This is a genomic window from Bacillus hominis, assembly GCF_030348325.1.
GTDB classification, from domain to species: domain Bacteria; phylum Bacillota; class Bacilli; order Bacillales; family Bacillaceae_G; genus Bacillus_A; species Bacillus_A hominis.
On sequence record NZ_JAUCFS010000005.1, the window covers coordinates 3,420,181 to 3,477,851 of the forward strand.

General features: G+C 37.6%; 57 protein-coding genes (2 of these 57 only partly in view). 1 reads left to right on the plus strand and 56 read right to left on the minus strand.

The genetic code is table 11. From position 1 onward, the window contains the following. The 48 genes from truB to QUF93_RS20410 form a co-directional block, all read right to left on the minus strand. Positions 1 to 265 carry the beginning of a tRNA pseudouridine(55) synthase TruB gene (truB, locus tag QUF93_RS20175; RefSeq protein ID WP_289360002.1) on the minus strand. It extends 659 nt beyond the left edge of the window, so the window shows 265 of its 924 coding nt (coding positions 1-265); the start codon lies at positions 263 to 265; the stop codon falls past the left edge of the window. A 90-nt stretch (positions 266 to 355) separates the two neighbouring features. Beyond that, complete coding sequence (rbfA, locus tag QUF93_RS20180; RefSeq protein WP_002173084.1) at positions 356 to 712, minus strand: 30S ribosome-binding factor RbfA; 357 nt, start codon at positions 710 to 712, stop codon at positions 356 to 358. Positions 713 to 727: 15 nt separating this feature from the next. Further along, positions 728 to 1,009, minus strand: coding sequence for a DUF503 domain-containing protein (locus QUF93_RS20185; protein ID WP_002088157.1), 282 nt, complete (start codon positions 1,007 to 1,009; stop codon positions 728 to 730). Then, positions 1,006 to 3,072 (minus strand): translation initiation factor IF-2, encoded by a 2,067-nt coding sequence (gene infB, locus QUF93_RS20190; protein WP_289375801.1) that lies wholly within the window; start codon positions 3,070 to 3,072, stop codon positions 1,006 to 1,008. Before infB ends, QUF93_RS20185 begins: the two co-directional genes overlap by 4 nt. 4 nt (positions 3,073 to 3,076) lie before the next feature. Beyond that, positions 3,077 to 3,388 (minus strand): YlxQ family RNA-binding protein, encoded by a 312-nt coding sequence (locus QUF93_RS20195; protein ID WP_001286519.1) that lies wholly within the window; start codon positions 3,386 to 3,388, stop codon positions 3,077 to 3,079. Then, positions 3,389 to 3,661 carry an RNase P modulator RnpM gene (gene rnpM / locus QUF93_RS20200; RefSeq protein ID WP_289360004.1) on the minus strand — a complete coding sequence of 91 codons (273 nt, stop codon included), beginning with the start codon at positions 3,659 to 3,661 and terminating at the stop codon, positions 3,389 to 3,391. Positions 3,662 to 3,672: 11 nt separating this feature from the next. Then, positions 3,673 to 4,779 (minus strand): transcription termination factor NusA, encoded by a 1,107-nt coding sequence (gene nusA / locus QUF93_RS20205; protein ID WP_002121750.1) that lies wholly within the window; start codon positions 4,777 to 4,779, stop codon positions 3,673 to 3,675. Between the two features lie 17 nt (positions 4,780 to 4,796). Further along, the gene (gene rimP / locus QUF93_RS20210) at positions 4,797 to 5,267 is read right to left on the minus strand and encodes a ribosome maturation factor RimP (protein WP_289360005.1); all 471 of its coding nucleotides are present in this window, start codon (positions 5,265 to 5,267) and stop codon (positions 4,797 to 4,799) included. 333 nt (positions 5,268 to 5,600) lie between these two features. Next, complete coding sequence (locus QUF93_RS20215) at positions 5,601 to 9,902, minus strand: PolC-type DNA polymerase III (protein WP_289375803.1); 4,302 nt, start codon at positions 9,900 to 9,902, stop codon at positions 5,601 to 5,603. Between the two features lie 124 nt (positions 9,903 to 10,026). Further along, entirely contained in the window at positions 10,027 to 11,727 is a 1,701-nt protein-coding gene (locus QUF93_RS20220) for a proline--tRNA ligase (RefSeq protein WP_088059907.1), read from the minus strand. Between the two features lie 109 nt (positions 11,728 to 11,836). After that, the gene (rseP, locus tag QUF93_RS20225) at positions 11,837 to 13,093 is read right to left on the minus strand and encodes an RIP metalloprotease RseP (RefSeq protein ID WP_289360007.1); all 1,257 of its coding nucleotides are present in this window, start codon (positions 13,091 to 13,093) and stop codon (positions 11,837 to 11,839) included. A 17-nt stretch (positions 13,094 to 13,110) separates the two neighbouring features. Beyond that, complete coding sequence (gene dxr, locus QUF93_RS20230; RefSeq protein ID WP_289360008.1) at positions 13,111 to 14,253, minus strand: 1-deoxy-D-xylulose-5-phosphate reductoisomerase; 1,143 nt, start codon at positions 14,251 to 14,253, stop codon at positions 13,111 to 13,113. Positions 14,254 to 14,276: 23 nt separating this feature from the next. Continuing rightward, complete coding sequence (cdsA, locus tag QUF93_RS20235) at positions 14,277 to 15,068, minus strand: phosphatidate cytidylyltransferase (protein ID WP_002160739.1); 792 nt, start codon at positions 15,066 to 15,068, stop codon at positions 14,277 to 14,279. Positions 15,069 to 15,085: 17 nt separating this feature from the next. Continuing rightward, positions 15,086 to 15,862, minus strand: coding sequence for an undecaprenyl pyrophosphate synthase (uppS, locus tag QUF93_RS20240; RefSeq protein ID WP_128281195.1), 777 nt, complete (start codon positions 15,860 to 15,862; stop codon positions 15,086 to 15,088). An 85-nt stretch (positions 15,863 to 15,947) separates the two neighbouring features. Further along, positions 15,948 to 16,505: a ribosome recycling factor gene (gene frr, locus QUF93_RS20245; protein WP_000531506.1), complete on the minus strand. Its 558-nt coding sequence runs from the start codon at positions 16,503 to 16,505 to the stop codon at positions 15,948 to 15,950. 3 nt (positions 16,506 to 16,508) lie between these two features. After that, positions 16,509 to 17,231 carry a UMP kinase gene (pyrH, locus tag QUF93_RS20250; RefSeq protein WP_000042662.1) on the minus strand — a complete coding sequence of 241 codons (723 nt, stop codon included), beginning with the start codon at positions 17,229 to 17,231 and terminating at the stop codon, positions 16,509 to 16,511. Between the two features lie 66 nt (positions 17,232 to 17,297). After that, complete coding sequence (gene tsf / locus QUF93_RS20255) at positions 17,298 to 18,185, minus strand: translation elongation factor Ts (RefSeq protein ID WP_289360009.1); 888 nt, start codon at positions 18,183 to 18,185, stop codon at positions 17,298 to 17,300. Between the two features lie 104 nt (positions 18,186 to 18,289). After that, on the minus strand, positions 18,290 to 18,991 hold the full coding sequence (gene rpsB, locus QUF93_RS20260; RefSeq protein WP_000111485.1) for a 30S ribosomal protein S2: 702 nt from the start codon (positions 18,989 to 18,991) through the stop codon (positions 18,290 to 18,292). Between the two features lie 351 nt (positions 18,992 to 19,342). Next, complete coding sequence (gene codY, locus QUF93_RS20265) at positions 19,343 to 20,122, minus strand: GTP-sensing pleiotropic transcriptional regulator CodY (RefSeq protein WP_000421293.1); 780 nt, start codon at positions 20,120 to 20,122, stop codon at positions 19,343 to 19,345. A 77-nt stretch (positions 20,123 to 20,199) separates the two neighbouring features. Beyond that, positions 20,200 to 21,591, minus strand: a complete 1,392-nt coding sequence (hslU, locus tag QUF93_RS20270; RefSeq protein WP_128281193.1) for an ATP-dependent protease ATPase subunit HslU — start codon at positions 21,589 to 21,591, stop codon at positions 20,200 to 20,202. Between the two features lie 22 nt (positions 21,592 to 21,613). Then, positions 21,614 to 22,156 carry an ATP-dependent protease proteolytic subunit HslV gene (gene hslV / locus QUF93_RS20275; RefSeq protein WP_000526272.1) on the minus strand — a complete coding sequence of 181 codons (543 nt, stop codon included), beginning with the start codon at positions 22,154 to 22,156 and terminating at the stop codon, positions 21,614 to 21,616. Positions 22,157 to 22,198: 42 nt separating this feature from the next. Beyond that, positions 22,199 to 23,098 (minus strand): tyrosine recombinase XerC, encoded by a 900-nt coding sequence (xerC, locus tag QUF93_RS20280; protein ID WP_080018508.1) that lies wholly within the window; start codon positions 23,096 to 23,098, stop codon positions 22,199 to 22,201. Between the two features lie 71 nt (positions 23,099 to 23,169). Continuing rightward, entirely contained in the window at positions 23,170 to 24,474 is a 1,305-nt protein-coding gene (gene trmFO, locus QUF93_RS20285) for an FADH(2)-oxidizing methylenetetrahydrofolate--tRNA-(uracil(54)-C(5))-methyltransferase TrmFO (protein ID WP_289360010.1), read from the minus strand. A 48-nt stretch (positions 24,475 to 24,522) separates the two neighbouring features. Next, on the minus strand, positions 24,523 to 26,601 hold the full coding sequence (gene topA / locus QUF93_RS20290) for a type I DNA topoisomerase (RefSeq protein WP_088059916.1): 2,079 nt from the start codon (positions 26,599 to 26,601) through the stop codon (positions 24,523 to 24,525). A 144-nt stretch (positions 26,602 to 26,745) separates the two neighbouring features. Then, positions 26,746 to 27,615 (minus strand): DNA-processing protein DprA, encoded by an 870-nt coding sequence (gene dprA, locus QUF93_RS20295; RefSeq protein WP_289360011.1) that lies wholly within the window; start codon positions 27,613 to 27,615, stop codon positions 26,746 to 26,748. Positions 27,616 to 27,703: 88 nt separating this feature from the next. Next, the gene (gene sucD, locus QUF93_RS20300) at positions 27,704 to 28,606 is read right to left on the minus strand and encodes a succinate--CoA ligase subunit alpha (protein WP_000115186.1); all 903 of its coding nucleotides are present in this window, start codon (positions 28,604 to 28,606) and stop codon (positions 27,704 to 27,706) included. A gap of 19 nt (positions 28,607 to 28,625) precedes the next feature. Then, a complete protein-coding gene (sucC, locus tag QUF93_RS20305; RefSeq protein WP_002121788.1) occupies positions 28,626 to 29,786 on the minus strand; it encodes an ADP-forming succinate--CoA ligase subunit beta in 1,161 nt (386 codons plus the stop codon). A gap of 193 nt (positions 29,787 to 29,979) precedes the next feature. Then, positions 29,980 to 30,753, minus strand: a complete 774-nt coding sequence (gene rnhB, locus QUF93_RS20310) for a ribonuclease HII (RefSeq protein WP_289360013.1) — start codon at positions 30,751 to 30,753, stop codon at positions 29,980 to 29,982. Positions 30,754 to 30,808: 55 nt separating this feature from the next. Beyond that, a complete protein-coding gene (gene ylqF, locus QUF93_RS20315) occupies positions 30,809 to 31,699 on the minus strand; it encodes a ribosome biogenesis GTPase YlqF (RefSeq protein WP_002121793.1) in 891 nt (296 codons plus the stop codon). Between the two features lie 20 nt (positions 31,700 to 31,719). Beyond that, the gene (gene lepB / locus QUF93_RS20320) at positions 31,720 to 32,271 is read right to left on the minus strand and encodes a signal peptidase I (RefSeq protein ID WP_025148333.1); all 552 of its coding nucleotides are present in this window, start codon (positions 32,269 to 32,271) and stop codon (positions 31,720 to 31,722) included. Positions 32,272 to 32,371: 100 nt separating this feature from the next. After that, positions 32,372 to 32,716, minus strand: coding sequence for a 50S ribosomal protein L19 (gene rplS, locus QUF93_RS20325; protein WP_002014524.1), 345 nt, complete (start codon positions 32,714 to 32,716; stop codon positions 32,372 to 32,374). 146 nt (positions 32,717 to 32,862) lie between these two features. Beyond that, positions 32,863 to 33,597 (minus strand): tRNA (guanosine(37)-N1)-methyltransferase TrmD, encoded by a 735-nt coding sequence (gene trmD / locus QUF93_RS20330; RefSeq protein WP_002014522.1) that lies wholly within the window; start codon positions 33,595 to 33,597, stop codon positions 32,863 to 32,865. Next, on the minus strand, positions 33,597 to 34,112 hold the full coding sequence (gene rimM, locus QUF93_RS20335; RefSeq protein ID WP_033711967.1) for a ribosome maturation factor RimM: 516 nt from the start codon (positions 34,110 to 34,112) through the stop codon (positions 33,597 to 33,599). The genes trmD and rimM overlap by 1 nt, the downstream gene beginning before the upstream one ends. A gap of 121 nt (positions 34,113 to 34,233) precedes the next feature. Continuing rightward, positions 34,234 to 34,461, minus strand: a complete 228-nt coding sequence (locus QUF93_RS20340; protein ID WP_002088196.1) for a KH domain-containing protein — start codon at positions 34,459 to 34,461, stop codon at positions 34,234 to 34,236. A 14-nt stretch (positions 34,462 to 34,475) separates the two neighbouring features. Then, positions 34,476 to 34,748 carry a 30S ribosomal protein S16 gene (gene rpsP / locus QUF93_RS20345; RefSeq protein WP_016106002.1) on the minus strand — a complete coding sequence of 91 codons (273 nt, stop codon included), beginning with the start codon at positions 34,746 to 34,748 and terminating at the stop codon, positions 34,476 to 34,478. Positions 34,749 to 34,848: 100 nt separating this feature from the next. Further along, complete coding sequence (gene ffh, locus QUF93_RS20350) at positions 34,849 to 36,198, minus strand: signal recognition particle protein (protein WP_002111383.1); 1,350 nt, start codon at positions 36,196 to 36,198, stop codon at positions 34,849 to 34,851. Positions 36,199 to 36,210: 12 nt separating this feature from the next. Next, on the minus strand, positions 36,211 to 36,543 hold the full coding sequence (locus QUF93_RS20355; RefSeq protein ID WP_000891061.1) for a putative DNA-binding protein: 333 nt from the start codon (positions 36,541 to 36,543) through the stop codon (positions 36,211 to 36,213). Positions 36,544 to 36,676: 133 nt separating this feature from the next. Continuing rightward, on the minus strand, positions 36,677 to 37,666 hold the full coding sequence (gene ftsY, locus QUF93_RS20360; protein ID WP_289360015.1) for a signal recognition particle-docking protein FtsY: 990 nt from the start codon (positions 37,664 to 37,666) through the stop codon (positions 36,677 to 36,679). Positions 37,667 to 37,680: 14 nt separating this feature from the next. Further along, a complete protein-coding gene (smc, locus tag QUF93_RS20365; RefSeq protein ID WP_289360016.1) occupies positions 37,681 to 41,250 on the minus strand; it encodes a chromosome segregation protein SMC in 3,570 nt (1,189 codons plus the stop codon). Between the two features lie 147 nt (positions 41,251 to 41,397). Continuing rightward, positions 41,398 to 42,135: a ribonuclease III gene (gene rncS, locus QUF93_RS20370; RefSeq protein WP_289360017.1), complete on the minus strand. Its 738-nt coding sequence runs from the start codon at positions 42,133 to 42,135 to the stop codon at positions 41,398 to 41,400. Positions 42,136 to 42,193: 58 nt separating this feature from the next. Next, on the minus strand, positions 42,194 to 42,427 hold the full coding sequence (gene acpP / locus QUF93_RS20375; RefSeq protein WP_000786062.1) for an acyl carrier protein: 234 nt from the start codon (positions 42,425 to 42,427) through the stop codon (positions 42,194 to 42,196). Positions 42,428 to 42,496: 69 nt separating this feature from the next. Beyond that, on the minus strand, positions 42,497 to 43,237 hold the full coding sequence (gene fabG, locus QUF93_RS20380; RefSeq protein WP_289360018.1) for a 3-oxoacyl-[acyl-carrier-protein] reductase: 741 nt from the start codon (positions 43,235 to 43,237) through the stop codon (positions 42,497 to 42,499). Continuing rightward, the gene (gene fabD, locus QUF93_RS20385) at positions 43,237 to 44,181 is read right to left on the minus strand and encodes an ACP S-malonyltransferase (protein ID WP_289360019.1); all 945 of its coding nucleotides are present in this window, start codon (positions 44,179 to 44,181) and stop codon (positions 43,237 to 43,239) included. Before fabD ends, fabG begins: the two co-directional genes overlap by 1 nt. 14 nt (positions 44,182 to 44,195) lie before the next feature. Then, on the minus strand, positions 44,196 to 45,188 hold the full coding sequence (gene plsX / locus QUF93_RS20390; protein ID WP_002121808.1) for a phosphate acyltransferase PlsX: 993 nt from the start codon (positions 45,186 to 45,188) through the stop codon (positions 44,196 to 44,198). Beyond that, complete coding sequence (gene fapR / locus QUF93_RS20395; RefSeq protein ID WP_002121809.1) at positions 45,185 to 45,778, minus strand: transcription factor FapR; 594 nt, start codon at positions 45,776 to 45,778, stop codon at positions 45,185 to 45,187. The genes plsX and fapR overlap by 4 nt, the downstream gene beginning before the upstream one ends. 89 nt (positions 45,779 to 45,867) lie before the next feature. Further along, positions 45,868 to 47,916, minus strand: a complete 2,049-nt coding sequence (recG, locus tag QUF93_RS20400) for an ATP-dependent DNA helicase RecG (protein ID WP_002121811.1) — start codon at positions 47,914 to 47,916, stop codon at positions 45,868 to 45,870. Positions 47,917 to 48,320: 404 nt separating this feature from the next. Continuing rightward, complete coding sequence (locus tag QUF93_RS20405; protein ID WP_128281186.1) at positions 48,321 to 49,997, minus strand: fatty acid kinase ATP-binding subunit FakA; 1,677 nt, start codon at positions 49,995 to 49,997, stop codon at positions 48,321 to 48,323. Positions 49,998 to 50,019: 22 nt separating this feature from the next. Then, complete coding sequence (locus QUF93_RS20410; RefSeq protein WP_000021109.1) at positions 50,020 to 50,382, minus strand: Asp23/Gls24 family envelope stress response protein; 363 nt, start codon at positions 50,380 to 50,382, stop codon at positions 50,020 to 50,022. Positions 50,383 to 50,760: 378 nt separating this feature from the next. On the opposite strand from QUF93_RS20410, the gene rpmB reads away from it, so the two are divergent. After that, the gene (gene rpmB, locus QUF93_RS20415) at positions 50,761 to 50,949 is read left to right on the plus strand and encodes a 50S ribosomal protein L28 (protein ID WP_000124776.1); all 189 of its coding nucleotides are present in this window, start codon (positions 50,761 to 50,763) and stop codon (positions 50,947 to 50,949) included. 73 nt (positions 50,950 to 51,022) lie between these two features. Here rpmB and spoVM read toward each other — a convergent pair whose 3' ends face one another. From spoVM to rsmB, 8 genes are all read right to left on the minus strand, one after another. After that, positions 51,023 to 51,103: a stage V sporulation protein SpoVM gene (spoVM, locus tag QUF93_RS20420; RefSeq protein ID WP_001213599.1), complete on the minus strand. Its 81-nt coding sequence runs from the start codon at positions 51,101 to 51,103 to the stop codon at positions 51,023 to 51,025. Positions 51,104 to 51,169: 66 nt separating this feature from the next. Further along, the gene (locus tag QUF93_RS20425) at positions 51,170 to 51,850 is read right to left on the minus strand and encodes a thiamine diphosphokinase (protein WP_002121817.1); all 681 of its coding nucleotides are present in this window, start codon (positions 51,848 to 51,850) and stop codon (positions 51,170 to 51,172) included. Positions 51,851 to 51,950: 100 nt separating this feature from the next. Beyond that, complete coding sequence (rpe, locus tag QUF93_RS20430) at positions 51,951 to 52,595, minus strand: ribulose-phosphate 3-epimerase (protein ID WP_002014505.1); 645 nt, start codon at positions 52,593 to 52,595, stop codon at positions 51,951 to 51,953. Positions 52,596 to 52,597: 2 nt separating this feature from the next. Then, complete coding sequence (gene rsgA, locus QUF93_RS20435) at positions 52,598 to 53,479, minus strand: ribosome small subunit-dependent GTPase A (RefSeq protein WP_289360023.1); 882 nt, start codon at positions 53,477 to 53,479, stop codon at positions 52,598 to 52,600. A 270-nt stretch (positions 53,480 to 53,749) separates the two neighbouring features. Continuing rightward, positions 53,750 to 55,723 carry a Stk1 family PASTA domain-containing Ser/Thr kinase gene (pknB, locus tag QUF93_RS20440; protein WP_289360024.1) on the minus strand — a complete coding sequence of 658 codons (1,974 nt, stop codon included), beginning with the start codon at positions 55,721 to 55,723 and terminating at the stop codon, positions 53,750 to 53,752. Positions 55,724 to 55,731: 8 nt separating this feature from the next. Beyond that, positions 55,732 to 56,484, minus strand: coding sequence for a Stp1/IreP family PP2C-type Ser/Thr phosphatase (locus QUF93_RS20445; protein WP_002121821.1), 753 nt, complete (start codon positions 56,482 to 56,484; stop codon positions 55,732 to 55,734). A gap of 4 nt (positions 56,485 to 56,488) precedes the next feature. Continuing rightward, a complete protein-coding gene (gene rlmN / locus QUF93_RS20450) occupies positions 56,489 to 57,577 on the minus strand; it encodes a dual-specificity RNA methyltransferase RlmN (protein WP_002121822.1) in 1,089 nt (362 codons plus the stop codon). A 4-nt stretch (positions 57,578 to 57,581) separates the two neighbouring features. Then, positions 57,582 to 57,671, minus strand: partial view of a 16S rRNA (cytosine(967)-C(5))-methyltransferase RsmB gene (gene rsmB, locus QUF93_RS20455; protein WP_289360025.1) — the 3' portion only. It continues 1,245 nt past the right edge of the window; 90 of the gene's 1,335 nt are visible here — the last part of the coding sequence; its start codon lies beyond the right edge, outside the window; it ends in the stop codon at positions 57,582 to 57,584.

The following is a 57,671-nucleotide window of genomic DNA, read 5'->3' on the forward strand; positions in this document are numbered from 1 at the left end:
GTTTCTCCACAACTTCACCAGAAGCATCTTCTGTTGTTGTTGAAAACCCTAATGTCACTTCACCTTCGTATGTTTTTGTTTCACTTGTCAAAAATTGCGCAATTTTTGTTGCACGCCCAACGCAAATAGGTAATACTCCTGTTACATCTGGATCCAGTGTCCCTGTATGACCAATGCGTTTCTCACGCAATATCTTTCTTAATTTGAACACACAATCATGTGATGTCATTCCCTTTGGCTTATGTAATAATACTACACCTTCCATATATTCACCTCATCGTTATTCTTTTGTAGTAATTGTAATTATGCAAAACTTATTTTACATTGAAAAAATGGATAGACAAATGTCTATCCATTATTCTTCACGTTTACCGTCTTTATTAATTTCATGTAAAAGTGTATCAATTCGATGACCATATCCAATAGACTCATCAAACTCAAAGGAAATTTCCGGTGTTTTACGAAGACGAATACGTTGGCCAATTTCTGAACGAATAAAGCCTTTTGCCTTCGCTAAACCTTTTAATGTATTTTCTTTCTGTTCTTCGTCACCTAAAACAGAAATATATACTTTAGCAATTTGTAAATCTCCACTTACTTGTACATCTGTTACTGTAACAAATCCAATACGTGGGTCTTTAATTTTACGACTGATAATGTCGCCTAATTCTTTTTTCATTTGCTCGCCCACACGGTTCGCACGTAATTTCATAACTCTTCACCTCATTCAATACCATTCCAAATGTGTTATCGTACGTTCAATTTCAGGAAATGAATCGATATACTCAAGTACACGATTCATTTCTTTTTCACAGACAACACGATTTGAGGATACGGAAACAATTGCAATTTCTGTACGTTGCCATACATCTTGATGCCCAACTTCAGAAACAGCTACATTATAGCGCTGTTTCACACGAGTTAACACACGTTGCAAAATTGCTCGTTTCTCTTTTAAAGAATGCACATCGTAAATCATACACTCGAATGAGAGTGAAGCGATAATCATCGCTTCACTTCTTCCATAACGTATGCTTCAATGATGTCCCCTTCTTTAAGATCATTATATCTCTCAATTGTAATACCACACTCATAGTTTTGTGCAACTTCTTTTACGTCGTCTTTGAAACGTTTTAACGTATCAAGTTGCCCTTCGAAAACTACTACGCCATCACGGATAATACGAACGCCACTATCACGTGTAATTTTACCGTCTATTACGTAACAACCTGCGATCGTTCCAACTTTTGTTACTTTGAACGTTTGACGAACTTCCGCTTGACCGATTACTTTTTCTTCGAATTCTGGATCCAGCATACCTTGCATTGCTGATTCGATTTCTTCGATTGCTTTATAGATAATACGGTGTAAACGAACATCAACGTTCTCTAATTCAGCTGTACGCTTCGCATTCACATCAGGGCGTACGTTAAATCCAATTATAATTGCATTAGATGCAGAAGCTAAAATAACATCAGATTCTGTAATCGCACCTACGCCTGTATGGATAATTTTCACTTTTACGCCTTCAACATCAATTTTACGAAGTGATGCTGCCATTGCTTCTACAGAACCTTGTACGTCTGCTTTCACAATTAAGTTAATTTCTTTTACATCGCCCTCTTGGATTTGTTGGAATAAATCTTCAAGGCTTAATTTAGATTTCTCACCACGTTGTGCAACTAACGCTTCTTGTGCACGTGATTCACCGATTTGACGAGCTTTCTTCTCATCAGCGAATGCCATGAAACGATCTCCCGCTTGTGGTACTTCATTTAAACCTGTAATTTCAACAGGAGTTGATGGACCAGCAACTTTTACACGACGACCAATATCACTTACCATTGCACGAACACGACCGAATGATGTTCCAACAACAATTGGATCTCCAACTCGAAGTGTACCGTTTTGAACAAGTAATGTCGCGATAGTTCCTTTACCTTTATCAAGCTGCGCTTCAATTACAGTACCAGTTGCATAGCGATTTGGATTTGCTTTATATTCTTCTACTTCACTCACAAGAAGAATCATTTCTAGCAAGTTGTCAATTCCCTCGCCTTGAATTGCAGAAATTGGTACGAAAATCGTGTCTCCGCCCCAAGCTTCTGGAACTAATTCATATTCTGTTAATTCTTGCATTACACGATCAGGATTTGCCGCTGGTTTATCCATTTTATTCACAGCAACAATAATTGGTACTCCAGCTGCTTTCGCATGGCTAATCGCTTCAACTGTTTGTGGCATAACACCGTCATCAGCTGCAACAACAAGAATTGTAATATCTGTTACTTGTGCACCACGAGCACGCATTGTTGTAAATGCCGCGTGACCTGGTGTATCTAAGAATGTAATTTTCTTATCATTTACATCAACTTGGTATGCACCGATATGCTGAGTAATTCCACCAGCTTCGCCAGCAGTTACTTTTGAATTACGGATAGAGTCAAGCAATGTTGTTTTACCATGGTCAACGTGTCCCATAATTGTAACAACAGCTGGACGTTCTTTTAAGTTTTCTTCATCATCTTGCTCATCGATGAATGTTTCAAATTCAGTTTCACTTACAACTACTTCTTCTTCTACTTCAATACCATAATCAGTAGCAATTAACTCAATTGTATCTTTATCTAAATCTTGGTTAATTGTCGCCATAATTCCTAGCATAAAGAGCTTTTTAATAATTTCAGATGGCTCTTTGCTTAACTTTTTAGCAAGTTCACCTACTGTAAGGCTTCCAGAGAAAGTAATTTTATCTGGTGTTTCTACTATTTGCGTTTGTTGTCTTCCAGCAAAGTTTTCTTGACGTTTGTCTTCATTTCCTTTGCCTTTTTTCTTCTTCTTATTGCTGTTCTTTTTACTGCGAACAACTTTCTCTTCTACTTCAAACTCATCTGCAACAGAAGGTTTTTCTGCTCCAGTGCTATATTGATTATCTAATTTGTTTACTACTTCATCTTCTAACATTGTCATATGATTCGAAACCTCGATATTCATCTCTTTTAGTTTTGTCATAAGATCTTTACTTGAGATATTATTTTTTTTTGCATATTCATGTACTCGAATTTTACTCATACCTTCACCCCCGGTAATTTGTATCGAGCATGCTACGTAGCTTTTTCGCAAAGCCTTCATCTAACACAGCTACAACGACTCGCTCGTCTCTCCCAATCGCATGCCCTAATTGTTGTCGATTTTCGACTTTTCTCATTGGTATGTTGTAGTACGTGGTTTTATCAATGATACGTTTTGTAGTGTTCGCTGACGCATCTTCAGAAAGCAATACTAGCTTTGCTTTGCCACTTCGTACTTCTTTTAAAACGAGTTCTTCACCCGAAATAATTTTTCGAGCGCGGTTTGCTAGTCCTAAAAACGATTTCCAATCGGACACTTATTTCGACTCCTTCTCAACAAGCTCAAGAAGCTCTTCGTACAGAGAACCGTCGATTTTCGCTTTTAGATGATGTTCCAAAATGTTTTTCTTTTGGGCTTGAATAATGCTTTCTTTATCTTTTGACAAATATGCACCTCGTCCTGATTTTTTTCCTGATAAATCAATAGACACTTCGCCCTCTTTGGAACGAACAATGCGAACGAGCTCTCGTTTTGATTTCATCTCTTGCGTCGCAATACATTTTCGTAACGGAACTTTTCGATTGCTCATACTCATCACCTCTATTCGATTTCGTCTTCAACTGAATCGAATCCGAATGCGATTACGCTATCTTCTTCTGTCACAATACCAAGTTGTTTCGCATCAGACTCACTTTTAATATCAATTTTCCAGCCTGTTAATTTAGCTGCAAGACGCGCATTTTGTCCACGCTTACCAATCGCTAATGAAAGCTGGTGGTCTGGAACAACAACAGTTGTTGCTTTCTCATCTTCATCTACAAGTACTTTAACAACCTGTGATGGACTTAAAGCATTTGCAACATATTCAACTGGGTCATTCGACCAGCGAACGATGTCAATCTTTTCACCTTTTAGTTCATCTACAACGCGTTGTACACGTTGTCCTTTCGGTCCTACACAAGAACCTACTGGATCAACATCGATATTCTCTGCATATACAGAAATTTTAGAACGGTCGCCTGCTTCACGTGCTACAGAGCGAATTTCTACAGTTCCATCATAAATTTCTGGAACTTCCATTTCGAATAAACGTTTTAAAAGACCAGGATGTGTACGTGATACGTAAATTTGTGGTCCTTTTGTTGTCTTTTCTACTTTTGTAATAAATACGCGAATACGATCATGTGGTTTATATTGCTCATTTGGCATTTGCTCACTTACAGGTAATAAAGCTTCTACTTTCCCTAAGCTTACATAGATGAAACGAGCATCTTGGCGCTGTACAATACCAACCATAATGTCTTCTTCACGATCACTAAATTCTGAATAAATAACACCACGTTCCGCCTCACGAACTCGTTGTGTTACAACTTGTTTGGCAGTTTGCGCTGCAATACGACCAAAATCTTTTGGCGTTACTTCAATTTCTAGTACGTCGCCATCTTGGTAGTTTGGATTAATTTGTCTTGCCTCTTCTACAGAGATTTCAAGACGTGGATCAAACACATTATCCACAACGTCCTTACGTGCTAAAACTTGAATTGTTCCCACTTCTGGGTTAAAGCTCACACGAACGTTTTGTGCTTGGTTAAAATTGCGTTTATAAGCAGAGATTAATGCTGCTTCAATCGCATCAATAATAATATCTTTACTAATACCTTTTTCTGACTCTAATACGAGCAAAGCATCTAACAACTCAGTGCTCATGAAGATCCCCCTTCTTACTAAAACGTAACAGCAAGTCGCGCATTTGCAACTTTATCCATTAGAATTTGGATTTCTTTTTTACGTGTTTTAATTGTTAATAGTAGTGTAATTGTAGTACCGTCGTAGGAAAGTAGCTTTCCTTCAAACATCTTCTCACCATCAATCGGCTCATATGTTTTAATTGCCACTTGTTTTCCTACCGCTTGCTGGAAGTCTTTCTCTTTCTTTAATGGGCGTTCCGCTCCAGGAGATGATACATCCAAAAAGTAAAGATGAGGAATTGGATCCTCTTTATCTAAAGCTTCGCTTAAACGTTCACTTACCGCACCGCATTCTTCAATGTCGACTCCCTTTTCAGAATCGATGAATACGCGTAAGAACCAGTCTTGTCCTTCTTGCACATACTCTACATCTACAAGTTCAAGATTTAACTCTTCAACGATTGGCTGCGCAAATGCTTCTACAACTTCTGTGACTTTCTTATCCATAAACAGCCTCCTTCCTGTCGCCATGTGCCATTTACAAGAAAAGATCCCGTTCATAAAGACGGTCTATCTTATTCTTTCTCGTTAGCTAACAAAAGCCCCTGCCGTTAAGCAGGGAATATCTGTCTTAGTATTACCAAATTTAAGAAGTAAAACTTGTAACAAAATATGTATATACGACAGAAATGTCTTTACTATCTACACGAATAAAATGTAGATAGTAACACGAAAGAGTGGGTTTCCCCACTCTCTTTTTCACAAAATATACATGACATGGTTATCTCGGTTTATAGTATACCATAGCAAATATTGATTTGCAAAGACTTTTCCTACCTATTAGAACAGTGATAATTGGTTTTGATCCGGCAAGTCTCCTAAACAACCTTGGCTATCTAAATACTCAATAATTGTTTTTGAAACCTTACTTCGCTGCTGTAAATCTTCTTTTGATAAGAAATCTCCATTTTTGCGCGCTTCCACAATACTTAAGGCTGCATTTGTACCAAGACCAGGTACTGCATTAAATGGAGGAATTAAAGTATCCCCATCAATAATAAACTCAGTTGCATGCGAGCGGTATAAATCAACCTTTTGGAATGAGTATCCACGCTCACACATTTCAAGTGTCATTTCTAGTACCGTTAATAAACTCTTCTCTTTCGGCGCTGCATCCAATCCTTTTTGTGCAATTTCATCAATTTTTACACGTATAGATGCTGAACCTTTTGCCATCGCCTCTACATCAAAATCATCTGCACGAACTGTAAAATATGCTGCGTAGAATAAAAGTGCAAAGTGTACTTTAAAGTATGCAATACGAACAGCCATAAGTACATAAGCAGCCGCATGGGCTTTAGGGAACATGTACTTAATCTTTTTACATGAATCAATATACCAACCTGGTACATTGTTATTTTTCATGTCCTCTTCCCATTCTTCGGGTACACCTTTACCTTTACGCACCGACTCCATGATTTTGAAGGCTAATGATGGATCTAAACCTTGATAAATTAAATATACCATGATGTCATCACGACAACCGATAACTTCACTTAGCGTACATGTACCGTTATAAATTAACTCGTTTGCATTACCGAGCCATACGTCAGTACCATGCGATAATCCAGAGATTTGGACTAGCTCTGAGAATGTTGTTGGCTTTGTCTCTTCTAACATCTGTCTTACGAATTTCGTCCCAAACTCTGGTATACCAAGTGTACCTGTTTTACAATTAATTTGTTCTTCCGTTACCCCTAATGATTCCGGGCCAGAGAAAATTTTCATTACTTCTGGATCATCCGTTGGGATTGTTTTCGGATCAATACCACTTAAATCTTGTAACATACGAATAACGGTCGGATCATCGTGTCCTAGTATATCAAGTTTCAATAAGTTATCATGAATCGAGTGGAAGTCAAAGTGCGTTGTTCTCCACTCAGCCCCAATTGAATCCGCAGGAAACTGTATTGGTGAAAAATCAAAGATGTCCATGTAATCAGGAACAACGATAATACCCCCTGGATGCTGTCCAGTTGTACGCTTTACTCCTGTACATCCTGAAACTAAACGATCAATCTCTGCATTTCGAATCGTTAAATTATGATCATTTGCATAACCTTTTACATACCCATAAGCAGTTTTTTCTGCAACCGTACCAATCGTTCCAGCACGATATACATAATCTTCACCAAACAATACTTTCGTATAGTTATGGGCACGTGGTTGGTATTCCCCGGAGAAGTTCAAATCGATGTCGGGCACCTTATCTCCTTTAAATCCAAGGAATGTTTCAAACGGAATATCATGTCCATCTTTTACATATGACACATTACATGTTGGACATTCTTTATCTGGCAAGTCAAAACCAGAACCAACCGAACCGTCATTAAAGAATTCTGATTGCTTACACTTTGGACATACATAATGTGGTGGTAATGGGTTTACTTCTGTAATTTCCATCATCGTTGCAACAAATGATGACCCTACCGATCCACGCGAACCTACTAGATAGCCGTCGACTAGGGATTTTTTCACAAGCTTATGCGAAATTAAATAAATAACGGCGAATCCATGTCCAATAATACTTTTCAATTCTTTTTCCAAACGAGCTTCTACAATTTCTGGTAGTTCTTCACCATAAATGCTACGCGCCATTTTATAACTCATATCACGCGTTTCATCGTCGGCACCTTCAATCTTCGGTGTGTATAAATCATCTTTTACTGGATGAACATCACCAATTAACGATGCAATCTTTTGTGTATTCGTTACAACAATTTCTTTCGCTGTGTCTTCACCTAAGAATGAAAAACACTCTAACATTTCATCTGTTGTACGGAAATGTACAGGCGGTAATGAATGACGATTTAATGGATTTGCTCCACCCTGCGAACTTACTAAAATTTTACGATACATTGCATCCTCTGTGTCTAAATAATGCACGTTCCCTGTAGCAACAACTGGTTTTTCTAACGTCTCACCTAGCTTTACTAAGTTAGAAATAATTGTTTTTAATTGTCCCTCATCTCTAACAAGTTCACGTTCTACTAAATGACGTAACACCTCTGGAGGCATAACCTCAATATAATCATAAAACTGTGCAATTTCTTCTACTTCTTCAGGTGCTTTTTGCATCATCGCTTCAAACACTTCACCTTTATCACAAGCCGTTCCAACTATAATACCTTCACGATATTTTTTTAATAGGGACCTTGGCACACGTGGTACACGGTAAAAGTAATTAAGATGAGAATATGAAACAAGTTTATATAAATTCTTCAATCCAACGTCTGATGTGGCAAGTAAAGTCATATGACTTGGACGCCCACGTTTATATGCATCACCTTGTCCCATACTATCGTTTAATTGATCGTGATATTCAAATCCCTTTTCAATCACATCTTTTAACATTTTCACAAGTAAATATCCCGTCGCTTCTGTATCATAAATCGCACGGTGATGTTGTGTTAATTCAATATCGAGCTTTTTACACATCGTATTTAATCGATGATTTTTCATTTCCGGGAATAAGAACCGTGCAAGTTCTAACGTATCAATAACTGGGTTTTTCGTTTTTTCTAGCCCTGCCTTTTTAAAGCCTACGTTAATGAATCCCATATCAAAGCTTGCGTTATGAGCAACAAGAGTATGGTCACCCATCCATTCCTCAAACTTTTTAAATACTTCGTCCACTTCTGGTGCATCAGTTAACATATCATCTGTAATCCCTGTCAATTCAATAATTGTCGCAGATAATGGTTGATGGGGATTTGCGAAAGATTCAAAGCGATCGATGATTTCGCCACCTTTTATTTTTACAGCCGCTAACTCAATCACTGTATCATATACAGCCGATAAACCTGTCGTCTCAACGTCGAAAACAACATACGTTTCATCTGCAAGTAGACGATGTGCTTCGTTATATGCTATCGGTACACCATCATTAACTAAATTTGCCTCTACACCGTATATAACTTTAACCCCAGCCTTCTTACCCGCAGAATATGCTTCTGGGAAAGACTGAGCAACGGCGTGATCTGTAACTGCAATTGCCTCATGCCCCCATTTCCCTGCTTGAGCAACAAGCTTAGAAACAGGAGTAACAGCATCCATTTGGCTCATCGGTGTGTGAAGGTGCAGCTCTACACGTTTTTCGCCTTCTGGCGCTTTATCTTTACGAGACGGTCCTGTTATTTCATTTATATCATTTGCAATCATTACTAAATCTCGAACGAATGTATCATTTTGAACAGAACCACGTGCTTTCACCCACATTCCTTTTTTCAAGGATTGCAGCATCGGAATATCTTCTTTGTCACGTGAGAACATTTTTATCATAATAGAATCTGTATAATCCGTTATTTTTAAAGTTAATAACGTACGTCCACTACGAAGCTCTTTTGTTTCCACATGGAAGACATATCCTTGAACCGTTTTTCTTCTTTCTTCATCTTGAATTTCTCGCATCGGTGTAATCTCTTCATCTGGCTTAATAAGATACCCGAGTGTGATCGGTCCTTCATGCACAACGCTGCTTTCTTCAGCTTGCTTCTTCGCCATTTCTTCCATAGCTTGTATAACACGCTCGCGGTCTTCTTGCTGAGTTTGCTCACGAAACTTTTGCATTTCTTCTGTATTTTGCTTTATATGCGTATCTAACTGAAAACGCGGAAATCCAAAAGCTTCATATTGATCACCTACTGGTTTCGCAACATTTTTCTTTAAAGCAGTAGATTCCAGCTCATTATTCACATTTATTAGCAACTTCACGCCATTGACCTGCGGAAGTTGCTTCTTTAAGTACGCGAACATAGGTGAAAATGTAATTCGTTCTGTACAAAGTGGCCAATACGCTTTAACTTCTTCTTCTGTAAATTGTTTATTCTCTGTTTCTAATGCAAATGTTGTTCTTGCAATATGAGAAAATGATTGCTTAAGCTTTGTTTCTAGCAATTCATATAATTCTGTCGGCAAAATACGTGGCACTTGTAAGTCAAAATGCCAACTTTTATTCGCTTTATCAATAACTAGCTTTTCAATTCCACCGCCATGTAAATATTGATTTATAAGGTCTTCTGGTATTTGCAACTGTTGGAGCAAAATTTGAAATCGCTCTTGTTGTTCATTTGTTAATGACATAAGCACTCTCCTTCCATTTGCTATTATAAATTGAAACGTACTACAAAGAAAGATTTCTCCCTTCTTCTTTTACAAAATACGTTTACAAAGAAAGAGAAGGTACCTCGTAACGAGGTACCTCTTCTTATTTTAAAATATTAGCAATGTATGTTTGAAGTTCTTCTACTTTCACTTCTTCAGACTCGCCTGTAGCACGTACTTTCACTTCTACAATACCTTCATCTGCTTTTTTACCAACTGTAACACGAACTGGAAGGCCGAATAAATCTGCATCTGCAAATTTAACACCTGCACGTTCTGCACGATCATCTAGTAATACTTCGTATCCTTGCTCTTGTAACGAGTTGTAGATGTTTTCACCCATTTCACGTTGTGCATCAGATTTCATATTTACTGGAATTACATGCACATGGAACGGTGCAACAGCTTTTGGCCAAACTAAACCGTTCTCATCATTAAACTGCTCTGCAATTGCTGCCACTGTACGAGATACACCGATACCGTAACAACCCATAATAAGTGGTTTTGTTTTTCCGTTTTCATCTAGGAACGTTGCGTTCATTGCTTCACTATAACGAGTTCCTAATTTGAATACATGACCAACTTCAATTCCGCGTGCGAAAAGAATTGTTCCATTTCCATCTGGAGATTGATCTCCTTCTTGGATGAAGCGTAAATCTGTATATTGATTCACTTTAAAGTCACGTTCTGGATTTACATTTACATAATGGAATCCTTCTTCGTTCGCTCCTGAACATCCGTTGACAATTGATGCTACAGCATGGTCAGCGATAATTTCGATATCCCCTGTAACACCAATCGGTCCTAAAGAACCAACTTCACAGTTTAATAACTCTTTTATTTCTTCATGTGAAGCAAGCTCAACGACTGAAGCTCCGTATACATTCTTCACTTTTACATCATTGACTTCATGATCGCCACGAACAAGTACTACTACTAATTTCTCATCTACTTTAAACACCATAGATTTAATGCATTTTTCCGCTGCAATATTTAAGAATGCAGATACTTCTTCAATAGCTTTTTGATCTGGAGTTGCTACTTTTTCAAGTGCTTTTTCAGCTTCATCACTCTTCGTATACGTAGCAACAACAGGAGCCATTTCAATATTTGCCGCATAATCAGATGTATCGGAATACGCAATTGTATCTTCACCTACATCAGATAACACCATAAATTCGTGTGTATCTTTTCCGCCCATTGCTCCAGAATCAGCGATAACTGCACGGAAATTCAAACCACAACGAGCAAAGATATTAGAATATGCTTCGTATAAACGGCTATATACTTCATCCAAACTTTCTTGTGTTGCATGGAAAGAATACGCATCTTTCATTAAAAATTCTCTTCCTCGTAATAAACCGAAACGTGGTCTTTGCTCATCACGGAATTTTGTTTGAATTTGATATAATGTTAATGGTAGTTTTTTGTATGATTTAATTTCATCACGTACAAGGTCTGTAATTACTTCCTCATGAGTTGCCCCTAGCGCAAACTCGCGAGCATTACGATCTTTCATACGCATTAATTCTGATCCGTAAGAATACCAACGGCCTGATTCTTGCCATAATTCAGAAGCTTGCATAGCTGGCATTAATAGTTCTACTGCCCCTGCGCGCTCCATTTCTTCACGAACAATACGTTCTACTTTGTGTAACACTTTTAAACCAAATGGTAGAAAACTATAAATACCAGAAGCATTTTGACGCATAAACCCTGCGCGAAGTAATAATTGATGACTCTTAATTTCAGCATCTGCTGGAACTTCACGTAATGTAGGACTGAATACCATACTTTGTTTCATTTATTCGCACCTCTTCATTTTACTCTTACACGCAATAAAACCCCTCACCTCGAGTTAGGTGAGGGATTTTATTCTACGAGCTCTATTTCATTATAAACTTCTTCTTATTTTACAAGAAAAACTTACGAATGTCATTCCATGTTACAACTAACATAAGCAACATTAATAATGCAAAGCCAATAAAGTGAACCATTCCTTCTTTTTGACGATCAATTGGTTTTCCTCGTAACGCTTCGATTAAGAAGAAGAACAAACGTCCACCGTCTAAAGCTGGGACTGGTAATAAATTAAATAAACCAAGGTTAATACTTAAAACTGCCGCTAAACTTAGTACACGCGTAAATCCATAATCTACAACTTGATCTGTTAGATTATAAATTCCTACTGGACCTGACAACTCATTAATAGAAAATTGACCCGTTACTAATTTCACAAGAGAATCAAAAATTAGTTTCGTCCATTCGTATGTTTGTTCAAATCCTGATTTAATAGAACCCATCACTGTTTTCTCTACAGGAGAATAAACACCAATTCTACCAACTTCGTCTTTTCCTTCTTTATCAACCGTCGGCGTTACTTTCACATTAAATTGCTCACTATCACGCTTTACATGTAACGTAATTTCTTTATTTGGGTTTTCACGTACAATCGTTACAACATCTTTCCATGTACTAGTGTTCTTCCCATTGATTGCTTGAATTGTATCGTTTTCTTTTAACCCAGCTTGTTCTGCAGCACTATTCTCCATTACTTTTCCAACCATCGGTTTGTCAACAGGAACCCCTTGTACAAATCCAAGAATCACAAAAATAACAAATGCTAGAATAAAGTTCATTGCAGGACCTGCAAAGATTGTTAGAGCACGTTGGCCCAATTTTTTAGAGCCAAATTGTCTGTTATACGGAGCGATTTGAATTTCTTCTCCCGCAGAAATGATACGAGCTTTTTCATTCACTCGGAATGTTTGAAGCTCTTCCTCATACTCTTCATAACCCGAAATTGTAAGATTATGCTCTAAATCAGCTTGTTCGACTTCAATGACACGAACATTTGGATATTTTTCATGTCCGTCAAAAACTAATTTCACAACTTCGTCTTTTTCATTTAATACGAGTCCAACCTTTTTTCCAGGCTTTAACTCAACTGTGTCCGCATCCTCGCCAGCCATCCTTACATAGCCACCAAGGGGCAGTAATCGAATCGTATACACAGTTTCATTCTTTTCAAATGAGAATATTTTCGGACCAAAACCAATCGCAAACTCGCGGCACAAAATACCTGCTCTTTTTGCGAAATATAGATGCCCTAGCTCATGGAAAAATACGAGTGCACCGAAAATTAATATAAAGGCAATCGCTGTATTCAATTCCATAACCACCTTTGCTAAATTTGTTCCATCACAAACCGTCTTGTGGCTGCATCAATTTCCTGAATTTCCTCTAAGCTCGGACGTGCAATGACATTGTGATGGTGCATTGCTTTTTCAATGAGGTCTTCCACTGTTAAGAAACTAATTCTCTTTTGTAAAAAAGCTTCAACAGCTACTTCATTTGCCGCGTTCATTACAGCTGGCATACTTCCACCTGTCTTTCCAGCTTCATACGCAAAACGTAGACAACGGAAACGTTCTTGATTCATTTTCTCAAAATGCAATGTTCCCATTTCCCATAAATTTAACTGTTTTGTGTCTGAAAGAGGTAATCTATCAGGATATGTAAGCGCGTATTGAATTGGTACTCGCATATCAGGTGAGCCAAGCTGTGCCATTACACTACGATCTTCAAATTCAACCATAGAATGAATAATACTTTCTTTATGTAGAACAACATCGATTTGCTCATAAGGGATACCAAAAAGCCAGTGTGCTTCAATTACTTCTAGCCCCTTATTCATCATTGTAGCAGAATCAATTGTAATTTTCGAACCCATTGACCAGTTTGGATGACGAAGCGCATCTTCTACGGTCACATGATGCAATTCATCTCTCGTTTTATCACGAAAACTTCCGCCTGAAGCAGTTATAATTAATCGAGAGATTCTTTTTTCATTTTCACCATTCAAGCATTGAAAAATAGCTGAATGTTCACTGTCTACTGGAAGTAACGATACATTATGTTTTCGTGCTGCTTCCATTACAAGATGCCCTGCAGTTACTAACGTTTCTTTGTTTGCAATTCCAATTGTTTTTTTCGCCTCAATTGCGCGGAGTGTCGGTAACAACCCTACGCTACCTACAACAGCATTCACTACAATTTCTGTATCTGGGCAGAGCGCTACTTCTAATAAGCCTTCGCTACCATATACGACTTTTGTATTACCAGAAACAGCTTGTAATTTTAAAACATCTTCCTCTCTTTGCACAGAGACAATTTGCGGAGAAAATTCTTGAATTACCTTTACTGCATAATCAACATTCTTCCCCACAGAAAAAGCAACGAGACGGAATTGGTCCGGGTGCGAGCGTAACACATCTAATGTTTGTGTACCGATTGATCCGCTTGCACCTAATAAACTAATGTTTTTCATGACTCCAACCCCTCGTTCATTTATTAATTGTATTGTAATAAGAAGTATAGAATTGGTAACACAAATAACCAACTATCTGTTCGATCTAAAATACCACCATGTCCAGGTAAAATTGTACCTGAATCCTTTACACCATAATGGCGTTTAAATGCAGATTGCACTAAATCACCAATTTGTCCAAAAATAGAAATGATAATCGTCAGAACGATTAAAATTCCTACATTCGCTTCAACTGGGAAGAACATATTGTAAACAAGTGCAACAACAATTCCACAAACAATACCGCCTAATGAACCTTCAATCGTTTTATTCGGACTAATTTCTGGCCACAATTTTCTTTTTCCAAATGCTTTTCCTATAAAATAGGCACCTGAATCAGTTGCCCATATGACAAATAGTGCACAGAACACATATTTGATTCCTAATATTCTCGTTTCATTTAAATATAAGAATCCCATTCCAACATATGTCGTTGCCATAAGTAAAAATGAAGCATTGTCAAAAGTAAATGTATTCTTAGAAAGGACTGTATATGATAAAAGTAATAAAACAATCACAAATGTGATTTCTAATTTACCTAACCCAATCCATGTAAACAGTTCTGATGCACTACTCGGAATTAAAATAATCCACAATAATACTGCAGCTAAAACTGTTGGTACCGAAATAAGCGTAAGCTTGTTCATACGAATTAACTCATATAAACCTATAGAAGCAAGTGCATACACTAAAACTGTAAAAGGCACGCCACCGTAAATTACGATGGGAATGAATAGCGCGGCAGCAATCACTCCAGTAATAATTCTCTGTTTCACTACCAAACCCTCTCTTTCTACACGCCTCCGAATCTGCGCCCTCTATGCTGAAAGTCCGTAATCGCATTTAGCAAATGTTCCTCGGTAAAATCTGGCCAATACACATCTGTAAACCAAAATTCCGAATAAGCAATTTGCCATAACATGAAATTACTAATACGTAGCTCTCCGCTTGTACGGATTAACAACTCTGGATCAGGTAAAGAACTCGTCATTAAGTAAGAAGAAATCATTTCTTCACTTACTTCTTCCGAACGAATTTTTCCTTCTTCACTATCTTTCATCATATGTTGCACAGCAGAAACGATTTCATCCCGACTTCCATAGTTTAACGCGAAATTAAGAATTAATCCCGTATTCTCTTTCGTATCTTCCATGGCTTTTTCCATCGCTCTGCGCGTATGCGTAGGAAGACGATCTTTTTGCCCTATTACTCGGACTTGTACGTTTTCTTCAATCAATTCTGGTAAAAATGCACCTAAAAATTCTTCTGGAAGCTTCATCAAATAATCAACTTCTTTTTTCGGTCTTTTCCAGTTCTCAGTCGAAAAAGCATAAAGAGTTAATACTTTCACATCAAGCTTACTTGCAAATTTTGTGATTTTTTTCACAACTTGCATACCTTCATGATGGCCAGCAATGCGAGGCATCGCTCTTCTCTTTGCCCATCTTCCATTACCATCCATAATAATAGCAATATGTTCTGGGATATATCCTTTTTTCACTTTTTCAATGAGATGATCAAACGATGTGACCTTTTTATCTTTAAAAAAAGGAAACTTTTTAAACATCATTCATACCCTCCACCAAGCAGACGTATGCCTAAAAGTGTAAAAAGACCCCCTTAAGAAGAGGGTCATATTTGCGAAATTATCGCTATTACACTTCCATAATTTCTTTTTCTTTGTTTTTTGCGATTTCGTCAACTTTTGCAATATATTTATCTGTTTCTTTTTGGATATCTTCAGTATATCCTCTTAAATCATCTTCTGTAATATCGCCTGCTTTTTCAAGCTTCTTAAGGTCATCATTACTGTCACGACGTACGTTACGAACAGCAACTTTTGCTTCCTCAGCATATTTTTTCACAACTTTTACAAGATCACGACGACGTTCTTCTGTTAATGCAGGGAATGCAATACGAATTACAGTTCCATCATTAGAAGGATTTAAGCCTAAATCTGCTTTTAAAATTGCTTTTTCAATATCACCGATAGAAGTTTTGTCATAAGGTTGAATTACAAGTAAACGTGCTTCTGGAACTGTAATGTTCGCTAATTGCACAACCGGTGTTGGTGCACCATAGTAATCAACTTGTACCTTATCTAATACAGACGAGCTTGCACGACCAGCGCGAACTGTTGCTAATTCACGAGAATAAGCAGCAACTGCTTTTTCCATTTTTTCATTTGAAGACTTCAATACTTGTTGTCCCATAATTTATTTCCCCCTTACAACTGTTCCAATATTTTCGCCTAAAACGGCACGTTTAATGTTTCCTTTTTCCATAACCGAGAATACAATTAATGGAATATCGTTATCCATACATAAAGAAGAAGCTGTAGAATCCATTACACCTAAACCTTCTTTTAATACATCTAAGTAAGTAAGTGTTTCGTATTTTGTAGCTGTTGGGTCAATAGATGGATCCGCACTATATACGCCATCCACATTATTTTTCGCCATTAAAATAACGTCCGCTTCGATTTCCGCTGCACGTAATGCTGCTGTTGTATCTGTAGAGAAGTATGGGTTACCAGTACCTGCTGCAAAGATAACAACACGTTTTTTCTCTAAGTGACGAATTGCTTTACGACGAATGTAAGGCTCTGCCACTTGACGCATCTCAATTGAAGTTTGTACGCGAGTTTGAATTCCAATATTCTCTAAGCTATCTTGAAGAGCTAATGAATTCATAACTGTTGCCAACATGCCCATGTAATCTGCTCCTGCACGATCCATGCCCATTTCGCTTCCAATTTTCCCACGCCAAATGTTACCGCCACCAACAACAACAGCAACCTCTACATCAAGTTCTGCAATTTCTTTCACTTGTTCCGCAACTGACTTAATAACAGCTGGGTTAATTCCAAATCCTTGCTCGCCAGCTAACGCTTCTCCGCTTAGCTTTAATACGACACGATTATATTTCGGTTTACTCATAATGAACCTCCAATTGCTTACATCTTTATTTTAAAAAAGGGAACACAAAGTGTTCCCTAATCTGTATTAGTTGCTACCTTTTACTTGGTTCATTACTTCTTCAGCAAAGTTGTCTTCGCGTTTTTCGATACCTTCACCAACAGCGTAGCGAACGAATCCTTTTAATGTTCCGCCTTTAGACTCAACGAACTGACGAACTTTCATATCAGGGTTTTTAACGAACGCTTGGTCAAGTAAGCAAATTTCTTCGAAGAATTTGCCTAGACGGCCTTCAACCATTTTTGCAACGATTTTTTCAGGCTTACCTTCGTTTAAAGCTTGTTGTGTTAATACTTGACGCTCATGCTCAACTTCTTCAGCAGTTACAGCATCGCGGTCGATGTATTTAGGGTTAACTGCTGCGATGTGCATTGCTACATCTTTAGCAGCTGCTTCGTCAGTAGAACCTTCAAGAACTGTTAATACACCAATACGTCCACCCATGTGTAGGTAAGCGCCAAATGCATCAGCATCAGTTTTTGATACGATTTCGAAACGACGAAGTGTAAGTTTTTCACCAATTTTAGCGATTGCTTCGTTGATGTACTCTTCTACTGTTTTTCCGCCTTCGATTGTTTGAGTCATAGCTTCTTCAACATTAGCAGGTTTGTTAGCTAATAAGTGAGCAGCTAGTTCTTTAATTAATGTTTGGAAACCTTCGTTTTTCGCAACAAAATCAGTTTCAGAGTTTAATTCTAAGATTAAACCTTCGTTACCGTTTGTTTCGATGAAAGTTAAACCTTCAGCAGCGATGCGGTCTGCCTTTTTAGCAGCTTTCGCAATACCTTTTTCACGTAAGAAGTCAATTGCTTTCTCCATGTCGCCGTTAGTTTCTGTTAAAGCTTTTTTGCAGTCCATCATACCTGCGCCAGTTTTTTCACGAAGTTCTTTTACCATTTGTGCAGTGATTGCCATGTTTTTCATCCTCCTAAAATATGTATTTATCACCTTTTAAAAAGGTGTTTATACCTTAAAAAAGGTGATAAAAGGCCGAACCCCTTATCACCTTTCCAAATTTGTTACGCAGTAACAGTTTCTTCACCTTGTTTTGCTTCAAGGATCGCGTCTGCCATTTTAGATGTAAGAAGTTTTACAGCACGAATTGCATCATCGTTTGCTGGGATAACATGATCGATTTCGTCTGGATCACAGTTTGTATCAACGATACCGATGATTGGAATGTGTAATTTGCGTGCTTCAGCAACTGCAATACGCTCTTTACGAGGGTCTACTACGAATAATGCACTTGGAAGACCTTTCATATCTTTAATACCGCCTAAGAATTTCTCAAGACGCTCTAACTCTTTTTTAAGTTGAACAACTTCTTTCTTAGGAAGTACTTCGAAAGTACCATCTTCTTGCATTCTTTCGATGTCTTTAAGACGCTTGATACGCTTTTGGATTGTTTGGAAGTTTGTTAAAGTTCCACCTAACCAACGTTGGTTAACGAAGTACATACCAGCACGAGTTGCTTCTTCTTTAATAGCTTCTTGTGCTTGTTTTTTAGTACCTACGAATAAGATGTCTCCGCCTTCAGCAGCGATGTCACGCATCGTTCTGTAAGCTTCCTCAACTTTTTTCACAGTTTTTTGTAAGTCGATGATGTAGATACCGTTACGCTCTGTGAAAATGTAACGCTTCATTTTTGGGTTCCAACGACGAGTTTGATGTCCGAAATGAACACCTGCTTCAAGCAATTGCTTCATAGAAATTACTGACATAATATAGTTCCTCCTAAATGGTTTTTGATATCCTCCGTTTACTTCAACTCTAAGCGAAACTACAACCGTAGCACCAACACTTAAATCAGTAAACGTGTGTACTTTGTACTGACACCACTGCTTACTATATCATACTGAAATATTACAATCAAGTCGAAAATGCGAACAATGTAAAACTTTCTTTTTTTCACGCTCAAATTCTAGTATTACCAACCTTCAATTCCTTTAAGCAAGGAATTGAAGGTTAATTAATAGTTTTCTAAAGAACGTTATCATGACGCCTTACATAAGTAAAATCATTCTCTTAAAAAAACAAAAAACTCTCCTCAACCGAGGAGAGTTTTTTATAAATTAGTTTGTTTTTAATTTAGCAAGTTCTTGTAGAAACTTGTCGTTTAGCACTTTAATGTATGTTCCTTTCATACCTAAAGAGCGAGACTCAATAACACCAGCACTTTCTAATTTACGTAGTGCATTTACGATTACAGAACGAGTAATCCCTACGCGATCAGCAATTTTACTTGCAACAAGTAAACCTTCTGTTCCATTTAATTCTTCGAAGATGTGCTCAATTGCTTCTAACTCACTGTAAGATAATGAGCTGATCGCCATTTGAACAACAGCTTTACTACGTGCTTCCTCTTCGATTTCTTCTGCTTTTTCACGTAAGATTTCCATACCTACAACAGTTGAGCTGTACTCAGCAAGGATTAAATCATCATCTAAGAACTCTTGACCAAGACGAGCTAATACTAATGTACCTAGACGCTCACCGCCACCAACGATTGGTACGATTGTAGTTAAACCCTGACCGAATAGTTCACTGTTTTCTACCGGGAATGCTGTGTAAGCACTATCCACACCTAAATTTGAAGATGTTTCTGTAACATTGAATAAACTTTGCGTGTACTCCTCTGGGAATTGACGCTCCGCTAACATTTGCTTCATACGTTCGTTCTCAATTTGTTGGTGAATAGCATATCCTAGTAATTTACCACGGCGACTTACAACGAACACGTTTGCTTCAATTACTTCACACATTGTGTCAGACATTTCTCTAAAGTTTACAGGCTTCCCTGCTGCGCTCTGTAATAACGCATTTAATTTTCTCGTTTTTGCTAATAATTCCATTTCAAAATTTCCTCCTACATGTTACTTACATATTTTTTCATCACTTGGAAACTAGGGCGAGTCACCTGATGACACTATTACAAAATAAACTGGCTCACATCTTTATTTTTAGCTATTGTCGCTAATTTTTCCTCAACATATTGAGGTGTTATCGTTATTTTCTCTAACGTAATTTCAGATGCCTCAAACGATAAATCTTCAAGGAGCTTCTCCATAACAGTATGAAGTCTTCTCGCTCCAATATTATCTGTATCCTGATTAACTTGATAAGCAATCTCAGCGATCTTACGAATAGCTTCGTCTGAAAATTCAATTTCTATACCTTCAGTCGCTAATAACGCCATGTACTGTTTAATTAGCGCATTGTCAGGCTCGATTAATATTTTAACAAAATCATCCGCCGATAATTTTGTTAATTCTACTCGGATCGGAAATCTCCCTTGCAATTCCGGAATTAAATCCGACGGTTTAGACATATGAAACGCTCCAGCTGCAACGAATAAAATATAATCCGTTTTTACTGATCCGTATTTTGTTGCAACATTCGATCCTTCTACAATCGGTAAAATGTCACGTTGCACACCTTCACGCGATACATCTACGCTATTCGACTGCTTACCAGCAATTTTGTCAATTTCATCGATAAAAATAATCCCGAGCTGTTCAGCACGATAAACAGCCTCTTGTGTAACTTCATCCATATCAATTAAGCGCTGTGCCTCTTCATTTGTCAAGAGTTTTCTTGCTTCTTTTACAGAAAGTTTACGTTTTTTCGTTTTTTTCGGCATGATACTTCCTAGTGCATCTTGGAAATTCATTCCCATTTGCTCCATACCAGTTCCTTGCAACATATCAAACATAGAAGACTGTTGTTCTGTCACTTCGATCGATACAATTTCATCTTCAAGAAGTCCCGCAGCAAGCTTTCTTTCCACATCTTGACGTTTCTTTTCGATTTCAACATCTTCTTGCTCATCGGATGTTTGATTCGAATTTTGAGCACCGCCAAAAAGCATTTCTAATGGGTTTTTAAATCCAGATTGCTTCTCCGGACTTGGCACTAAAATTTCAACAAGACGTTGGTTCGCTTGCTCTTCTGCTTTATCTTGAACTTTAACTACCATTTCTTCTTTCACGATGCGTACTGACGTTTCTACAAGGTCACGTACCATCGACTCTACATCTCGACCTACATATCCAACTTCTGTGAATTTCGTAGCTTCAACCTTAATAAAAGGTGCTCCAACGAGTTTCGCCATTCGCCGTGCTACCTCTGTTTTACCAACACCTGTCGGTCCAATCATTAAAATGTTTTTAGGTGCAATTTCATCACGTAAATTTTCAACTAATTTACTGCGACGGTATCGATTTCGTAGAGCTACAGCAACCGCTTTCTTTGCATCTTTTTGACCGATGATGTATTGATCTAATTTTTCCACAATTTGACGCGGAGTAAAATGTAAATGCATATAAAATGCCTCCCTTACGATTCTACAATTCTTCAACAATTATGTTGTGGTTCGTATAAACACAAATATCGCCTGCAATTTCTAAACTGGCCTTCGCAATTTGTTTCGCTGTTAAGTGTTCACTTGCATATTGCTTTAAAGCACGACCTGCAGAAAGTGCATAATTCCCACCAGATCCAATCGCTAAAATACCATCATCTGGTTCAATTACTTCTCCTGTACCTGAAACCAAGAGCATCGTTGTTTTATCCATGACAATGAGCATTGCTTCTAGCTGACGTAACATTTTATCACCACGCCATTGTTTCGCCATCTCAACTGCAGCGCGCTGCAAGTTGCCATTATACTCTTCTAATTTTCCTTCAAACATTTCAAAAAGAGTAAATGCATCAGCAACTGAGCCTGCAAAACCAGCTAAAACTTTCCCTTGGAAAAGTTTGCGAACTTTGCGAGCTGTATGTTTCATTACAACAGCATTCCCCATCGTTACCTGACCATCTCCAGCCATTGCACATTCTCCGTTATGATGAACTGCAAATATCGTTGTAGCGTGGAAATTTCCCATAGAAAAAACTCCTTTATATGTTTTTATGGCTTTAAAAGCAATTTATGCCCGCGGGTGATGCTTCATGTAAACAGAACGCAATCTTTCTTTAGAGACATGCGTATAAATTTGTGTCGTCGACAAATTCTCATGACCTAATAGCTCCTGTACAGTACGTAAATCCGCTCCTTCATCCAACATATGTGTAGCAAATGTATGCCTTAACATATGGGGACTTATCCGCATTGTAAGTGAAGCTTTCTTAATGAGTTCGTTCAAAACATAACGTACACCCTGATCTGTTAACGGCTTACCTTTCGCATTTAAAAATACCATATGAGATTGTTCTTCAGTCTTTTGAGCTAACTGTTTTCTCCCGTTCTCTATATAAGTAATTAAAGCATCTTGTGCATAGCTTCCGAACGGAATATATCTTTGTTTTTTCCCTTTTCCCATCACTAAAATTGTTCCCACTGCAAAGTCAATGTCGGTAAGTTCCAAATTAACGCATTCGCTTACACGAATCCCAGTTGCATACATCAACTCTAATAAAGCTTGATTCCTTTGACCTAATGGCGCCCCTGTATCAGAAACTTCGAACAATTCTTCTAACTCTTCAGCATATAAAAACTTTGGGATTGACAATTCTTTCTTGGGGAGTGACGCAAGTGCAAACGGATTATCTTTTTGATAACCTTCACGCATCAAAAAACGATATAAACTTCGTAAGCTTGATACCTTCCTTGCGACAGATTTACGGGCTAACTTCTGATTGTGCAACGTCGTCAAGTATAAACGAACATCCGCGTATGTAACATCTAAAAAAGAGGATATGCCTTCTCGCTCCATAAATTGCACAAAATGTTCTAAATCATTTTGATAACTTGCAATTGTATATTTTGAATAATTTCTTTCAATTTGTAAATATCCAACGAATAATTGTAACAATTTCTTCACATTCACATCCATATAACTCACCTCAATAAAGGCTACTAAATCGTATCACAACTTAGTAGCCTTTGCAAGAAATTTAATTAAATATTTACAAAATTTTGAATTGTTTCCAAAGCGCGTGTAGCATACGCTTCATTTCGTTCTGCTTTCTTTTTAATCTTCTTCTCTAACGGTGCGAATAGACCGAAGTTCGCATTCATTGGTTGGAAGTTTTTCGCATTTGTCGCAGTAATATAATTAGCCATACTTCCCATTGCAGTTACAGGTGGTAACACAACTGGCTCTTCACCTTGTACAAGTCGAGCAGCGTTAATACCCGCTAATAATCCTGATGCTGCTGATTCAACATAACCCTCTACTCCAGTCATTTGACCTGCGAAGAATAAATCATCACGTTGTTTATATTGATATGTTGGGCGCAGTAAATTAGGCGAATTAATAAACGTATTACGATGCATTACACCATAACGTACAATCTCTGCGTTTTCTAGTCCTGGAATTAGCTGTAACACTTCTTTTTGTGGCCCCCACTTTAAATGTGTTTGGAAGCCTACAATATTATATAACGTTCCTGCTGCATCATCTTGACGTAACTGAACAACCGCATACGGTGTTTTCCCTGTTTTCGGATCTTCTAACCCAACAGGCTTCATCGGTCCAAATACTAACGTCTGTCTTCCTCTACTTGCCATAACTTCTACTGGCATACAACCTTCAAAGAAAATTTCTTTTTCAAATTCTTTTAAAGGCACTGTCTCAGCAGCAATTAAAGCCTCATAAAAGCGATCAAACTCTTCTTCTGTCATTGGACAGTTTAAATATGCCGCTTCACCTTTATCATAACGAGATTTTAAATATACTTTATTCATGTCAATGCTGTCTTTCTCAACGATTGGCGCTGCAGCATCATAGAAATAAAAATAATCTTCACCTGTTAGTTTTTTTAATTGTGCAGAAAGATCCGGAGACGTAAGTGGACCTGTCGCAATAACAGTTGGTCCTTCTGGAATTTCAGTGATTTCCTCATTCATTACAGTTACGTTCGGATGATTTTTCACATATTCAGTCACTTTCGCCGCGAATTCATGACGGTCTACAGCTAAAGCACCTCCTGCTGGTACAGAGCACTCATCAGCTGCACGAATAATGACAGAATCCATTAGGCGCATTTCTTCTTTAATAACACCAACAGCATTTGTTAATGTGTTTGCGCGTAGTGAGTTACTACATACTAATTCAGCAAATTTATCTGTATGATGAGCTGGCGTTTGCCTTACTGGTCTCATTTCATATAATTTTACTTGGACACCACGTTTTGCAATTTGGTAAGCTGCTTCGCTTCCTGCAAGACCTGCGCCAATGACGTTTACTACTTGTGTTGTCATATATATCACCTATCCTTTTCTTCCCGAAAAAAATGTGAGCAGTTACGCTCACATTTGTTGTTCTTCTTCATAATCACACGAAATACATTGTACTTGCACGCCTTTTTTCAACTTTTTCTCTACGAGCATACCTTCACACTTCGGACATTTACGACCAATCGGCTTATCCCAAGATACAAAGTCACATTCTGGATACGTACCGCATCCGTAGAAAAGACGTTTCTTTTTATTACTACGGCGTTCAATAATTTGTCCTTTATCACACTTCGGACAAGTAACACCGATTTCTTTTACAATCGGTTTTGTATTACGACATTCCGGGAAATTCGAACAAGCCATAAACTTCCCATATTTACCCATTTTAAAGACCATCGGGTGACTACATAATTCACAGTCTTCCCCAGCTGGTTCATCTTTAATTTCCACTTCACGCATTTCTTTTTCCGCTTTTTCTAAGCGCGGTTCAAATCCTACGTAGAAATCATCAACAATTTTCACCCAATTTGCATTTCCTTCTTCTACTTCATCAAGGCTTTGCTCCATATTGGCAGTAAATTCAATGTTAATAATTTCTGGGAAAAACTCTAAAATAAGTTCGATTACTATTCCACCAAGCTCAGTCGGAACGAAGCGTTTATTATCTAAAGCAACGTATCCTCGTTTTTGGATTGTTTCAAGTGTCGGTACATAAGTAGACGGTCTCCCAATTCCAAGCTCTTCAAGTGTTCTTACTAGACGAGCCTCTGTATAACGCGGCGGAGGCTGTGTGTAATGTTGCTTCGGTTCTATATCTTTTGAAAATACAGTTTCACCTACTTCTAACGGTGGCAACATCTTATCCTTTTCTTCCGCACCATCATCTTTCGACTCTACGTACACTTTCATAAATCCTGGGAACTTCACAACTGATCCACTTGCACGGAACTGAACATTGTTATTAATGAGTCTCGCTGTAACAGTATCCATTATAGCAGATGCCATTTGACTTGCAACAAATCGCTCCCAAATCAGTTTATACAAACGGAGTTGATCACGACTTAAGAAACTTTTTAGTTCCTCTGGCTTTCTCATTACCGAAGTAGGACGAATCGCCTCATGCGCATCTTGTGCTTTCGACTTTTTCGTTTCTTTCTTCTTCTCTGTTCCTATGTATTCCGCACCAAACGCCTCAGTAATGTAATCACGAGCCTCTGTTTGAGCTGTTTCTGAGATACGTGTTGAATCAGTTCTCATATACGTAATAAGACCTACAGTCCCTTGTTTTCCAAGATCTATCCCTTCATACAACTGCTGTGCAAGCATCATTGTTTTCTTTGCTCGCATATTTAACTTACGCGCTGCCTCTTGTTGCAAGGAAGATGTTGTAAACGGTAATGCAGGGTTACGCTTTCGCTCTTTTCGCGTTACATTTTCAACCGAAAACGCATTGTCTTTCATCTTTTCGATTATTTCGTTCACTTGTGCTTCGTTCGTTAATTGAACTTTTTCACCATCTACACCGTAAAAGCTTGCTTCAAATGTGTCTTTCCCTTTCACAAATTCTGTTTTAATTGTCCAGAATTCTTCAGGTTCAAAACTTTGAATTTCTCTTTCACGTTCGATGATTAAACGAACTGCTACAGATTGTACGCGTCCTGCACTTAATCCTTTTTTTACTTTCTTCCATAATAAAGGACTAATATTGTAGCCAACAAGACGATCGAGTATACGCCTTGCCTGTTGTGCATCTACTAAATCCATATTAATTGCACGAGGGTATTTAAATGATTCTTTTATTGCATCTTTTGTAATCTCATTAAATACAACTCGGCAATCTGATTCAACGTCCACATTTAACGTATTTGCTAAATGCCAAGCAATTGCTTCTCCTTCACGATCCGGATCGGCCGCGAGATAGACTTTCTTTGCTTTTTTTGCCGCTGATTTTAAATCTTTTAAAACGGGACCCTTACCACGAATGGTAATATACTTCGGGGTGAAGTTATTCTTTACTTCTATCCCCATTTGGCTTTTAGGTAAATCGCGGACATGTCCCATGGACGCGACGACTTTGTATTTTTTCCCTAAATATTTTTCAATGGTCTTCGCCTTAGAAGGCGACTCCACGATTACGAGGTAATCTGACATGCTAGTGCCTCCTTAAGAGGTGGATTCAAGTCTTCATCAATCTTATTGATTTCTCTTGTTTTTGTCAATCAAGAATGAATATACCATACAGCGACAATCTACCATTTGTCAATAATTGTTTAATAAAAACATAAAAATATAAGGTTAATTTAAAATTTCTTCAAGGATATCCTTTGCATTTCTTACTAGCTTTGCGCCTTGTTGAATTAGATGATTCGTTCCCGCTACACTCTCTATAAATATAGGACCAGGAAGTGCAAACACCTCTCTATTTTGTTCTAACGCAAGCTCTGCAGTAATAAGGGATCCACTTCTCGCTTTTGCTTCTACAACTAAAACACCTTTACTTATACCGCTAATAATTCGATTTCTTTTTGGAAAATACCATTTTTTCGGTGCATAATGCGGCGGATACTCTGTCAATAACAATATATAGTCTTTCCACGTGTCATATAAACCTCTATTCTCCTTTGGATACATATAAGATAATCCATGTCCTAATATTGCGATAGTCGGGCAATGCTGCCTTACTGTAACTTCGTGAGCAATTGTATCTATCCCTCTTGCAAATCCACTAACAATAAGCCATTCTTTTTCAAGTAAAGGGTGTAAGATAAACCTCATACTCTCCTTTCCATATAAAGACGGCTCTCTCGTTCCAACAATTGCTAATTTATTTACTTTATTTAGAAAACCTCTTTCTCCTTTTCCGTATAAAACAAAAGGGGGATCTTGTATTTCTCGCAGTAATTGTGGATAGTCCTTATCCCATATTGTTATATAAAATATTCTCTTTTTTTCTAACTGGGATACATATTGTTGGAGGTTTGAAATTTGAAGAAAATTCACTAGTTCTAAAGATTTTTCCGAGGATATTCCAGTGTAATATTCAAACTGATTCGGACTATAAGTGTATATTCCCTTCAGTTCTGGATCAACATATAGTAGCCTCTCCATCGCCTTCCAATGATCTGCCAATATGCAATGAAGGTGCAATAATCGTTCTCTTTTCATCTTAATTCTCCTTACCCATAATTTTTATTATGTAAACAGAAAAAAGTGTAAAAAGGCACCTCAAACAAGGAGGTGCCTTTCAAAAAGATTAGTAGTTTTTACAAGTCTCAAATAATCCCTTTTCTTTTAAAACAGAGATTAATGTTTCACCCATAACAGCTGGTGTTTCTGCTACTTTAATACCGCAAGCTTCCATTGTTTTAATCTTCTCAGCAGCAGTTCCTTTGCCACCAGAAATGATTGCCCCAGCATGGCCCATACGTTTTCCTTCTGGCGCTGTTTGACCACCAATGAAGCCTACAACCGGTTTTGTCATATTAGCTTGTACCCACTCAGCTGCCTCTTCTTCTGCCGTACCGCCGATTTCACCAATCATAATTACAGCATGCGTTTCTTCATCTTCATTAAATGCTTTTAACGCATCAATAAAGTCTGTACCGTTAACAGGATCCCCACCAATACCTACAGCAGTAGATTGGCCAATACCTTCTTGTGTTAACTGATGTACAGCTTCATACGTTAATGTACCAGAGCGAGATACGATACCAACATGACCTTTTTTGTGAATATATCCTGGCATAATACCAATTTTACATTCGTCAGGTGTAATAACACCAGGGCAGTTTGGTCCAAGTAAACGTGTATGTTTACCAGCCATATATCTCTTAACGTTTACCATATCTAATACAGGGATTCCTTCAGTAATACATACTACTAAATCAATCTTTGCATCAACAGCTTCCATAATTGCATCAGCCGCAAAAGCGGGTGGAACGTATACAACTGAAGCGTTTGCGCCTGTTGCTTTCACAGCATCTTCTACTGTATCAAATACTGGTACACCTTCAATATCAGTGCCACCTTTACCTGGTGTTACACCACCGACAATTTTCGTACCGTATTCAATCATTTGCTTTGTATGGAATAATCCTTGAGAACCTGTAATACCTTGAACAATAACTTTTGTATCTTTATTAACTAATACGCTCATTTTTCTCCCCCGCTTTCTATTAGCCCACTAGTGAAACAATTTTTTGTGCACCGTCTGCCATAGATTCTGCTGCAACAATATTTAAACCAGACTCATTTAAAATTTTCTTTCCTAACTCTACATTTGTACCTTCAAGACGTACAACTAAAGGTAACTCAAGACCTACTTGCTTCGTTGCTTCAATAACACCTTCTGCGATAACATCACACTTCATAATGCCACCAAAAATGTTAACGAAGATACCTTTTACATTTTTATCAGAAAGGATAATTTTGAATGCTTCTGTAACTTTTTCAGCTGTTGCGCCGCCACCAACATCTAAGAAGTTAGCTGGGTCACCATGGTAATGTTTAATGATATCCATTGTAGCCATTGCTAAACCTGCACCATTAACCATACAACCGATATTTCCATCTAAAGGAATGTAGTTTAAGTCATATTTAGAAGCTTCAATTTCTTTTGAATCTTCTTCTTCAAGATCACGAAGTTCTAAAATATCTTTATTGCGATATAACGCATTAGAATCAAAGTTTAATTTTGCATCTAACGCCATAACTTTACCGTCACCTGTTGTAACAAGTGGATTAATCTCAGCGATAGAGCAATCTTTTTCGATAAACGCACTGTATAAGCCCATCATAAACTTCACAGCTTGTCCTACAAGTTCTTTTGGAATATTGATGTTAAATGCGATTCGACGTGCTTGGAAACCTTGTAAACCTACTGCTGGATCAATATATTCTTTAAAGATTTTTTCAGGCGTTTTTTCTGCCACTTCTTCAATTTCTGTTCCACCTTCTTCAGATGCCATTAAGACAACTTGAGAAGTTGCACGATCTAATACAAGACCTACATAATATTCTTTTTTAATATCGCAACCTTCTTCGATAAGTAAGCGTTTTACTTCCTTACCTTCAGGACCTGTTTGATGCGTCACAAGTGTAGTTCCTAAAATGCTTTCTGCATATGTACGAACTTCTTCTAAATTTTTCGCAACTTTTACACCGCCAGCTTTGCCGCGTCCACCAGCGTGAATTTGCGCTTTAACTACACATACGTCCGTTCCTAATTCTTTCGCTGCTTCTACAGCTTCTTCTACTGTAAATGCAACCTTCCCGTTCGGAACGCTAACCCCATAGCTTCTAAGGACTGCCTTACCTTGGTACTCATGGATATTCATGGTCCCATCCTCCCCTGTTTTCCTGTTTTACTCAAAAAGTTTTTTAATGTTTAAAAAACATTACATTGCCATTGTATAAGATGATTGGCACGCTGTCTACAATAAAGTGTCAGAAAACTGAAATCGCTTTATTCTTTTTCGAAAATAATAATGTTTATATACCAAAATAAAAAATAAGCTGTGAATATACAGCTTATTTTTTAATCATATCTTTAATTGGCGCGAATGATTTTCGATGTTCCTCTAATACTCCATGTACTTCAATCGCTTCTAAATGCTGTTTCGTCCCATATCCCATATGTTGTTCAAATCCATATGCAGGATACTTTCCTCCTAACTCTTTCATCATGCGATCTCTCGTGACTTTCGCAATAATAGATGCAGCTGAAATAGAGACACTTTTCGCATCACCTTTAATGATTGATGTTTGCGGAATTGATGTAGGAAGCTTCATCGCATCGATTAATAAATATTGTGGTGTACATGATAAATTAGCAACGGCATCTAACATCGCTTGCTTCGTCGCTTGATAAATATTTATTTCATCAATAACTTGTGGTGATATAATTCCAACTCCAATCGCAATTGCATGCTCTTTAATTTCATCATAAAAACGCTCACGTTTCGCTTCACTTAATTTTTTCGAGTCATTTAATCCTGGAATATAAAAATCTTCCGGAAGGACGACAGCCGCCGTCACAACCGGTCCTGCTAACGGCCCACGGCCCACTTCATCAATGCCAGCAATGTATGTGAGGCCTTTTTCACGTAACTCATTTTCGTACTTTGACATTTCTAGAAATTTTTCTCTTTCTTTTTGCGCTAACTCTTTTTGTTTATACCACTTCAAAATTAGTTTTTGAACACCTTTTCGCTCATCTTTCACTAACATTTGAAAACGCTCGTCTTCTTCACTCATAATTTCTTGTAGAAAACATTCCGCTTCTTGAATAGTCATTTTTTGCATCCATCTACACTCCTTTTAAACGTAACCAAAAAGAAAAGACGTACAAACGCACGTCTTATACTTCTTCTACTTTTTCCACATCTTCTACCTGCTCTGCAAACTCTTCTGGTGTTTCAAACGTCATTTTCCCAAATCTTCCACCACGAAGCTCACGAAGTATAAGCTCAGATGTTTTATCATAATCAATCATTCCGCCGCCCATTAAGCAACCTCTGTTTTTTCCAATTGCATCAAATAACTCCACAATCTCTTCTGGAATGTCATTTAAATTATATCGCTCTTTTAAACGTTCTGGATAATGTTCTTCCATAAAACGTAACGCATAAATAGCTACATCCTGTAGATTTAATATAGAATCTTTAATTGCACCCGTCGTCGCTAAACGAAGACCAACTAATTGATCTTCAAATTTAGGCCACAAAATACCTGGTGTATCTAATAATTCCATTTCTTTCCCAACTTTAATCCACTGCTGGGCCGTTGTCACACCAGGACGATCTCCTGTTTTTGCTATATTCTTCTTCGCTAATTTATTAATCAGTGTAGATTTACCAACGTTTGGAATACCTACAATTAAAGCACGAATTGCTCTTGGTCTAATGCCTTTAGCAACCATTTTATCGAATTTTTCTTTGACAAGAACTTTACAAGCTGCTGCAATTTCTTTCATACCTTGTCCAGCTTGCGCATTAATTGAAATTGCCTTTTGACCTCTTTCATCAAAATATGCAATCCACTGCTTTGTAAGACGATCATCCGCCATATCCGCTTTATTTAAAACAACAAGCCTTGGTTTATGCGTAATAATTTCATCAATCATTGGATTACGAGAAGATAAAGGTAATCGAGCATCTACAAGCTCAATTACAACATCAATTAACTTTAATTTTTCTGTTACTTGGCGTCTAGCCTTTGCCATATGCCCTGGGAACCATTGAATTACCATGTTGCCACCTTCTTTTTCTTTTATTTCACAATACGTGCATCTTTTAACGGCCAATATAGCATATTTGCTTTACCAATCACTTGGTCCATTGAAATTGTGCCAATCGAACGGCTATCTTTACTAAAACGACGATTATCGCCTAAAACAAATAATTGACCTTCTGGAACAGTTTTCTTTCCTGTCATTTCTTCAAGAGTAAAATCATATGTAAGCGGTCCGTCAGCAAGTTGCTTTTTCTGCTTATCTAAATACGGCTCCTCATAAGGTTTCCCGTTAACATATAGTTTATCATTACGGTATTCGATTTCGTCGCCTGGCAGGCCAATAATACGCTTAATATAATCTTTTTCTTCCGTCGCTCGGAATACAATAATATCAAAGCGTTTCGGATCACCTATGTGATAACCAATTTTATTAACAATCATTCGATCACGGTCATGTAAAGTCGGCGACATCGATACACCATCTACGAGAATTGGGGCAAAGAAAAACTGTCTAATTACGCCCGCTAATACAATAGCAATCAAAATTGCTTTGATCCATTCCCAAAGTGAGCTCTTCTCTTTCTTCATGCTTTCCCCTCCACAGTTATGTAAGCTGCTCGTATTATACCAAAATTTCATATAGATTGGAAAAAGGGAGCTTGTGTATTTACAAGCTCCCATACATGTCTTATCGAATTTCTTTAATACGTGCTTTTTTACCGCGAAGGTTACGTAAGTAGTATAACTTAGCACGACGTACTTTACCACGGCGAAGTACTTCGATGTTCGCGATTCTTGGCGTGTGAACTGGGAATGTACGCTCAACACCTACACCGTAAGAAATCTTACGAACTGTGAATGTTTCACTAATTCCGCCACCACGACGTTTAATTACAACACCTTCGAAAAGCTGAATTCTTTCACGAGTTCCCTCAACTACTTTTACGTGCACACGTAAAGTGTCTCCAGGACGGAATGAAGGAAGGTCAGTTTTTAATTGGCCTTTTGTGATTTCTGTGATTAATTGTTGCATATTAAATTCTCTCCTTTAAACAGATGCTCTTATAAAGTCTTATTAAATTACAGCGGAACATCGTTAATACGGCTACTGATTTCAGTAGCACAAATGTTATAATAGCATATTGCTAGGACTGTTGCAATAGAAAATATATCAAGCCCTTATCGGTCTTCTTTAATCTGTTCCAGCCATTTCTCTTCTTGCTTAGATAATTCTCGTTCTTCCAGTAAATCCGGTCTACGTGTGTACGTACGACGCAAGGACTCTTTATGGCGCCACTCATCAATGTTTTTATGATTTCCTGACATTAGTACATCTGGTACCTTCATACCACGAAAATCAGCAGGACGTGTATAATGCGGGTGCTCTAACAAACCTGTGCTAAAAGAGTCTTCCACTTGTGACGTTTGATTCCCAAGCACTCCTGGCAAAAGACGTACAACACTGTCAGTCACTACCATAGAAGCCAATTCTCCACCCGTTAATACGTAATCCCCAATAGAAATCTCATCTGTTACAAGATGCTCACGAATTCGTTCATCGTATCCTTCATAATGGCCACATACAAAAATAACATGCTCTTCTCCAGCAAGCTCTTCTGCCTTCTTCTGCGTGAAACGCTCTCCTTGTGGACACATTAAGACGATTCTCGGCTTACGGTCTGTTTCCTTCGTTAACTCTTCTACTGCATCAAAGATAGGCTGCGGGGTTAATACCATACCAGCGCCCCCACCATACGGATAATCATCTACACTATTATGCTTACTAGTTGTATACTCACGGAAATTGACAACACGAAGCTCTACCGCTTCTTTTTCTTGTGCTTTCTTTAAAATTGAAGACCCAAATACACCCGTAAACATATCTGGAAACAATGTTAAAATATCAATTTTCATTATAGTAGCCCTTCCATTACATGAATGGTTACTAATTTATTTTCAATGTTAACTTGAAGTACAACGTCATCAATATAAGGAATTAACAGATCTTGACCCTTTGGACGTTTAATCACCCAAACGTCATTCGCACCAGGAGATAGAATCTCTTTGATTGTCCCTAACGCTTCTCCTTCTTCCGTTACAACGTTGCAACCAATAATTTCATGGTAGTAGTATTCACCTTCAGCTAGTTCACCTAACTGCTCTTCTGGTACTTTTATTAAAGAACCTTTAAATTTCTCTACTTCATCTACATTGTTGTATCCTTCAAGTGTTAATAAATCAAATGTCTTATGTTGACGATGAGAAGTTACCTTCACTGTAAGATAGTCTGTACCTTTCTCATCCCATATGTATAACGTGTTCCCTACTTTATATCGCTCTTCTGGAAAATCAGTACGAGAAATAACACGAATTTCTCCTTTTACGCCATGAGTATTTACAATTTTCCCTACGTTAAACCATTTTGTCATAAATAGTATGTCACCCCTGGTTTCTATATAAATTAAGCATTTCCATTTTATATATGGAACATGCAATTTCTCTTTAAATGTTAAAAAAGGGAGAGGAAATAACTCCTCGCCCTTTTTACGTTTATTGAATTTCCAGTGTGACGTTCTCATCATTATGATGTCCCACTGAATACAAGAGCATTCGAATCGCTTTCGCAACTTTCCCTTGCTTTCCAATGACTTTTCCAACATCCTCAGGATGTACAGTTAATCGATACTTTATTTCTCCGTTGCAAAGTTCCTGTGTAACTTTTACATCTCCAGGATGATCCACAAGAGGTTTAACAATTGTCTCGACTAACATTTTCATTGTCATTGCCTCAATTACTTACCTTGTTTAGATAAGTGGAATTTCTCCATGATACCTTGGTTAGAGAAAAGGTTACGAACTGTATCAGATGGTTTAGCACCATTTCCTAACCATTTTAATGCTGCTTCTTCGTTGATCTTAACTTCCGCTGGTTGAGAAACCGGATTATAAGTACCGATTTCCTCAATGAAACGTCCGTCACGAGGAGAACGAGAATCTGCAACAACTACACGATAGAAAGGAGTTTTTTTAGCTCCCATACGTTTTAAACGAATTTTAACTGCCATTTATAAAGCACCTCCGAATTTATTTCACACAGATAATTATATTAGCAAAAAGACTATTGCTTTGTAAAGTATTTTTTCTTAACAGAGCCATCTTTTTTCCTTACATGAATGGAAACTTCAATCCACCTAGTCCTTTTTTCTTACCTTTTTGCATTCCCGTCATCGTCTTCATCATTTTTTTCATATCATCAAATTGCTTGATTAGACGATTGATTTCTTGTACTGTTGTACCGCTACCTTTGGCAATGCGCTTTTTACGACTAGCATTGATTATTTCCGGTTGTTCTCGTTCTACTTTAGTCATAGAACGAATAATTGCCTCAATATGCCCAATTTGTTTTTCATCAACTTGTGCATTTTTCAGCCCTTTAATTTTATTTGCACCAGGAAGCATTCCTAACAATTCGTCAAGCGGTCCAAGTTGACGCACTTGTCCAAGTTGTTCTAGGAAATCGTCAAGCGTAAACGAAAGCGTACGCATTTTTTGCTCAAGTTCTTTTGCTTTCTCTTCATCAACTGTAGCTTGTGCTTTTTCAATTAATGTTAAGACGTCGCCCATCCCTAAAATACGGGATGCCATACGTTCTGGATGGAACGCTTCAATTGCATCTAGTTTTTCACCCATACCAGCAAATTTAATTGGTGTATTTGTTACAGCCTTAATAGATAATGCTGCACCACCGCGCGTATCACCATCTAATTTCGTTAATACAACACCTGTTAATCCTAACTGTTCATGGAAACTTTGTGCTACATTTACCGCGTCTTGTCCTGTCATCGCATCGACAACAAGGAAAATTTCATCCGGTTTCGCAACTTCTTTGACTTTCGCTAATTCATCCATTAGTTCTTCATCAATATGCAGGCGACCTGCTGTATCGATTAAAACATAATCGTGATGATCTTCTTTTGCTTTCGCAATCGCTTGTTTCGCAATTTCAACCGGACTTACTTGATCTCCTAAGGAGAAAACAGGCATGTCCAATTGCTTCCCTAATGTTTCAAGCTGTTTAATCGCTGCTGGACGGTAAATATCCGCTGCAACAAGCATCGGTTTACGATTATGCTTTTTACGAAGCAAATTCGCAAGCTTACCTGTCGTCGTTGTTTTACCCGCACCTTGCAGACCAACCATCATTATAACAGTAGGTGGCTTATTAGCAACAGCAATTTTGCTTTGCTCTCCGCCCATAAGTTCTGTAAGTTCTTCCTGTACGATTTTAATTACTTGTTGTCCAGGTGTCAAACTTTTCATTACATCTTGTCCGACAGCACGCTCAGACACACGCTTTATAAAATCTTTTACTACTTTAAAGTTAACATCCGCTTCTAAAAGAGCTAGACGAACTTCTCTCATCATTTCTTTCACATCGGCTTCAGAAACTTTTCCTTTGCCGCGGATTTTTTGCATTGTCTGTTGAAGTCGGTCGGCTAATCCTTCAAATGCCATATTGCCGCCCTCCTAATCTAATTTTTCGATAGCTTCAACAACTTGTTTCATTTCTTCATTCACATGCTCTTCTTCGCTGATTAGCTGTTTTAGCTTTGCAACAAGTCGCTGTCGCTCTTGAAACTTTTGAAGTAATACTAATTTATCTTCATATTCTTCAAGCATCGCTTCAGTCCGTTTAATGTTATCATACACGGCTTGGCGACTTACATCAAATTCTTCCGCAATTTCACCAAGAGATAAATCATCTAGATAATAAAGCGACATGTAACTTCTTTGTTTTTGCGTTAACAACGATTGATAAAAATCAAATAAATAGTTCATTCTCGTTGTTTTCTCGAGCATGTTGGATCATCCTTTGTTAAGTGATTTCCCTTTACATCAATTAGTTTACATGGAGTATAAAAGAGTGTCAAGTTTTTTTCTTAACATCACATATTTTTTATACAAAAAGAAGCGGGGATACCGCTCCTTTCACTTACACTTCTTCTGTTTCTACTAAGTTCGCAAACAAACCATAAACATATTGTTCTGGATCAAACTGCTGCAGATCATCCATTTGCTCTCCTAGCCCAACAAATTTCACCGGAACATCCATTTCGTTACGAATCGCTAAGACGATACCACCTTTAGCAGTTCCATCTAACTTCGTTAAAACAATACCAGTAACATTCGTTGCTTCACGGAATGTTTTCGCTTGGCTTAAACCATTTTGTCCTGTTGTTGCATCAATAACAAGTAATACTTCATGAGGAGCCCCTAGTACTTCACGCTCAATTACGCGCTTCACTTTCTCTAACTCTTTCATTAAGTTTACTTTATTTTGTAAGCGTCCTGCTGTATCACATAGCAATACATCCACTTTACGGGCCTTTGCCGCTTGTACAGCATCATACATAACCGCCGCTGGGTCAGATCCTGATCCTTGTTTAATTACTTCTACACCAACACGATCGCCCCATACTTCTAATTGTTCAATCGCCCCAGCACGGAATGTATCTCCTGCCGCCAATAGGACAGACTTACCTTCTGATTTAAATTTATGTGCAAGCTTACCAATCGTCGTCGTTTTCCCTACACCATTAACACCAACAAATAAAATTACTGTTAATTGATCCTCTTGTACATTAACTTCATTACTAAAGTCGCTGTCACCTTTGTAAATTCCCACTAGCTTTTCAGAAATAACAGCCTGTACTTCTTTCGGATCTTGAATGTTACGACGTTGTACTTCTTCTTTCAACTGATCAATTAATTCCATCACTGTCGAAACTCCGACATCCGCACTAATTAAAATTTCTTCTAATTCCTCAAAGAAATCTTCGTCTATTTTACGGTAACGGTACACTAAGTCATTTACTTTATCAGCAAATGAATTTCTCGTTTTTTCTAATCCTTGTTTAAACTTCTCTGTTACCGTATCCGTTTGCTTTGAAATTTTTTCTTTTAATTTTTTAAAAAAGCTCATACTTCCCATCCTTCCTATCTACTTGCAACAAGTTCTTCGCCATCATCTAAACGAACAGAAACAAGCTTCGACACCCCTGATTCTTGCATTGTTACACCGTACAATACATCAGACTCTTCCATTGTACCTTTTCGATGTGTAATTACAATAAACTGCGTTTCATCACTAAATTTCTTTAAATACTGCGCAAAACGAGCAACGTTTGCCTCATCAAGAGCTGCTTCTACTTCATCTAGCACACAGAATGGAACCGGGCGTACTTTTAAAATACCAAATAAGAGCGCAATTGCAGTTAAAGCACGCTCTCCCCCTGAAAGTAAACCTAAGTTTTGTAGTTTCTTCCCTGGTGGTTGCGCTACAATGTCAATACCAGTATTTAGTAAATCTTCTGGATTTGTCATTACTAAATCCGCTCTACCGCCCCCGAATAATTCAGAGAATACAGATTGAAACTCTGTTCGAATTCCTTCGAACGTAGTAGAAAAGCGTTTTTTCATCTCTTCATCCATTTCCGTAATAAGTTGATGCAATGTCGTTTTCGCTTCTTCTAGGTCATCTTTTTGCTCTAATAAGAATGTATGGCGCTCTGCTACACGTTCATATTCATCAATTGCCCCTAAATTTACTGCGCCTAACTCTTCGATGGATAGTTTAATTAGTTTTACCTTTTTACGTGCATCTTCTGCAGGCATCATCATTGTATACTTAAGTTTTGCTGCTTCAAATGAAATAGTATATGTTTCACGTAAATGTTGCAATCTATTTTCCAACTCTACATCAAGTCGGTTAATTTTCACTTCTTGATCTTTCAGCATCTCAAGAATATATTTATGTTTACCCATTGTTTCTTTCGCACCGCGCTCTAAATGCTCGACTCTTTCTTGTAATGATACGCGTTGTTCACGACGAGAACGAATTAACTCCGAAGTTTGATTACGATCATACGCTTTCTTCTCAATCATATTCGTAATTTGTTCTTCGCCACTTGAATTAGATGTCATCTCTTGCTTTAAAAACGCTAAATCTTCTTTCGTTTTTACAAGCGTCGCATCAGTCTCTTCTTTTTCCTTCGTCAATCGTTCGACTTTTTCTTTTTGATTAGACAAACGTTGTTGTTGTTCAGCAGCTTGTACTTTTAGCTCCGTCATTTCCTTCTGAACTTTTTCTTTTGAAGAATGTTGTTCACTTTTTTGTTTCGTTAAAACGACGATTTTGCTATCTAATTCCCCAATCTCCGCTTGAAGAGTCGCTAAAATCTTTTCTAACTCTTCTTTACGCCCTTGCATTTTTACTTGATCTTGTAAAAATCCTTCAATCTCTAAATCGTAAATCGATAAACGATCATTAATACGATGTTCATCTAATTCTAAACGATTAATTTCTTCTCTTAGCTTCTGTTCATCTACACGTTCGGTCTCTACACCTTGGCGTAGCTCTCGTATTTGTACTTCTTTTTCTTGAATCTCTTGCTTTACTGCTTTAACAAAGTTTTCTAGCTTCGTTGTTTTTTCTTCCATGTCAGTTAGTTTTTTAGTCCACTCTTCCAGTTCACGTTGACGTCCCAATAAAGAGGATTTCGCCTGTTTTACAGCTCCCCCCGTCATAGAACCACCCGGATTCACTACGTCACCTTCGAGTGTTACAATACGATAGCGGTATTGCAGTTGTTTCGCTAACTCATTTGCTCCGCGTAAATCTTTCGCAACAACAACAGTACCTAATAAACTAGAAACTACATTCTCATATTTATTATTGTACTGCACAAGTTCTGCCGCTACACCGACAAAGGATGGATGCTGATTCACAATGCGCAATTGATCAAATGATAGCGATCGGCTTTTAATAACAGCTTGAGGTAAAAACGTTGCACGGCCATGTTTATTTTGCTTTAAAAATGCAATTGCATTACGAGCATGTTCTTCCGTTTGTACTACGATATGTTGCATCGCTGCCCCAAGGGCGATTTCCATTGCGATTTCATATTCTTTCGGCACAGTCAGAAGTTCCGCAACGGCTCCCTCAATACCTTGTAGCCTATTTTCTCTAGCCTTTAATACTTCACGTACTCCTTGATAGAAGCCAGAATAGTCCTCTTGCATCTCTTCTAACATTTCTTTCCGAGAGCGCGCCTGTTGCACAAATTGATACGCTTGATACAGTTTCGTTTCATTTTCACTATACTGCGACTTACATTTCCCAAGCGCCGTTTCTGTCTTCTGTATGTTAGAAATAATGCCAGCTATTTTCTCTCTCGCTTGCTCATAACTTTCTACAAGTTTCGCCTTTTTCGCTGTAATTTCCACACGCAGCTGTACATACTTTTCATTTTCTTCATCAAGTCGTTCGTTTTTAGAGTTTTGCTGTTTTGATTGTTCTTCAATCATAGATAATTCATTACGGAGACTTGCTTGTTGATTTAAAAGTTCAATATAGTCACCTTTTAAATTCTCAATTTGTTCCTCTAAATTCTCAGCAAAAGTCGCAAGTAATTGTTCATTATCATGCAATTTCTTCTCTAATTCTTTTACTTGATTCACAAATTGCATTAATGCTTCTGTACTTGTTTCAATTTCGCCATCATAACTTGTAGCTTTCTCTGTTAACTCAACAATTAGCTTTTCAAGCTGCGCACAATGTGTCGTTGCATTTTTCTTTCTTTCCTTTAACAGCTCGCGCTGCCCTTCTAGTTTTTCTAGTTCTTTACTAGACAGCAGGAGAACTTCTTGTAAGGAATTTACAGATTCATCAACGGCTTGTAATTGCCCGCGTAATTCCTCAAGCTCTTCTTCACTTTTTTGTAAGTTCACCGACATTTTAGCTTCTTCATCTTTATTATGCCCAAATTGATTTCGAAGCGCTTCCCATTTTTCATGTAATTCTTCAATTTCATGTACAATAAGCGCAGCTTCTACTTTCTCTAATTCTTCTTTTTTCTCAAGATAATCTTTCGCAATAGAAGCTTGTCTTTCTAGTGGTTCTACTTGACTACTTAATTCGTGAATAATATCTTGTACACGATTTAAGTTTTCTTGTGTTTCCGCCAATTTCCCTTCAGCTTTCTTTTTACGAAGTTTGTATTTCAGTACACCCGCAGCTTCTTCAAATACACCACGACGTTCTTCTGATTTACTACTCAAAATCTCTTCGACTTTCCCCTGGCTAATAATTGAAAAAGCTTCTCTTCCCATACCAGAGTCCATAAATAAATCAATAATATCTTTCAATCTACAAGATTGTTTATTAATATAAAAATCACTATCACCCGAACGAGATACACGACGCGTTACACACACCTCGTTATACTCAATCGGTAAGCGTTGGTCTTCATTATTTAAAGTTAATGTAACTTCAGCAACATTAACCGCTCTTCTCGTATCACTGCCGGCAAAAATAATATCCTCCATCTTTGCACCGCGTAATGACTTTGCAGATTGTTCACCAAGTACCCAGCGAATTGCATCAGTAATATTACTTTTCCCGCTCCCGTTAGGTCCTACTACAGAAGTTACACCTGGAACAAAATCGACAGATACACGCTCAGCAAAAGATTTAAATCCTGCTATTTCTAATCTTTTTAAAAACACGAAAGGCCTTCCTCCTATTCTCCGTTGTTATGAACGTTGTCTGCACGAAAACAAGCTATAATACGGATTTACTTTCCTCTTATTTATCTACAAAAGAAAAGTTTCATTCTATGCATAAGGAATCCCCCTCATTCAAAGGGGGATTCCTTATGCTTGTTCTTTTAATTTTTTCAATGCTTCTGCAGCAGCTTGTTGCTCTGCCTCTTTTTTTGACTTACCACTACCAAGACCTAATGCCTCATTATTTAAAGTTACACGAGACACAAATTCTCGGTTGTGGGCCGGTCCTTTTTCTTGTAAAATTTGATACTCAATATTTCCACTACCATCACGCTGAATCAATTCTTGCAATTGACTCTTATAATCCATCACATGAGAAAAAGCACCTTCATTAATTTTTGGATATACAACTTCTTTTAAATATCCCCAAACTGTTTCTAGCCCTTGATCAAGGTAAAGGGCACCAATAAACGCTTCAAAGACATCCGCTAATAAAGCTGGTCGTTCACGTCCACCCGTCATTTCCTCACCTTTTCCTAATAAAACAAGGCTACCAAATGACATTTCGTTTGCAAAACGAACAAGAGATGGCTCACATACAATAGCTGCACGTAGTTTCGTTAACTCTCCTTCGCTCATTGTCGGATATTTTTGAAACAGATACTGTGATACAGTGAGTTCCAATACAGCATCGCCAAGAAATTCAAGACGCTCATTGTCCTCATGCGGTTTTTTTCGATGCTCATTCACATACGATGAATGCGTAAATGCTTGAATCAATAATTTTTCATCTGAAAACGTAATACCTATCTCTTCTTGAAATACTTTAAACGCTTCACGATATTTTGTTTCGTATTTTTTTTCTCTATGTTTTCGGTACGGCATAGGTCCCTCCAGATATAAGCCGAGAAGCCCCGCTAAAAAACGGGACTTCACTTAAGCATTATAGATGACTCTCTATGTAAGTCACAGCATCGCCAACAGTAGCAATCTTTTCAGCATCTTCATCAGAAATTTCCATTTCGAATTCATCTTCCAATTGCATTACAAGTTCTACTACATCTAGGGAGTCTGCGCCTAAATCTTCTTTAAAGCTCGCAGCTGGTACTACTTCAGTTTCTTCTACACCTAAACGATCAACGATGATTTTTGTTACACGCTCTAAAACATCTGCCATTCCATTCACCTCCCCTCAAATATTATATTAAATATTGGCCAAAAAAACTAGTTGAAATCAATTCTTTTATTACATTACCATTCCGCCATCAACATTTAACGTTTGCCCTGTAATATATTTGCTTTGATCAGAAGCAAAAAACGTTACAGCATTTGCGATATCTTGCGCTTCACCAAACTGAGCTGCAGGAATTAACTTTAACATTTCAGCTTTTATATTTTCATCTAATACATCCGTCATATCAGTCGCAATAAAACCTGGAGCAATTGCATTTACAGTAATATTACGGCTCGCTAATTCTTTTGCTGATGTTTTTGTTAATCCAATTACACCCGCTTTAGCAGCAACATAGTTTGCTTGTCCTGGATTACCTGTTACTCCAACAACAGAAGCGATATTAATAATACGTCCATGACGCTGGCGCATCATATATCGAGATACTGCCTTCGTACATAAGAATACACCTTTTAGGTTTGTATTAATAACTGTATCCCATTCTTCTTCTTTCATACGCATTAATAAATTATCTTTCGTTACACCTGCATTATTTACAAGAATATCAACTTGTCCAAATGTATCTACAGTTTGTTTCACCATATTTGTAACATCATCAGCATTTGCAACATCTGCTCTTACCGCAATTGCATCCGAACCTAATTTCTTTATTTCATCAACTACTTCATTCGCTTTTTGCTCATTACCCGCAAAATTCACTACAATATTTGCCCCTTGTTTCGCTAAATCAATCGCAATCGCACGACCAATCCCACGTGAAGCACCGGTTACTAATGCTACTTTCCCTTTTAACATCAGCTTTCTCCTCTCAAATTTGAAATGGTATCTTTTAATGTCTCTTCATCATATATCGCATATGCTTTCACTGAAGAATCAATCGACTTCATAAGACCAGCAAGTACTTTTCCAGGTCCGATTTCAATAAATGTATCTACCCCTTGTTTCACCATATGCTCAATAGATGGATACCATAATACAGGCGAATAGAGTTGTTCAATTAGCTTTTCTTGAATGTCTGTACCACGTGTAATAACGGCTGCCGTAACATTTGCAATAACAGGAATATTCGTGTCTTGAATCGTAATTTCATTTAAAACACTTTGGAATCTCTCAGCAGCTGGCTTCATAAGAGAGGAATGAAATGGTCCACTTACTTTAAGCGGAATTGCTCTTTTAGCACCGTTTTCTTTCGCTCTTTGAGAAGCAAGTTCTACTCCTTGATTTGTTCCAGAAATCACAATTTGCTTCGTACTATTCATATTAGCAATTTGTACCGCATACCCTTCACTTGTTACTTCTTCTGTAACTCGTTTCAGCATATGTGGATCAGCACCTAAAATAGCTGCCATAGCCCCTTCCCCACCAGGAACGGCTTCTTCCATATATTCCCCGCGTTTCCTTACAGCATATACAGCGTCTTCGAAAGTTAATGCACCCGCCGCTACAAGAGCGCTATATTCACCTAAACTATGTCCTGCTACAAAATCAGGTGTAATATCGTACTCTTTCAAAGCTGTCAAAATTGCATAACTCGTCGTTAATAATGCCGGCTGCGCATTTGTCGTTAATGTAAGCTTCTCCTGTGGCCCTTCAAAAATCACTTCTGAAAGTGAATCGTGTAACACCTCATCCGCTTTCGCAAAAACTTTCGCAACCTCTTTATTATTCTCCGCTAACTGTCTACCCATTCCAACTGCCTGTGAACCTTGGCCCGGAAAAAGAAATGCTATTTTTCCCATTTCAAATCCTCCTCTTATTGAAGCGGCTCCTTCTCCATTACACTTGAAATTGTAGGAATTACTTCTTTCGCTACCATTTCTCTCGTTTGACGAATCGCACTAAATATCGATTGGTCATTAGAAGAACCGTGAGCCTTAATGACAGGAGCTTTCAATCCAAACAACGCTGCTCCCCCATACTCCGAATAATCCATTTTATCTTTTAATACCATAAGTTTTGGTTTTAATACCGCTGCCGCTAATTTACTCGTAAACGAACTCATTAGTTGCTCTTTCAACATAGAGAATAACGCAAGTGCTGTTCCTTCTAGCGATTTTAGAGCTACGTTCCCTGTAAAACCATCACATACAACAACGTCTGCTACACCTTGCAATAAGTCTCTTGATTCAACGTTTCCAACAAAATTAATTGGCGCATCTTTAAGCATTGCAAAGACCTGTTTTGAAAGCTCGTTTCCTTTACCATCCTCTGTTCCAACGTTTAAAAGTCCAACGCGAGGATTTTTAATTCCTCTTACCTTTTCTGCGTAAACAGAGCCCATTACTGCATATTGGTATAAATGAATTGGTTTTGCATCAACGTTTGCTCCAACATCTAACATAACAAAACCTTCTCCATCAACAGTTGGCATTGTAGGTGATAATGCTGGTCGTTCAATTCCTTCCATACGACCGACAACAAATAATCCGGCCGCCATTAAAGCTCCTGTACTACCTGCTGATATACAAGCATCTGCTACACCATCTTTTACTTGCTGTGCTGCAAGTACCATTGAAGCCTGTTTTTTTCGACGAACCGCTCTTACTGGCTCATCTGTTGATTCGATTTTTTCGTCTGTATGAAGAATAGTAATCCGCTCTTCACTCGTTAAGTATTGGCGAATGTCCTCTTCTTTCCCTACTAACGTAATATGTAAATCTGAATATTCCTTAATAGCTTTCATTGCACCTAATACGACAGCCTTTGGAGCATGATCGCCACCCATTGCATCTATTGCGATTTTCATAACTTGTTACCTTCCTCACTATAATTACTAGATCGATACATTTCAAAAGTGCCTGTGAAAACAAGTTCTTCTCCAACAAAGCTTCGCACTTTGACAACCGTCCGTCCTTTATCATTCTCTACATCTTCAACGCGCGCTTTTGCAACAACACGTTCTCCTAATTTTACAGGACGAATGTATCGAATGGTAGACTTTGCAGTTAAAGCTAATTCTTCATCAATAACCGCAACAGCTAGTGAGTTTGCTTGTGCAAACAAATGATGCCCACGGGCAATTTGATTTCTTTTAAATACATGCTCTACCTTTACTTCAAAAATAGAAATGGCATGTCTATCTAATTCTATATCGATAATTTCTCCGACAACCTCTTCTAACGGTAAAGATTTCACATCTTCTTCATGTTGTTTTGTAGCCACATGCTTAATTCGTTCTCTTAATTCAGGAATAGATAATTCCATACGATCAAGACGAACAGTTTGTATGCTCACTTGAAATTTTTCCGCTAAATCTTCATCCGTTATAAAAGGATTCGTTTCTATTGTTTGTTGTAATAATTCTTGTCTTTCTTTTTTACTTCTTCTTTTTTTCATACCGCACCATCCGTTTTTTATGACTAGGTACTAACAGTAGTATATAATCATTAAAAGTAGAATGCAACAAAAATTTTTGTTGACTCCCTTTAATCGAGCTTCTCTCCCTGGAACACACCTGTTCCATCAAGATACGTACGCAAGGCAGCATACTGATCGTTGTGCCAAAACGCTTCTGAATCTACTAGTATCGCCGCATCTTGTCTTGCTGTTTCTAACGCTCGATAATCATGTACCATATCAGCAACCTTAAATTCTGGTAAACCACTTTGCTTACTTCCAAAGAAATCCCCAGGACCTCGTAACTCTAAATCTTTTTCTGACAATACAAATCCATCATTTGTTTCAGTCATAATACGCATTCTTTCTTTTCCCGTTTCTGATTTCGGGTCCGCAATTAATAAACAATATGATTGTTCACTACCACGCCCAACACGCCCCCTCAGCTGATGGAGCTGTGATAAACCGAAACGTTCCGCGTCATAAATAACCATAACAGTCGCATTTGGTACATTCACACCTACTTCAACAACTGTTGTCGACACAAGAATTTGCACTTTATTTTCACTAAACTGTCCCATTATCTCTTCTTTTTCTTGAGATGATAGTCTCCCATGCATTAATCCAACTTGGCATTTCCCTTGATAATGATGAGTCAGCATACTATGTAAGTCGATAGCATTTTGTACATCAAGCTTCTCAGACTCTTCGATAAGAGGGCAAATAACATATGCCTGTCTTCCTTTTTTTATCTCTTTCTCCACAAATCCAAGAACACGATCTAACATATCATGTTTTGCCCAATACGTTTCGATTACCTTTCTACCAGCTGGCATTTCGTCGATAATAGAAACGTCCATCTCTCCAAATGCAGTGATAGCTAACGTTCGCGGGATTGGGGTCGCCGTCATAAACAACACATCTGGACTTTCACCTTTCTCACGTAAAACCCGGCGCTGCGCTACACCAAATCGATGCTGTTCATCGGTAATAACTAGACCTAACCTATGAAATATAACTTCATCTTGAATTAAAGCATGCGTCCCAACAAGAATGTCTACTTCTCCTTGTTCTAATCTCGACAAAATTTCTCGACGTCTCGCACCTTTAACAGAACTTGTTAGCAATTCAACCTTCATACCGAAATGTGAAAACGTCTCCGCCAGCGACTGATAATGTTGTTCGGCTAAAATTTCTGTAGGAACCATCAAAGCACCTTGATAATGAGCCAATTTCGCCGCATAAAGTGCAATCGCAGCAACAACCGTTTTCCCAGAACCTACATCTCCTTGCAATAATCGATTCATGCGATAAGGAGACGTCATATCTTTCATTATTTCATCTACAACCCGGCGTTGTGCGCCAGTTAACGGAAACGGAAGTGCATCAGTAAACTCTTGCAATTCTACTAATGAAATTTCTTTTTTCGTCCCTTTTGAGTTTTCCCTCTCCATTTTCCGTAATGTTTGCATTTTCAACTGAAACAAGAAAAACTCCTCATATACAAAACGGCGACGCGCTTGCTTTAAGTCTTCCTGTCCCACTGGAAAATGTAACCCTCTGAGCGCTTCATATCTTGATAATAATTTATATCTACTTAACAAACCATCTGGTAACACTTCGACTATAGAATCTCCATACTCCTTAAATGCTTGTGCAATAAAACGGCGCATCTGTTTTACTGTCAGTTTTCCTTTCACTGAATATACAGGTTCTACTTCTTGTTGTCGTACAACCGGTCCAAAATTCAGTTCTGATACAGCAATTGTTTGGCGATGCTGATCCCATTTACCAGTAATCGTTACCGTTTCATCTAAATTTAACTTTTGTTTATAGTATGGTCTATTAAAACATACAGCTGTAATTAAATAACGACCGACGAGAACACGAACCGTAAGACGTGACTTCTTCTTCCCATAATATTGCAGTAAAGGAGCACTATGAACTTTCCCCTCAACCGTTACACGCTCGTCATGCTTTACTTCAGCAAGATCTTTCATCGCATAGTCTTCATAGCGGTACGGAAAATGTTCTAATAGATGAGAAACTGTATAAATTCCCATCTCGTGTAACAACTCAGATGTTTCTCCTCCGATTCCCTTTACATCCGTAACAGGAACTTGTACAACTTCATTCAAAATTCTCACGCTCCGTCACATTATTTTCTGTGATTCATTCTATTGATTATCCATTAACATCATTGACATCTGTAATCGCTCTCTTTCACCTTATATATTCTATCATAGGCATTCTAAGAGAAACTACTCTAATCCCTCTATATAAAGTGAAACTATAATCAGTAGGGGTTTTGTTCATCACTCACTGATTATTAACCTTCACCAATCGGGCGTTTACGGGCAGTTAATGCGGGATAAAACAAAGTTGTACAATACGTAGAAAAGAGCCTCACTATTAGCAGCAAGGCTCTTTTCTATCATCAATATGCTAGCCTTTTGAATAAAAACTAGTAATAAACTTCATATCACTACTTCTTATCCATTAGCAAGTAAGTAACCCATTTATTTTCAAACCGAATTTTTTCTTATTCTACAGAGAAAATGAAAGAATACACCGGTTGGTTTCCAGCATGTACTTCTACTTCTGCATCTTCAAAATTCTCTTCTACAAATTCAACTAACTCAGCTACTTCTTCGTCAGTCGCATCTTCACCTTGTAGAATCGTTACGATTTCAGAATCTTCATCAATAAGCGCTTCTAGTAATTGCTTCGCAGCTCCTACTTTTTCAGCATTTGTTGATACGATTTTTCCATCTGCAATACACATGAAATCATCTTTTTGAATTGCTACACCATCAATTTCCGTATCACGTACAGCATACGTAATTTGACCAGTTTTCACATGAGATAAAGCTTCTTTCATGTTTTCTTCATTCTCTTCTAACGTTCCAACTGGATTAAATGCTAACATTGCAGCCATACCTTGAGGAACTGTTTTTGAACGAACTACAATCACTTCTTGTTCTACAACTGACGCTGCTTGTTCTGCTGCCATCACGATATTCCCGTTGTTCGGTAAAATAATGATTTTTTCAGCATTCGCTTCTTCAATCGCCTTTACAATATCCTCCGTACTTGGATTCATTGTTTGGCCACCCTCGATAACTTTCGTCGCGCCAATGCTCTCAAATAAAGTTTTAATACCAGATCCCATAGCTACAGTTACGATACCGTACGGTTGTTTCTCTTTAGACTGACTAGTTGGCTCAGGCATCATAGTAGGCTCATCTAATAAAGCAGTATGCTGTTCACGCATATTCTCTACTTTAATCTTGATTAAACTACCGTAACGCTGTCCATAGTTCATAGGATCTCCAGGATGTTCCGCGTGAATATGAACCTTTACAACCTCATCATCCGATACAACAAGTAGCGAATCTCCGTACACACTAATATCTTCACGGAATTTTTGTTCAGAGAAATTATGTTCCTTCATTTTTTCAGGCTCTAATTTCACCATGAATTCCGTACAATATCCATACTTAATATCTTCTGTACTCAATTGGCTTTGTACACTACGGTGATGTTCTGCGCGTACCATGTCATTCATAGATGGTTGGGCAGGCACATTAGAAGAAATCTTTTCTCCTTTTAAGTCAGCTAAAAATCCTTCATATACAACAACAAGACCTTTACCACCGCTATCTACAACGCCAACTTGTTTTAATACAGGTAATAAATCTGGCGTACGATTTAACGATGCGTTTGCTTCTTTTACAACGTCTTCCATAAACAAAACAAAGTCGCGCTGTTTTTTCGCAACTGTCACTGCATATTTACCCGTTTCTCTTGCAACCGTTAAAATCGTTCCTTCAATTGGTTTCATAACCGCTTTGTAAGCTGCCTCTACTCCAGCTTCTAAAGCTGCAGCAAAATCAACTGTCGTTAATTCTTCTTTTTGTTCAATGGATTTAGAGAAACCACGGAATAACTGAGATAAAATAACCCCAGAGTTACCACGAGCTCCCATTAATAATCCTTTGGCTAAACTTACTCCGACTTTACCAGCATGCTGTGAAGGATTTGCTTTCACTTCACGTGCGCCTGAAGTCATTGATAAGTTCATGTTTGTACCGGTATCGCCATCTGGAACTGGAAATACGTTTAATGCATCAACAAGCTGAACATTATTTGTTAAATTATTGGCTCCTTGCATGATCATTTGTGATAAACGTTTTCCATCAATTTTTTGAATTGACACAGATTTTCCTCCTTAATGCACATTACAAGTTTATTACTTTAACTCCTTGTACGTAGATGTTTACAGAATCTACTGCTAGTCCTACAGTTTGATCTAATGTATATTTCACTTTAGTCTGCACGTTATGTGCTACTTCTGAAATTTTCGTACCATAGCTCACAATAATATACATATCAATATGTACTTCATCTTCATCTTTACGAACAATAACGCCTCTAGTGAAGTTTTCTTTTCGTAAAATGTCTGTTAATCCATCTTTTAACTGATTTTTTGATGCCATACCTACGATACCGTAGCAATCTACTGCGGCACCTCCAGCAATTGTTGCAATTACATCTGTACTAATATCAATTTGACCGTACTTCGTTTTAATTTCAATTGACATCTCGTTTCCCCCTTCATAAATGGTGAAAGTGAGCTAGACTACTTTAGTTACTATCATATAATCTTTTTAAAGAAAATTCCATCGTTCTTTCTTTTTCACTCTCATATTTTATGTTTTTAATTACACTTTTTTATGATGAGCAAAATAGTCCATTGTTATTATACAACATGTATCACTATAGTATGTCAAGCAATTTTTCTTGATTTCACCTTTTCTTCATTGACATATAGTGTCAAGTATTTTTTCTTGATTTCTTTTTTCTACGGTGTTGCATTCTCTTTTTAGTTGTGTTAAATTATAGTAGTGTTTTTAGCATCGCATAAAAGACTAACATTGAAAAATTACGTATGTTACGGTAGTTAAGGGAGGGAAATATAAATGGCTCGTGTTTGTGCTATCACTGGAAGAAAAGCTCGTTCTGGTAACTCTCGTTCTCACGCAATGAACGCTACAAAACGTAAATGGGGCGCTAACCTTCAAAAAGTTCGCGTACGCATCGACGGAAAAGTTCAACGTGTTTACGTTTCTGCTAGAGCATTAAAATCTGGCAAAATCGAACGTGTTTAATAATAAAAAAAAGAGCCGCTAGGCTCTTTTTTTATTATACCAATGGAAAAAGCACCGGTAATAGGTGCTTTTTTTAGTCTTTTTTGAAGGTATTTAACATCGCACGAACAATTCCACCAAGAAATTTAGGTAACTTAATTGTATAAAATCTCATGGTTTCCCTCCTAATCCCCTTTACTCCACTTGTTCACTATATGATGCAAGGAGCAAAATTGTTTCTTCAATCAGTGCTTCTTATCATCATTAATATGCCAGAAGTAAATGAAAAAGTACCTTTTTCCTCAATGAGTTCATTACTAATACAAAGTGTCGATCCCCACTCTATTGTTTTATTAGTAAGAGGGTACTTAAAGCCTTGAAGTGTAATGCCTTCTACCCTTTCAGTAACTGGTACAAATGATACATATGGAAAATGTTCATTTCCTTCAATTATATACGCACCTATCTTTTTCACCATTATCTCATTTTTATTATCAACAATACACATTTCTATCTGTGCTTCTAATCCCTTTAAAAGCATCTGTATATTCGCTAAACCGTGATCAAGCCTTCCACCAGTAGCACCAAAAATACGAATTAATTTTGGTTTCTGTTCTAAAGCCCAGCTAATTGCAATTTCTAAATCTGTTTGATCTTTTTCTCGCGGGACAATATGTAATTCATTTGTCTGTTGTCTCATCCATGCTAATTCATCATCAGTAACTGAATCATAATCCCCAAACGCAGCAGCCGGAGTGATTCCTCTTTTTAACAAACGGTACACTCCTCTATCAACTGCCGTCCACACTACTTCTTCATTTTCATATCGAGAAAAATCTGCACAGTATTCTGCAGGTCCTCCCGCTAAAATATGAATAATCATTTTTCCTTCCCCTTCTATTGTAAAAAGGCAATCTGCCATTCGGTAGATTGCCTTTCTCCTTATTTGCCACTCTAACATGTATAAATAGTGAAATCTTAATAAACTAGAGACTTCACTAGGATAAAGATTCGTTCATTCTTTATCCACGAATTACACGAATTGCTTCACCGCGGTCTTTTTGATTGTATACTGCTGATCCAGCTACAAGAACATTCGCTCCTGCTTCAATACAAAGTCTTGCCGTTTCAGCGTTGACACCACCATCAACTTCAATTTCCACTTCTAGATTTCGCTCTTTAACCATTTCTGCAACTTGTTTGATTTTCGGTAATACAGAATGAATAAACTTCTGTCCACCAAATCCAGGATTTACTGTCATAAGTAATACCATATCTATATCTTCTAATACATGCTCAATCGTTGAAACTGGAGTATGTGGATTTAATACAACTCCCGCTTTAATGTCATGAGATTTAATTAACTGAATTGTACGATGTAAATGTGGACAAGCTTCTACATGGACAGTAATAATATCAGCTCCCGCTTTTGCGAAAGTTGGGATATAGTTATCAGGATTTTCAATCATTAAATGTACATCTAACGGTAATGATGTAATCGGACGGATTGCTTCTACAATTAATGGTCCAATCGTAATATTTGGTACGAAATGTCCATCCATTACATCGACGTGAATGTAGTCAGCTCCGCCTTTTTCTACATCTTTAATCTCTTCCCCTAATCTTGAAAAATCTGCTGATAAAATCGATGGTGCAATTTTAATCATGACTAATACCTCGGCTTTCTCTCTCTAATTTCTTCTACGAATTGTTTGTAATTCTTATAACGATATTCGGTAATCTTTCCTTCTTCAACCGCAGCTTTCACTGCACATTTCGGTTCAACAAGGTGTGTACACCCTCTAAATTTACAGTATTGGCTCGCTTCTTTCAACTCTGGAAAACAATATGTAAGGTCTTCTACCTCTATATCTATGAAATCAAGCGAACTAAAACCAGGTGTATCCGCAACAAGTCCGCTTCCAACTGTAATTAATTCCACGTGTCTTGTCGTATGCTTTCCACGCCCTAAATGTGAAGAAATATCATTAGTTTTCAACTCTAAATCTGGGCGTAATACGTTTAGCATGGAAGATTTCCCAACACCAGATTGACCTGCAACGACGGAAATACAACCTTCTAAGAATGGTTTCAGAATATCAATACTTTCCGATGTATTTATAGAAGTAAACAACACATCATAACCCATTTCACGATAATCATTTGCATAAGTTTCAACAGTTTCTCTCATTTTTTCATCTACTAAATCCATCTTACTAATACAAATAATCGGTTTAATGTTATGATATTCAATCAATACTAAAAATCGATCTAACAGTCCTGGATTAAAATCTGGTTCTACTGCAGAGAAAACAAGAATAGCTTGATCAACATTAGCAATAGGAGGTCTAACAAGTTCATTTTTCCGATCAAATACTTCTAACACATAACCTTCACTCGGATTATCTGCTTGAAAAACAACTTGGTCTCCTACAAGTGGCGTAATTTTATTCTTTCTAAATACACCACGCCCGCGACATTGTGTAATCCCTTCCTCATTCTGTACATAATAAAACCCACTTAGAGCTTTTACAATTTTTCCTTCTGGCATATAATTCTCCTTTATTTTGTATAAAATGAAACTGCAATTAAATATGAATAGACTAGAGTTCTTTAAACAATTATTTCAAAATCCACCAAATATATACCCAGGTTCATATATTTAATCTACCATCAAATTTGAAATATTATTTACAACAGTATCACTTTTACAGCTTTTTGAATCATATATTTTTGCCTGTTATACAGTCCACGATGTAGACAGCATAACAGGCAAGAGTAATAAAATCCATCTTCTATATAAGGACGATGGATTTTACTATTATTGAGCTGGATATGGTACTTCCTTGTCGATAATCGTTACTCCATCTCGGACAATTTTATAGTGTCCCTTTGAACCTTCTTGAATTACAAATTCTAAAGAAATAATCACTGACTCAGTAATTGTTCTCGTTTCAACTGGTTTATCCATTTTTTGCTGCATATCTTCTTTATAAATTTCTATTGTTTGGGGCTTTTTCTCACCTGTTGCAGAAGCTTCATATGGGATAGAAATGTTATCCACTTTTACCGTTTTCGTCACTTTAGGCTTCGGACCATCGGAGATAACAACCGATACTTTATCTCCTTCTTTTAAAGGTGTCCCAGGCTTTGGTAACTGTGAAATAACAAGGCCTTTATCAACCGTATCTGAATACTCTCTTTTTATATCAGAAACAAGCTTTCTTTCATTTAAATAACCTTTTACACTATTTTCAGTCCATCCTGAAAAATCACCTGGTCTTATTTGATAAGGTCCTTTACTTACCCAAATTTTCAGTTCTTGTTCCGCCTCTATAACCATTTGATCAGGCGTTGGTATTTGCTCTACAATTTCACCTTTCGGCTTATCATTTTCAATATAATTTATTGTAACTTGTTTATATTTTTCTTCTAACTCAGCTCTTATACTCTCGAAATCTTTTCCTGTCAAATCACGCATCTTACTTTTCTTTTTCCCACCTGATTGATAGATAGTAATTTTAGAGTTTTCTTTCACTACTCTTCCTGCTATAGGATCTGTTTTTATCACTTTTCCGGCTTCAACATCATCTGTATATACAAGATTAGGTTCAGTAACTTCAAACCCTTTTTCAACTAATGTATTTACAGCTGTCGTATATTTCATACCAGCCACATCAGGAACCTTCACATCTTTCGGAATAAAGAAGCCTGGAATAACAGTAAGCGCTAAGGTTATCCCTATCGCTAAAAGTAAAAATGTTGTAATTAAAACCTTCAGCCATTTATTGCTTCGTTTTTTCTTCTTACCTGATTCGGTTTCTTCTTTTCTTACTTGTTCATCCACTTTACTTCCTTTTAATACAATCGTTTCATCACTTACATTTTGAAATAGTTGTTCTTGTTGAATAATTGGAATCGCTTTCGTCGCTTCCATATCTTCTGGTATGTAAAATGGTTGCTCATTTATTCGTTCTGGGTATAGCGCTGTTTCAATATCTCGTTTCATCGCATTTGCAGATTGATATCGATGAAACGGATCTTTCGCAGTTGCCTTTAATATAATATTTTCAACACTTTGTGGAATATTTTCATTCCATCTTTTTGGAGATGGCATTTCATTTTGTAAATGTTTTAACGCAATTGCAACAGCAGATTCACCAGAAAACGGTTGTCTTCCTGTTAACAATTCAAACATAACAATCCCAAGTGAATAAATATCTGATTGTTTATTCGCTATACCGCCGCGCGCTTGTTCTGGTGATAAATAATGCACCGAACCGAGCACCGAATTTGTATGTGTAATCGTTGCTGCACTTGTAGCTGTCGCAATTCCAAAGTCTGTTACTTTGACTACTCCGTCATCTCGAATCAAAATATTGTGCGGTTTAATATCGCGATGCACAATCTCAAAATGATGGGCGTGTGCCATGGCGGACGTTAACTGCTCCATTATATCAAGAGCTTCTCCTATCGGTAACATCCCTCGATCAATTATGTATTGCTTCAATGTTCGTCCAGGTACATATTCCATTACAAGATAATATATACCATCCTCTTCCCCAACATCATACATATTCACAATATTTGGATGCGACAACGTTGTAACAGATTGCGCTTCTCGATGGAAACGTTTAATAAACTCTTCATTATTTGAATAATCGAGTCTTAATATTTTTACCGCTACATCCCGGCCCAGTATATCATCATGAGCTAAATATACATTGGCCATTCCTCCACCGCCAATCATTTTCAGCAGCTTATAACGGTCATTTAAGCGTTTTCCAATCAGCACGTTGCACTTCACCTACTTTCGTTTGTCGAATCCGCATAATCAATAATAACGAGGGTGATATTATCTTCTCCACCACGATCATTTGCTAATTGAATGAGATGCTCTCCCTTCACCTCGAGCTGTTCATTCAATTGTAAAATTTGTTGCATATCAGCCATAGGGACTTTGTTAGACAATCCATCAGAGCAAAGAAGCAATTGATCGTCTTCTTCGAGCACCAATGTTTTAACATCTAGTCCGACTTTTTCTTCTGTTCCTAACGCTCTTAACAGAACATTCTTTTTCGGGTGATATTCTGCATCTTCTTTTGAAATTTCACCGTGCCTAACAAGTTCATTTACAAGTGAGTGATCTTCCGTTACAAGCGATATTTCTCCCTCTGATACCATATAACAACGACTATCTCCTATATGACCTATTGTTACAAAACTAGGTGTACAAATCGCCACGATAACCGTTGTTCCCATGCCATTACATTCTACATGCTGCTTAGAATAAGCATATATGCGCTCATTAATAATTCCAACGTTAGTATGTAACCACTTTTCTACCTTTTTAGGCTCATTCATATTATGCGTTTGCTTCCAATAATCATGGAATAATTGAATAGCCATCGAGCTAGCTACATCGCCAGCTCGATGACCTCCCATTCCATCTGCTACTACCGCTAAAATATTTCCATCTAAATTGTGAAAAACTCCTGCACTATCTTCATTATGTTGACGAACTTTTCCTTTATCCGATAGAAACACGGCTTTCATCTCGTCACCTCGTCTCTTCTTTGCGCTCCTTTGCACGCAACTGACCGCAGGCTGCATCAATATCATGACCTTGTTCACGGCGAATTGTTACATTCACTCCACGATCTTTTAGCGTCTTTTCAAATAAGAAAATTTGCTCTCGTGGCGTACGTACATAATCACGTTCTGGCACGTAGTTTACCGGAATTAAGTTTACATGACATTTTACACCTTTTAAGAGCGCAGCAAGTTCTTCAGCGTGCTCAACTTGGTCATTTTCTCCTCCAAATAAGCCATATTCAAATGTAATACGACGCCCTGTTCTATTTACATAGTATTTAACAGCTTCCATTAAATCAGGTAGCTTATAAGCACGGTTAATCGGCATTAATTTTGAACGTAACTCTGTATTTGCAGCATGCAATGAAATCGCAAAATTGATTTGCATATCTTCTTCAGCGAACTTATAAATTTTTGGAACAATTCCGCTTGTTGAAACTGTCATATGTCTCGCACCAATATGAAGTCCTTTTTCATGGTTAGTGATGCGTAAAAATCCCATTAAATTATCGTAGTTATCAAATGGTTCTCCAATTCCCATAACAACAAGAGAACTTACACGTTCGGCTGTTTCATCAAGCGCGCGTTGCACTTCTACTACTTGTGCTACAATTTCTCCAGCCTCTAAGTTTCGTTTTAGCCCACCAAGTGTAGATGCACAGAACGTACAACCAATGCGGCAACCCACCTGTGTTGTTACACAAATAGAATTTCCATATTCATGTCGCATTAACACTGTTTCAATAGAATAACCATCATATAATTGGAATAAGAATTTAATTGTTCCATCAGAAGATGTTTGTTTTACCAATGTATTTAAAGTAGTAATATCAAAGGAATTCGACAATTTATCGCGTAATCCTTTAGAAAGGTTCGACATATCCTCATAATTTTTTACACGTTTTTTATATAGCCAATCAAAAATTTGTCCTGCACGGAATTTAGGTTCTCCTTGTTCCTTTAACCAATCTTGCATTTCATGAAGTTGTAAAGAGTAAATTGATGGTTTCTTTGTTTCTAGATTTTTCTTTTGTTTTTTTACAGTCGTTTCCATGATGCTACACCTTCTTTCTTAAACAAGCAATATAAAAGCCATCTGTTGCAAAATAATGCGGTAAAATTCGTACTTGACCTTCATCAATATACGG

Coding starts and splice junctions, on each gene's coding strand:
- sucD (WP_000115186.1), bottom strand. CDS start 28,606: ATGAGCGTATTAGTTAATAAAGATACAAAAGTTATTGTTCAAGGTATT.
- QUF93_RS20220 (WP_088059907.1), bottom strand. CDS start 11,727: ATGAAACAAAGTATGGTATTCAGTCCTACATTACGTGAAGTTCCAGCA.
- rncS (WP_289360017.1), bottom strand. CDS start 42,135: ATGCCGTACCGAAAACATAGAGAAAAAAAATACGAAACAAAATATCGT.
- uppS (WP_128281195.1), bottom strand. CDS start 15,862: ATGATGTTTAAAAAGTTTCCTTTTTTTAAAGATAAAAAGGTCACATCG.
- spoVM (WP_001213599.1), bottom strand. CDS start 51,103: ATGAGATTTTATACAATTAAGTTACCTAAATTTCTTGGTGGAATTGTT.
- topA (WP_088059916.1), bottom strand. CDS start 26,601: ATGTCAGATTACCTCGTAATCGTGGAGTCGCCTTCTAAGGCGAAGACC.
- rnpM (WP_289360004.1), bottom strand. CDS start 3,661: ATGAGCAATCGAAAAGTTCCGTTACGAAAATGTATTGCGACGCAAGAG.
- QUF93_RS20340 (WP_002088196.1), bottom strand. CDS start 34,461: ATGAAAATGTTAGTCGAGACAATTGTTAAACCTCTTGTGGATCATCCT.
- rpe (WP_002014505.1), bottom strand. CDS start 52,595: ATGATTAAAATTGCACCATCGATTTTATCAGCAGATTTTTCAAGATTA.
- rimP (WP_289360005.1), bottom strand. CDS start 5,267: ATGGATAAGAAAGTCACAGAAGTTGTAGAAGCATTTGCGCAGCCAATC.
- rlmN (WP_002121822.1), bottom strand. CDS start 57,577: ATGGAAACGACTGTAAAAAAACAAAAGAAAAATCTAGAAACAAAGAAA.
- trmD (WP_002014522.1), bottom strand. CDS start 33,597: ATGAAAATTGATATTTTAACATTGTTTCCAGATATGTTTACGGGTGTA.
- plsX (WP_002121808.1), bottom strand. CDS start 45,188: ATGAAAATCGCAATAGATGCAATGGGTGGCGATCATGCTCCAAAGGCT.
- codY (WP_000421293.1), bottom strand. CDS start 20,122: ATGGAATTATTAGCAAAAACGAGAAAATTAAATGCGTTATTACAGAGC.
- nusA (WP_002121750.1), bottom strand. CDS start 4,779: ATGAGCACTGAGTTGTTAGATGCTTTGCTCGTATTAGAGTCAGAAAAA.
- trmFO (WP_289360010.1), bottom strand. CDS start 24,474: ATGACAACACAAGTAGTAAACGTCATTGGCGCAGGTCTTGCAGGAAGC.
- lepB (WP_025148333.1), bottom strand. CDS start 32,271: ATGAAGAAAGAGAAGAGCTCACTTTGGGAATGGATCAAAGCAATTTTG.
- sucC (WP_002121788.1), bottom strand. CDS start 29,786: ATGAATATCCATGAGTACCAAGGTAAGGCAGTCCTTAGAAGCTATGGG.
- QUF93_RS20445 (WP_002121821.1), bottom strand. CDS start 56,484: ATGAAAGCCGTGTTTCTATCGGATAAAGGAAAAGTTCGTCAACATAAT.
- fabG (WP_289360018.1), bottom strand. CDS start 43,237: ATGTTAAAAGGGAAAGTAGCATTAGTAACCGGTGCTTCACGTGGGATT.
- rpsP (WP_016106002.1), bottom strand. CDS start 34,748: ATGGCAGTTAAAATTCGTTTAAAACGTATGGGAGCTAAAAAAACTCCT.
- ylqF (WP_002121793.1), bottom strand. CDS start 31,699: ATGGTAATTCAATGGTTCCCAGGGCATATGGCAAAGGCTAGACGCCAA.
- frr (WP_000531506.1), bottom strand. CDS start 16,505: ATGGGACAACAAGTATTGAAGTCTTCAAATGAAAAAATGGAAAAAGCA.
- rnhB (WP_289360013.1), bottom strand. CDS start 30,753: ATGCAAAAAATGACTATTCAAGAAGCGGAATGTTTTCTACAAGAAATT.
- dprA (WP_289360011.1), bottom strand. CDS start 27,615: ATGAAAAGAGAACGATTATTGCACCTTCATTGCATATTGGCAGATCAT.
- ftsY (WP_289360015.1), bottom strand. CDS start 37,666: ATGAGCTTTTTTAAAAAATTAAAAGAAAAAATTTCAAAGCAAACGGAT.
- hslV (WP_000526272.1), bottom strand. CDS start 22,156: ATGGGAAATTTCCACGCTACAACGATATTTGCAGTTCATCATAACGGA.
- QUF93_RS20410 (WP_000021109.1), bottom strand. CDS start 50,382: ATGTCAATTGAAATTAAAACGAAGTACGGTCAAATTGATATTAGTACA.
- QUF93_RS20215 (WP_289375803.1), bottom strand. CDS start 9,902: ATGTCATTAACAAATGAACAACAAGAGCGATTTCAAATTTTGCTCCAA.
- ffh (WP_002111383.1), bottom strand. CDS start 36,198: ATGGCATTTGAAGGATTAGCCGACCGACTTCAACAGACAATGCAAAAA.
- QUF93_RS20185 (WP_002088157.1), bottom strand. CDS start 1,009: ATGATTATCGCTTCACTCTCATTCGAGTGTATGATTTACGATGTGCAT.
- infB (WP_289375801.1), bottom strand. CDS start 3,072: ATGAGTAAAATTCGAGTACATGAATATGCAAAAAAAAATAATATCTCA.
- rsgA (WP_289360023.1), bottom strand. CDS start 53,479: ATGCCAGAAGGAAAAATTGTAAAAGCTCTAAGTGGGTTTTATTATGTA.
- rpsB (WP_000111485.1), bottom strand. CDS start 18,991: ATGTCAGTAATTTCTATGAAGCAATTGCTTGAAGCAGGTGTTCATTTC.
- rplS (WP_002014524.1), bottom strand. CDS start 32,716: ATGCAACAATTAATCACAGAAATCACAAAAGGCCAATTAAAAACTGAC.
- rpmB (WP_000124776.1), top strand. CDS start 50,761: ATGGCTCGTGTTTGTGCTATCACTGGAAGAAAAGCTCGTTCTGGTAAC.
- acpP (WP_000786062.1), bottom strand. CDS start 42,427: ATGGCAGATGTTTTAGAGCGTGTAACAAAAATCATCGTTGATCGTTTA.
- QUF93_RS20425 (WP_002121817.1), bottom strand. CDS start 51,850: ATGGCAGATTGCCTTTTTACAATAGAAGGGGAAGGAAAAATGATTATT.
- tsf (WP_289360009.1), bottom strand. CDS start 18,185: ATGGCAATCACTGCACAAATGGTAAAAGAACTTCGTGAAAAAACTGGC.
- rimM (WP_033711967.1), bottom strand. CDS start 34,112: ATGACAAAATGGTTTAACGTAGGGAAAATTGTAAATACTCATGGCGTA.
- hslU (WP_128281193.1), bottom strand. CDS start 21,591: ATGCATTTACATTTTACTCCGCGTCAAATTGTGGAAAAATTAGATCAA.
- fabD (WP_289360019.1), bottom strand. CDS start 44,181: ATGGGAAAAATAGCATTTCTTTTTCCGGGCCAAGGTTCACAGGCAGTT.
- dxr (WP_289360008.1), bottom strand. CDS start 14,253: ATGAAAAACATTAGTTTATTAGGTGCAAGCGGATCAATCGGTACACAA.
- fapR (WP_002121809.1), bottom strand. CDS start 45,778: ATGAAAAAAAGAAGAAGTAAAAAAGAAAGACAAGAATTATTACAACAA.
- rbfA (WP_002173084.1), bottom strand. CDS start 712: ATGAAATTACGTGCGAACCGTGTGGGCGAGCAAATGAAAAAAGAATTA.
- QUF93_RS20355 (WP_000891061.1), bottom strand. CDS start 36,543: ATGCTCGAGAAAACAACGAGAATGAACTATTTATTTGATTTTTATCAA.
- pyrH (WP_000042662.1), bottom strand. CDS start 17,231: ATGAGTAAACCGAAATATAATCGTGTCGTATTAAAGCTAAGCGGAGAA.